This window comes from Leptospira brenneri, from assembly GCF_002812125.1.
Classification (GTDB): Bacteria; Spirochaetota; Leptospiria; order Leptospirales; family Leptospiraceae; genus Leptospira_A; species Leptospira_A brenneri.
This window is the reverse complement of the sequence record NZ_NPDQ01000007.1, coordinates 230685-288355: the sequence shown is the minus strand read 5'-3', so window position 1 is coordinate 288355 and position 57671 is coordinate 230685. Positions and strand designations below refer to the sequence as shown.

The 57671-nt window shown below is 36.4% G+C and carries 53 protein-coding genes (1 of these 53 only partly in view); 31 read left to right on the top strand and 22 right to left on the bottom strand.

The features are described 5' to 3' along the window. The first annotated feature begins 73 nt into the window (after positions 1-73). The 7 genes from CH361_RS15870 (at position 74) to CH361_RS15840 (ending at position 8362) form a co-directional block, all read left to right on the top strand. Positions 74-544, top strand: a complete 471-nt coding sequence (locus CH361_RS15870; RefSeq protein WP_100791778.1) for a MarR family winged helix-turn-helix transcriptional regulator — start codon at positions 74-76, stop codon at positions 542-544. A gap of 64 nt (positions 545-608) precedes the next feature. After that, positions 609-1790 carry a thiolase family protein gene (locus CH361_RS15865; protein ID WP_165782277.1) on the top strand — a complete coding sequence of 394 codons (1182 nt, stop codon included), beginning with the start codon at positions 609-611 and terminating at the stop codon, positions 1788-1790. A gap of 319 nt (positions 1791-2109) precedes the next feature. Further along, positions 2110-4992, top strand: a complete 2883-nt coding sequence (locus tag CH361_RS15860; protein WP_244279921.1) for an Ig-like domain-containing protein — start codon at positions 2110-2112, stop codon at positions 4990-4992. Between the two features lie 5 nt (positions 4993-4997). Further along, positions 4998-6200, top strand: a complete 1203-nt coding sequence (locus CH361_RS15855; RefSeq protein WP_100791817.1) for a hypothetical protein — start codon at positions 4998-5000, stop codon at positions 6198-6200. Between the two features lie 54 nt (positions 6201-6254). Beyond that, a complete protein-coding gene (locus CH361_RS15850; protein WP_100791776.1) occupies positions 6255-7016 on the top strand; it encodes an OmpA family protein in 762 nt (253 codons plus the stop codon). 57 nt (positions 7017-7073) lie between these two features. Beyond that, on the top strand, positions 7074-7694 hold the full coding sequence (locus CH361_RS15845) for a glycosyltransferase family protein (protein ID WP_100791775.1): 621 nt from the start codon (positions 7074-7076) through the stop codon (positions 7692-7694). 308 nt (positions 7695-8002) lie between these two features. Then, on the top strand, positions 8003-8362 hold the full coding sequence (locus CH361_RS15840) for a cysteine rich repeat-containing protein (RefSeq protein ID WP_100791774.1): 360 nt from the start codon (positions 8003-8005) through the stop codon (positions 8360-8362). 179 nt (positions 8363-8541) lie between these two features. Here CH361_RS15840 and rnk read toward each other — a convergent pair whose 3' ends face one another. Then, positions 8542-8958 carry a nucleoside diphosphate kinase regulator gene (rnk, locus tag CH361_RS15835; protein ID WP_100791773.1) on the bottom strand — a complete coding sequence of 139 codons (417 nt, stop codon included), beginning with the start codon at positions 8956-8958 and terminating at the stop codon, positions 8542-8544. Between the two features lie 176 nt (positions 8959-9134). Between rnk and CH361_RS15830 the strand changes: the two genes are divergently transcribed. From CH361_RS15830 to CH361_RS15810, 5 genes are all read left to right on the top strand, one after another. After that, positions 9135-9572, top strand: coding sequence for a MarR family winged helix-turn-helix transcriptional regulator (locus CH361_RS15830; protein WP_100791772.1), 438 nt, complete (start codon positions 9135-9137; stop codon positions 9570-9572). Positions 9573-9662: 90 nt separating this feature from the next. Continuing rightward, the gene (locus CH361_RS15825; protein ID WP_244279920.1) at positions 9663-10046 is read left to right on the top strand and encodes a nuclear transport factor 2 family protein; all 384 of its coding nucleotides are present in this window, start codon (positions 9663-9665) and stop codon (positions 10044-10046) included. A 228-nt stretch (positions 10047-10274) separates the two neighbouring features. Continuing rightward, the gene (locus tag CH361_RS15820) at positions 10275-11846 is read left to right on the top strand and encodes a TolC family protein (RefSeq protein ID WP_100791771.1); all 1572 of its coding nucleotides are present in this window, start codon (positions 10275-10277) and stop codon (positions 11844-11846) included. Beyond that, positions 11843-14905, top strand: a complete 3063-nt coding sequence (locus tag CH361_RS15815) for an efflux RND transporter permease subunit (RefSeq protein WP_100791770.1) — start codon at positions 11843-11845, stop codon at positions 14903-14905. The genes CH361_RS15820 and CH361_RS15815 overlap by 4 nt, the downstream gene beginning before the upstream one ends. Before the next feature lie 19 nt (positions 14906-14924). Continuing rightward, on the top strand, positions 14925-15491 hold the full coding sequence (locus CH361_RS15810) for a TetR/AcrR family transcriptional regulator (protein ID WP_244279919.1): 567 nt from the start codon (positions 14925-14927) through the stop codon (positions 15489-15491). Positions 15492-15554: 63 nt separating this feature from the next. On the opposite strand, the gene CH361_RS15805 is transcribed toward CH361_RS15810, so the two are convergent. Further along, entirely contained in the window at positions 15555-16133 is a 579-nt protein-coding gene (locus tag CH361_RS15805; protein WP_100791769.1) for a DNA-3-methyladenine glycosylase I, read from the bottom strand. 243 nt (positions 16134-16376) lie between these two features. On the opposite strand from CH361_RS15805, the gene CH361_RS15800 reads away from it, so the two are divergent. Beyond that, a complete protein-coding gene (locus CH361_RS15800; protein ID WP_100791768.1) occupies positions 16377-16655 on the top strand; it encodes a hypothetical protein in 279 nt (92 codons plus the stop codon). A gap of 78 nt (positions 16656-16733) precedes the next feature. Here CH361_RS15800 and CH361_RS15795 read toward each other — a convergent pair whose 3' ends face one another. Next, a complete protein-coding gene (locus CH361_RS15795; RefSeq protein ID WP_244279918.1) occupies positions 16734-17777 on the bottom strand; it encodes a hypothetical protein in 1044 nt (347 codons plus the stop codon). Between the two features lie 66 nt (positions 17778-17843). Further along, the gene (locus tag CH361_RS15790; protein WP_100791767.1) at positions 17844-18806 is read right to left on the bottom strand and encodes an alpha/beta hydrolase; all 963 of its coding nucleotides are present in this window, start codon (positions 18804-18806) and stop codon (positions 17844-17846) included. Positions 18807-19050: 244 nt separating this feature from the next. On the opposite strand from CH361_RS15790, the gene CH361_RS15785 reads away from it, so the two are divergent. The 3 genes from CH361_RS15785 to CH361_RS15775 all read left to right on the top strand — a co-directional run bounded on the left by CH361_RS15785 (position 19051) and on the right by CH361_RS15775 (position 21486). After that, complete coding sequence (locus CH361_RS15785) at positions 19051-20037, top strand: M14 family zinc carboxypeptidase (RefSeq protein WP_100791766.1); 987 nt, start codon at positions 19051-19053, stop codon at positions 20035-20037. A gap of 242 nt (positions 20038-20279) precedes the next feature. Then, a complete protein-coding gene (locus CH361_RS15780) occupies positions 20280-20540 on the top strand; it encodes a hypothetical protein (RefSeq protein WP_100791765.1) in 261 nt (86 codons plus the stop codon). Between the two features lie 7 nt (positions 20541-20547). After that, positions 20548-21486, top strand: coding sequence for a sensor histidine kinase (locus CH361_RS15775; protein WP_100791764.1), 939 nt, complete (start codon positions 20548-20550; stop codon positions 21484-21486). A 27-nt stretch (positions 21487-21513) separates the two neighbouring features. On the opposite strand, the gene CH361_RS15770 is transcribed toward CH361_RS15775, so the two are convergent. Beyond that, positions 21514-22701, bottom strand: coding sequence for a hypothetical protein (locus tag CH361_RS15770; RefSeq protein WP_100791763.1), 1188 nt, complete (start codon positions 22699-22701; stop codon positions 21514-21516). 196 nt (positions 22702-22897) lie between these two features. Further along, positions 22898-23488, bottom strand: a complete 591-nt coding sequence (locus tag CH361_RS15765) for an HAD family hydrolase (RefSeq protein ID WP_100791762.1) — start codon at positions 23486-23488, stop codon at positions 22898-22900. 250 nt (positions 23489-23738) lie between these two features. On the opposite strand from CH361_RS15765, the gene CH361_RS15760 reads away from it, so the two are divergent. Continuing rightward, the gene (locus CH361_RS15760) at positions 23739-24833 is read left to right on the top strand and encodes a PepSY-associated TM helix domain-containing protein (RefSeq protein WP_208861450.1); all 1095 of its coding nucleotides are present in this window, start codon (positions 23739-23741) and stop codon (positions 24831-24833) included. Positions 24834-24841: 8 nt separating this feature from the next. Here CH361_RS15760 and CH361_RS15755 read toward each other — a convergent pair whose 3' ends face one another. Then, on the bottom strand, positions 24842-25405 hold the full coding sequence (locus CH361_RS15755) for an LIC_11695 family lipoprotein (protein ID WP_100791761.1): 564 nt from the start codon (positions 25403-25405) through the stop codon (positions 24842-24844). Positions 25406-25421: 16 nt separating this feature from the next. Then, a complete protein-coding gene (locus CH361_RS15750) occupies positions 25422-27806 on the bottom strand; it encodes a TonB-dependent receptor (RefSeq protein ID WP_100791760.1) in 2385 nt (794 codons plus the stop codon). 145 nt (positions 27807-27951) lie between these two features. Between CH361_RS15750 and CH361_RS15745 the strand changes: the two genes are divergently transcribed. Next, positions 27952-28383, top strand: a complete 432-nt coding sequence (locus tag CH361_RS15745; RefSeq protein ID WP_100791759.1) for a DoxX family protein — start codon at positions 27952-27954, stop codon at positions 28381-28383. 24 nt (positions 28384-28407) lie between these two features. On the opposite strand, the gene CH361_RS15740 is transcribed toward CH361_RS15745, so the two are convergent. After that, entirely contained in the window at positions 28408-28818 is a 411-nt protein-coding gene (locus CH361_RS15740; protein ID WP_100791758.1) for a CoA-binding protein, read from the bottom strand. A gap of 114 nt (positions 28819-28932) precedes the next feature. Here CH361_RS15740 and CH361_RS15735 point away from each other — a divergent pair, with 114 nt between their 5' ends. The 4 genes from CH361_RS15735 to CH361_RS15720 all read left to right on the top strand — a co-directional run bounded on the left by CH361_RS15735 (position 28933) and on the right by CH361_RS15720 (position 31556). After that, complete coding sequence (locus CH361_RS15735) at positions 28933-29046, top strand: DUF4215 domain-containing protein (RefSeq protein WP_279627940.1); 114 nt, start codon at positions 28933-28935, stop codon at positions 29044-29046. Positions 29047-29066: 20 nt separating this feature from the next. Next, positions 29067-30206 carry a hypothetical protein gene (locus tag CH361_RS15730; RefSeq protein ID WP_100791757.1) on the top strand — a complete coding sequence of 380 codons (1140 nt, stop codon included), beginning with the start codon at positions 29067-29069 and terminating at the stop codon, positions 30204-30206. Between the two features lie 7 nt (positions 30207-30213). Then, positions 30214-30936, top strand: a complete 723-nt coding sequence (locus CH361_RS15725) for a flagellar filament core protein flaB2 domain protein (RefSeq protein ID WP_100791756.1) — start codon at positions 30214-30216, stop codon at positions 30934-30936. A 74-nt stretch (positions 30937-31010) separates the two neighbouring features. Further along, complete coding sequence (locus tag CH361_RS15720) at positions 31011-31556, top strand: DUF4334 domain-containing protein (RefSeq protein ID WP_100791755.1); 546 nt, start codon at positions 31011-31013, stop codon at positions 31554-31556. A gap of 64 nt (positions 31557-31620) precedes the next feature. Here CH361_RS15720 and CH361_RS15715 read toward each other — a convergent pair whose 3' ends face one another. Further along, the gene (locus tag CH361_RS15715) at positions 31621-33312 is read right to left on the bottom strand and encodes a methyl-accepting chemotaxis protein (protein ID WP_100791754.1); all 1692 of its coding nucleotides are present in this window, start codon (positions 33310-33312) and stop codon (positions 31621-31623) included. Positions 33313-33385: 73 nt separating this feature from the next. Then, the gene (locus CH361_RS15710; RefSeq protein WP_100791753.1) at positions 33386-34576 is read right to left on the bottom strand and encodes a DJ-1/PfpI family protein; all 1191 of its coding nucleotides are present in this window, start codon (positions 34574-34576) and stop codon (positions 33386-33388) included. Positions 34577-34694: 118 nt separating this feature from the next. On the opposite strand from CH361_RS15710, the gene CH361_RS15705 reads away from it, so the two are divergent. Then, complete coding sequence (locus CH361_RS15705) at positions 34695-35828, top strand: AraC family transcriptional regulator (protein WP_100791752.1); 1134 nt, start codon at positions 34695-34697, stop codon at positions 35826-35828. 2 nt (positions 35829-35830) lie between these two features. Here CH361_RS15705 and CH361_RS15700 read toward each other — a convergent pair whose 3' ends face one another. The 7 genes from CH361_RS15700 to CH361_RS15670 form a co-directional block, all read right to left on the bottom strand. Beyond that, positions 35831-37003 carry a YheT family hydrolase gene (locus CH361_RS15700; RefSeq protein ID WP_100791751.1) on the bottom strand — a complete coding sequence of 391 codons (1173 nt, stop codon included), beginning with the start codon at positions 37001-37003 and terminating at the stop codon, positions 35831-35833. Between the two features lie 9 nt (positions 37004-37012). Further along, positions 37013-38701 (bottom strand): glycoside hydrolase family 2 protein, encoded by a 1689-nt coding sequence (locus CH361_RS15695; protein WP_100791750.1) that lies wholly within the window; start codon positions 38699-38701, stop codon positions 37013-37015. Continuing rightward, positions 38701-40029: an MFS transporter gene (locus tag CH361_RS15690; RefSeq protein WP_100791749.1), complete on the bottom strand. Its 1329-nt coding sequence runs from the start codon at positions 40027-40029 to the stop codon at positions 38701-38703. The genes CH361_RS15695 and CH361_RS15690 overlap by 1 nt, the downstream gene beginning before the upstream one ends. Positions 40030-40126: 97 nt before the next feature. Next, positions 40127-41653: a lipid A deacylase LpxR family protein gene (locus CH361_RS15685; RefSeq protein WP_100791748.1), complete on the bottom strand. Its 1527-nt coding sequence runs from the start codon at positions 41651-41653 to the stop codon at positions 40127-40129. A 101-nt stretch (positions 41654-41754) separates the two neighbouring features. Next, complete coding sequence (locus CH361_RS15680) at positions 41755-44430, bottom strand: chitobiase/beta-hexosaminidase C-terminal domain-containing protein (RefSeq protein ID WP_100791747.1); 2676 nt, start codon at positions 44428-44430, stop codon at positions 41755-41757. A 110-nt stretch (positions 44431-44540) separates the two neighbouring features. Continuing rightward, complete coding sequence (locus tag CH361_RS15675) at positions 44541-46643, bottom strand: 7TM diverse intracellular signaling domain-containing protein (RefSeq protein WP_100791812.1); 2103 nt, start codon at positions 46641-46643, stop codon at positions 44541-44543. Between the two features lie 35 nt (positions 46644-46678). Next, positions 46679-47008, bottom strand: coding sequence for a DUF3817 domain-containing protein (locus CH361_RS15670; RefSeq protein ID WP_100791746.1), 330 nt, complete (start codon positions 47006-47008; stop codon positions 46679-46681). A 227-nt stretch (positions 47009-47235) separates the two neighbouring features. On the opposite strand from CH361_RS15670, the gene CH361_RS15665 reads away from it, so the two are divergent. From CH361_RS15665 to CH361_RS15650, 4 genes are all read left to right on the top strand, one after another. After that, positions 47236-49248, top strand: a complete 2013-nt coding sequence (locus CH361_RS15665; protein ID WP_100791743.1) for a neutral/alkaline non-lysosomal ceramidase N-terminal domain-containing protein — start codon at positions 47236-47238, stop codon at positions 49246-49248. 174 nt (positions 49249-49422) lie between these two features. Further along, positions 49423-50226, top strand: a complete 804-nt coding sequence (locus CH361_RS15660) for an SDR family NAD(P)-dependent oxidoreductase (RefSeq protein ID WP_100791740.1) — start codon at positions 49423-49425, stop codon at positions 50224-50226. A 58-nt stretch (positions 50227-50284) separates the two neighbouring features. After that, entirely contained in the window at positions 50285-50659 is a 375-nt protein-coding gene (locus CH361_RS15655; protein WP_100791811.1) for a hypothetical protein, read from the top strand. Between the two features lie 221 nt (positions 50660-50880). Further along, entirely contained in the window at positions 50881-52338 is a 1458-nt protein-coding gene (locus CH361_RS15650; protein WP_100791739.1) for a PAS domain S-box protein, read from the top strand. A 15-nt stretch (positions 52339-52353) separates the two neighbouring features. On the opposite strand, the gene CH361_RS19630 is transcribed toward CH361_RS15650, so the two are convergent. Continuing rightward, on the bottom strand, positions 52354-52638 hold the full coding sequence (locus CH361_RS19630; protein ID WP_125232074.1) for an STAS domain-containing protein: 285 nt from the start codon (positions 52636-52638) through the stop codon (positions 52354-52356). Between the two features lie 112 nt (positions 52639-52750). Here CH361_RS19630 and CH361_RS15640 point away from each other — a divergent pair, with 112 nt between their 5' ends. Then, positions 52751-53056, top strand: coding sequence for a hypothetical protein (locus CH361_RS15640; RefSeq protein WP_100791738.1), 306 nt, complete (start codon positions 52751-52753; stop codon positions 53054-53056). A gap of 9 nt (positions 53057-53065) precedes the next feature. Here CH361_RS15640 and CH361_RS15635 read toward each other — a convergent pair whose 3' ends face one another. Both CH361_RS15635 and CH361_RS15630 read right to left on the bottom strand, forming a co-directional pair. Then, positions 53066-53986 (bottom strand): hypothetical protein, encoded by a 921-nt coding sequence (locus CH361_RS15635; RefSeq protein WP_100791737.1) that lies wholly within the window; start codon positions 53984-53986, stop codon positions 53066-53068. Positions 53987-54057: 71 nt separating this feature from the next. After that, positions 54058-55464, bottom strand: a complete 1407-nt coding sequence (locus CH361_RS15630; protein WP_100791736.1) for an LA_3751/LA_3752 family putative glycosyltransferase — start codon at positions 55462-55464, stop codon at positions 54058-54060. Positions 55465-55511: 47 nt separating this feature from the next. Between CH361_RS15630 and CH361_RS15625 the strand changes: the two genes are divergently transcribed. Continuing rightward, positions 55512-56615: an SGNH/GDSL hydrolase family protein gene (locus CH361_RS15625; RefSeq protein ID WP_100791735.1), complete on the top strand. Its 1104-nt coding sequence runs from the start codon at positions 55512-55514 to the stop codon at positions 56613-56615. 15 nt (positions 56616-56630) lie between these two features. Here the strand turns inward: CH361_RS15625 and cueR are convergent, their stop codons facing one another. Continuing rightward, positions 56631-57020 carry a Cu(I)-responsive transcriptional regulator gene (cueR, locus tag CH361_RS15620; RefSeq protein ID WP_100791734.1) on the bottom strand — a complete coding sequence of 130 codons (390 nt, stop codon included), beginning with the start codon at positions 57018-57020 and terminating at the stop codon, positions 56631-56633. 196 nt (positions 57021-57216) lie between these two features. On the opposite strand from cueR, the gene CH361_RS15615 reads away from it, so the two are divergent. Both CH361_RS15615 and CH361_RS15610 read left to right on the top strand, forming a co-directional pair. Continuing rightward, positions 57217-57420 (top strand): heavy-metal-associated domain-containing protein, encoded by a 204-nt coding sequence (locus CH361_RS15615; RefSeq protein WP_100791733.1) that lies wholly within the window; start codon positions 57217-57219, stop codon positions 57418-57420. Then, on the top strand, positions 57404-57671 hold the beginning of the coding sequence (locus tag CH361_RS15610) for a heavy metal translocating P-type ATPase (protein WP_100791810.1). The gene runs 1937 nt beyond the window's last position; 268 of the gene's 2205 nt are visible here — the first part of the coding sequence; it begins with the start codon at positions 57404-57406; its stop codon lies off the right edge, out of view. The genes CH361_RS15615 and CH361_RS15610 overlap by 17 nt, the downstream gene beginning before the upstream one ends.

Sequence of the window (57671 nt, the reverse complement as noted above, 5' to 3'; positions counted from 1 at the left end):
ATAATTTGTGGTTAAACAAAATGTTGACCGTATATTGCATATACACTGTAGTGTCCATTATAGGATACTGGTAATGGAACTTTCCCACAAAGACTTGAAGGATATTGGATCTTCCTGTTTAAATTTAAGTCTCAGAAGAACGAGTCGGTTGGTTACTAGTTATTATGATTTACTATTAAAACCTTCAGGGCTTCGGATCACTCAATTTACCCTTCTCGTTGCTGTTGCGTATGAAAAAGACCCGAGTATTACCGATTTGGCACGCCTGACCGATATCGATCGAACAACTTTGCAGAGAAGTTTGGATATTTTGAATCGAGATGGTTTGGTCAAAATAGAAAAAAAAGAAATTGGTAATGTACGCAGTGTTTCGCTTACCAAAAAAGGGGAAGTCGCGTTGGTGAAGGCAGTTGCGCTTTGGAAACAGACGCAAAAAACAATTATCGATAGTCTTGGAAAATCAGAATTCAAACAAACGTTAAAAATTCTTAACGAATTGGGAAATCTTCCCGTCTTACAAATAGATGATAAATTTGAAACGTAAATGGATGATGCGGATAAAAGAACAAATTTTTTGAATATATAGTGTATATACACTTTGGTAGGAGCTGCAAATGGTAGTAATCTTGGATGGAGTGAGAACTCCTTTTGGGAAATTTGGTGGAGGACTTAAAGATTATAGTTCTTCAGAGTTAGGGGTCATTACGGCAAAAGAAACGATTCGTAAATTAGGATTGGATCCAGGCGAAATCGAAGAATCGATTTATGGCAATGTGATTCAGGATGACAAGGATTCGGCGTATCTCGCAAGGCATATTGGACTCAAGTCTGGCCTTAAAGAAAGTTCTAGTGCGCTTACGGTGAATCGTCTATGTGGATCTGGGATGGAAAGTATAATCATTGGATCTCGTAAGATTCTTTCAAAAGAAAATAACCTGATGCTTGTTGGTGGAACAGAATCGATGAGTAATGCACCGTTTGTATTAAAGAATGCCCGTTGGGGAAATAAATATGGGGATACAGTTGCGGAAGATAGTTTGGCCCAAAGTCTTACTGATTGTTATGCGGACCTCACAATGGGAATGACAGCAGAAAACATCGCTAATCATTTCAAAATATCAAGGTCGGAGCAAGATGATTGGGCTGGCATCTCTCAAGTTAGGGCAGAAAAGGCTAGTGAAACTGGAATTTTTTCTGAAGAAATGATTCCAGTTGCGAGTAAAGGTAAAAATGCGGCCTTGATCCAAAGAGATGAACAGATCAGAGGGATCTCTTGTGTTGATCAACTGCAAAAACTTCCAACAGCATTCTTAAAAGAGGGATCTGTCACTGCTGGGAATTCATCTGGTATCAATGATGGAGCGGCGTCTTTATTGATTGCTTCTACAAAATGGTCAGAGGAGAACAAAATAAAACCTTTGGCTAAAATTATCGGATATGCGAACGTTGGTTGCGATCCCAAAATGATGGGTCTTGGTCCTGTATTTGCAATTCCAAAGGCTTTACAAAATGCGGGAGTTAAGTTTGAAGAAGTAGATCGTTTTGAAATCAATGAAGCTTATGCAGCTCAAACATTAGCCGTTATGCGAGAGCTCAACTTAGATCCCCAAAAAACAAATGTAAATGGAGGAGCCATTGCTATTGGACATCCACTAGGAGCCAGCGGAGCCCGTGTGGTATTAACTCTTGCTTATGAATTAAAGAGGAAGAATTTAAAATATGGTGTGGCCTCTCTATGTATCGGTGGAGGGCAGGGGATTGCTATGGTTTTAGAAAATCGACCCGATTAAATTCACCTAGGTTTGGGGGTTGGGTTGCCATAAGACCCCCATACCCACTGGGAAAAAATGCGAGTATCATGTAGCTATTGTTAAACTATATTTCAATCGTAGTTACGATTTCCCTAAAAAAATTTGTGAGTCACTACTCATTGATCGCTGTAATTTGAATGCAAAACGTTAAAAGTGTTTTTGAATCCAGTTCAAAACGTTTTTAACGGTATTTTATAAAAATTTAATTCTCTAATCAATTTTTAGATTGTTTTATCTATTTCCCAATACAAAATCGCACAATTAACAAAAATTATATGCTAAAAATTTGGAGTCGAAAATGGAACATTTCTTTAAAAGGTTATGCGTTAGCTTTGTTCTAATTCTAATATCTATTTTATTTTCATCCTGTGCCGCATTAATGGATGGAGAAGGAAATTTTAAACTTTTCCAATCGAATAAAGCCCAGGAAGCTTTGCAGATTAGAAATCAATTTTTGCTGGCTTCTGTTTTCTTTGCTGGGAACGGATCTGTTTCGAAAACCATCGGTAAAAATGGTGGCACCATTGAAAACCAAGCATTTTCCTTGAATATCCCGAAAGATGCATTGTCTCAAGATTTAGTTGTTACGATGCGGGTTGAAGAGATGAAAGGAACAGATATTCCTGGAATGACTCCGGTTGCTTCTAAGCTAGTATTAGAACCAGAAGGAACCACATTCGCAAAGCCAGTGACTCTGACTACCAAATATGATTCAAAGGCAGTTCAATCTCAAATTCAAAACGAACTCACGCAAATTTACTATTATAACCCAGTAACGAAAGAATGGGAACAACAGAAAACAAGTGTCGATGCCATTGCAGGAAAACTCTCCACAGAACTAAGCCATTTTTCGATTTACGCAGCACTCCATGTAAATATTGAAATGATTGTAGCTAGAGTCATTACCGATTCAGCCGCCATTCGCATGGCAGCAATTCAGTTTCGTAACTATTTGGATGATATAAACCAACTTAGCAATAGAAACAGGTTTTATTCCTTATTTTCTCGAACGTTTCTACCATTCTTAAATATTGTTAAAGTAGAATATGCCCCAGGGACGGATCCTCTTCGACTTGCTTTTCCTCTAGATGATTTTGATCAAGATGGTGCTGCGAATATCATCGATTCATATCCTTATGATCCAACGAATAACAATGATACTACGGCACCGCAAATTGTTTCAGGAACTCCTAATACAAACGTGCTTCCATTGCAACCAGGGAATTTTTTTACAGTTACCTTTAATGAGCCCGTAAACGAACTAACGGTCATTCATTCCGGTTTTATTTCAAGAGATCAAAATCTCTATGCTCCCTTAAAATTTGTATCGATTTCCTTAGATAGAAAAATTGTTACTTATAAAAACGAATTCACCCTCGATTCTGATGCCAATTACGCTTTGTATGTTAATGGGGTTACTGATGAAATCGGCAATTTAGAAAATGGGTATAGGTTGGTAACATCTTTCCATACAGTGGATATCATTTCACCAATGGTAACTTCGATTGAGCCAGAAGGACAAGATGTTAACCCAAACATCACAGAGTTCAAGATACATTTTAGTGAACCGATGGATCCAGCTACGATAAAAGGATTTGGACTAGTGGGGTATGGTGATCCAGAAATCATCTTCGCTTCTCTAAGTCCAGACCAAAAAACAGCAAATTTTACCTTCAATCCTTCAAAACCATTGCGGAGTGATTCCGCATATCTCTTGGTTTCTTCTTCGGAAGCAAAAGATACATCTGGCAATTTGTTAGCTGTATTAACCAAGCAGTTTTTTCTGATTACTCAAGATACGGAAGCACCTTACATACGTTTAATCTTACCTGAAGGGGAACGAGTGGATCCATCCATTACAAGTTTTCGCATAGACTTTAGTGAAGCATTGAATGCGTCAAGTGCCCAAAATAAATTTATCTTACGAGCAAAATTATCAGGTTCCATCATTGCGATTAACTCTGTTGATTACGATGATACAAACCGTAGAGTGAATGTACAGATTCCCTCAAATTTACTTATAGAAAAAACCGAATACGAATTAGAAATTTTGCCTGGAATTCAGGATAGTTTCGGTAATGCGATGACAACGGGAAAATTACATCTGTTTAGAACGGCTGATGTAACTCCTCCACAAGTAACTTCAGTTTCTCCTGATCATGAGAGAGATGTTTTTTATTTCAGTGGCATTAACATTAAAATAAAATTCAATGATGTTATGGATCGGAACTCTCTCGAATTCAATCCTCTTCGCTTGGAAAATCTTTCTGATGGAGGAATACAATACGTAATTTTGACATCTTACGATCCTGTAATCGGTGAAGCGATTTACCATTTGACTCCAGACCAGGTATTGAGTGATAAGGAATACGAGTATACTATACCGTCAGGGATCCGCAACATAGATGGGATTGCCTCTGTTATAACAACAGTGTCTCGCTTCTTTACGACTGCTGACAAGCTGACTCCTTCACTCCCCAAAATAAATAGCGTGAATCTTGTGAATTGTCCGAATAATGCCAAGTTAGACGTTAATTTTTCAAGATTGATTGATTTTGATAATGTAAATTCGAACCCACCAGCTTACTTAAAACTTAATTTAAGAATACCAGAACTCTATAGATATGAGCGCCAAACTAGTTCTATTTGCAGTTGGAGAACAGTAGAGCGTAGAATTGAGAACCCCGATTTTAGGGCTTGTTTGAATCTCTCTGCTGTCATTCCTTATGGATATCTATGTATCTTAATTCCCCAGCAAATTTCAGTTTATGATTCTGTACCTGTTTATTGCACAGTTCCTGATGTTGCGATGACTTATGCAACGAAAGATATCCGTGTTCAATTTGAAAAAGGAACTTTAAATCGAAAGGCGGCGGTTTATAAATACAATGCTAATATTAAAAAGGGTTTTTTTGACATCCAATGGACGAACGCTGCTATCCAAGATGGAAAGATTGTGACCTCGACGAGTTACTATTGTCCAAACTATGGTGGGCCTTTGAACATCACTCGATGTGATTACTCGCCCAGCGCAGTGTATCAATTGGAAATTTCTGATCCTTGGAAAGTAAGAGGAAAATTTTTCGATGTCGATAACCAGGAGTTTATTTTCAATGACAACCTGACCATCCGTACAAATCAAAAATTGTTAAATCCAATATCAGACGAATGCGTGGAGTAAAACATATGCAAATTAGAACAACTTTACTAGTATCCTTACTTTCTGTAGTCGCGGTTTCTTGTAGCCCAACTAAAAAGAATGATCTTTCGGATGAATTGTTTCTTGGTTTGTATTTACTATCACAAAGAAATATAACCTTTCGGATTGTCGATACGGCCAGTTCTCAATCTTCGCTAAAAAATATTAAGTCGATTGGGAGTAATTCTCTCCCAGCTCGCTTTTTAAGTGATGGAAAACTAAATCATTCTGTTGGATGTAAAAATGCAAGATTGAATCTTTATTCCATTTTATTGTGGGAAAAAGGATCTGTTGCACCAGGTAAAGAGAGGATTTCCAATGCATCTGCTGTCGTTTATGATGGTGATTGGATTGATAATCAAAACGGCGGACGCATGAAAGTCAGCTATCCATTAGATTCAGGAGAGGCTTTTTACGGCGTCAGTGGGTCTGGGAATATTAGTCCCTTTGCTTGGAAAGAAGGAAAATACGATCGGATTGGTATCAGAATCGGCTCCATTAAATGTGAGTTAGATGATTCTAAATTGGCAAATTCCCATAACAAATACATCTCCTATGTAATGTGGAATGAATCGGAGATAGGAAAGGCCGATCCGCAGTACGGAAAACGAAATATTTTAAATGCCTATCCTTTTGACAATAGTATTAAAAAAGTAAATTCAATTAATTACGATATTTCAGAAACTACCGGATATCTAAGTTTAAGAAATAATGCTACCGTCACTCCTCGAGTCCACAGGAATGCAGGAACGGAAACCCAAGAATTGGCAGATCCAATAAACAATCCTTTTTGGGATTTATTAACAGCGCCTTTTACAGATCGTTTGGATTTTGAATACCTTGATGATGAATACACGATGGACCGATACAATGAAGACGGTTTAATTGTTTTGGTATTACCGGAAGGGAACAGAGAGTCATTGATTCTAGATATGTATACAGGTAATCATTTTGTTTACCAAACAGAACCAGGACTTACTTCCGCTAAATTCTCTCCTATTGATTTTATTAAATTTGATCACAATCCAAATGACTTTCAGAACTATTATCTCAATGCAGATTTTATAGCAACAAACGGGAAGTATTTGGATTCTTGGACACTTCCAACACCTGGACCAAACCAACCAAATCCTGCTGGGGGAAGGCATATTGGTTATTTTTTACCTAAATTTGGGGTAAGCAAAGAATAAAGTTCATAAAACGGTTTCCTTTTGCGGCTGAAGAAATATTAATATATAAGCGTTATGGTTTTTCAAAAAGAAAATTTTAAAAATAGTATCATTCTTATTCTTCTGATTGGTTTTTTGACCGTGTCTTGTAATTCTTTAGGAATTCCTTTAGAAAAGAAACGTCACCTACCCATAAGTCCGACAAATGGCTGTGAGATGAAATCAGAAGAACGGACTTACCGTGTACTCTTCTTGTTACCAATTTATACTCATGTTTTAGATTCTGATTCCAGTCATGCTGACCAGTTTGTATTGGAATCTAAATCTTATGCAAAACCTTGGGATATTGTTGTGACCACTTTAGGTTTCCTATTATCCTTTAATTCTTCTACTGAAATTAAAGTTTATTGTCCTAAGTCGGTAGTTTTGGAGTCCATCAAAAGAGAGCCAATTTCAGACACATCTTCTTCTAAGTTAGCTTATTGGAGATCGGAAGGGCAAACAAGTCCAATCCAAATGGTTTCGTTTATTCCTGATGATTATAAAATTACAGAGGAATCTAAGTCAAAACTCGTCTCATTGTCTCGAGACATTTTAAAATCGGAAGAATCTTTTAAAGTTGTGTTGGTTGGTAAATCGCAAACTACCGGTGATTTGGCCTACCAGGTTCGTCTAGTAAAACGACGTTTTGATGAAGTCAAACAGGTATTCAGTAAAGAAGCAATCGATGAAAATCGAATTCGTACATTTATATCTGATCGCGAAACCAGCGGAAGTATCAAAGAATTAGTTGGGGACACCCCATCAACAATTCAAATCTATCTAATAAAAGAGTGATTTTTTGCTTTTCCAGTTTGTATTGATTTTCTCATTATAGAATCAATACAAACGAAGATGTTGAGCATTATCATTCCTACAGATACTGGAGAAAACGTTCTTTTTCAAAACTCTCTTTTGGCCTTTCATAACCATCCGCAAATAGAAATCATCACAATTGATAGAAAAGAAGCATTCACTCGTGCGGAGAGATTAAATATTGGATTCCATAAGTCTAAAGGAGAAATAGTCCTTTTTCATCATCCAAGGACAAAGCTACCTACTAAAGCTATTGACCGCCTAATCAAAATAAGTTGTGAATTAGATAGAAAAATGATTTGGGGTGGGTTTATTCATCAATTTGACCAAAGTCATTCTCTACTCCGTTTTATCTCATGGTATTCTAACTTTATTCGTACAAAATGGAAGGGAATTGTTTACCTTGACCATTGTGTTTTTTTTGATCGGAGGCTTTGGCATTCAGATTTGAAGATCGAAGCAATATTCGAAGATACGGAACTAAGTTTGAAGTTTAGAAAAATTTTATGGCCGGTCCTACTTCCGTATCCGGCCATAACTTCTACTCATCGGTACATTAAAAATGGAATCCTTAAACAGTCGTTTATCAATTTAATATTAAAGTTTGGATATTTCCTTCATCTACCGTCGTCGTTATTATTTTCTTTATACCAAAAATAGAAGTTATTCCACAAAAATACTATTTAAGTCTGTTACTGATTCTAAGCTGCTAGTAGCTGTAAATATTCGAAGACCATAAGTTCCGGCAACGGTGAAAGTTAAGGTCACTCGATCTGTTGGGCACGTCTGTTTTATTCGTGTAACTGTCCCCTCAAATGGGTGGGATCTAGAAAAAGAAACAATTTTTGAACAATGGCGGCGACATTTTTGCAATATAATGGAGCGGTTTTACTGATTTGCAGATACGAAAATGCTTGTTGTATTAACTTTCGAGAAACCATTCTAGGTAAAAAAGGACTAATTTGAATATGAAACGATTGTTATTCATTCTTATTTTTTGTTTTAATATTGGCTTATTGGCAGAGACAAAACCTATTTATGAAATTTGCCAGCCAGAGATTGCAACCTATTGCCAAGGTGTAAAACCAACCAAAGCCAGGATTTTACAATGTTTGAAAGAACGTGGAAAAAATCTCTCGCCAGCCTGTGAATCGGCAGAGAGTTCGCTTTCCGAATCAATGAAAGCTAAATCACAAGGATTCTGTAAAGACGATGTGAGTGAATATTGTCGTTGGATCATTCCTGGCGGTGGCCGAATCTTAAAATGTCTTTTTGAAAATGAAACAAAAATTTCAAATCAATGTAAGGTTGTCTTAAACGAAACATGACAGGCGTTAGGGATACGTAGGGCTTGGTCTGTCGAAAGACAGACGGGAGCGAACGCGGACCCCGAAGGAGCCCGGCCCAGTATTTTTTAAGATTTTTTAATTCGTATCAATTGGGAACGCACACTAGAAGGTTTTCCTTCTTGTGATTAGATTCAAATGTTACCTTTTTTTGACAGAGATCATAGGTGGTAATCTCCGTTTGCTTCTGGCTGGTATTTGATGTTTGTAATTTGAAATTGGTTTTCGCCACCAGGAATTTTCCATTGGATGACATCTCCAGTTTTATAACCTAAAACTGCCGTTCCGATAGGTGCCAGCACGGAAATTTTGTTTTCGTCAGTATTGGCTTCTTCCGGAAATACCAAACGAAATTCTTGAAACTCTAATTCTTCAAGATTTTTTAGTTCAATCACGGAATTCATTGTAACATAGTTAGGTGGAATTAGGTGGGAATCCACTTTTTGAGCTCTTTCTATTTCACCTAATAAGTCTTTGATGTTATTATTTATGATATTTCTCTTTTTGTAGTCTAAAACCAATGATTTTAATCGATTATAGTCAAAATGAGTCATATATATTTTGTTTTTAGTATTCATTTCATACTCCTGTAATTTCTAAGCAAAAACCTTAGACTATATTAAAGATGCTTTTTTCGTCAAGAAGATTGTTTTATCTGTCACATTAACTACAAATTCATTTTGATTTTGCATAAATCTGATTTTTAATTTCTTTACAAAGAAAACCTACGTTATATTGTTGCCATAGCAACAATATGCCCGATTCTTTTGACCTGGAAAATTCTTATGCGTATTTGATTTACCGAACGGTTCGGTCTTTAAGACGTCAGTTTATGAGGTTGGCATCAGCGAATGGATTGGATCTATTTCCAGAGCAGTGGTTTGTTCTCGTTCGTTTGATCAAACAACCCGGTTGTAGTCAATCGGATTTGGGTCGAGATTTTGATGATAGACCTTCCATGGCCCGGGCCCTTAGAAATATGGAAGAAAAAGGTTGGATCAAAATTCAATCGGATCCAGAGGATGGAAGGAAACATCAAGTGTATCCTACAAAGAAAGGTTCCGAGATCTATCAAGTGATGGTTTCGGCCGTAATAGAGGAACGAAAAAGAATGTTTAAAAAGCTTTCCGCTCACGATTTTAAAACATTCAAGAGGATCATCGATCAAATTTATGAAGAGTCGATGGGTTGATTTTTTTTGCACTTAATGTTGCTATAGCAACATTATTTTGTTTAAAGAATTTAAATAATGGTTGGGATTTATAAGTTTAAGGAGAAAATAATGATAAACCAAACTAAGTTAGAAACGGATGAGGAATCTTTGAAGAGAGACTTTATTTCTCTTATGAAGAAGATTGATGAAAGGAAAATTGAAGAAGTAGAGTCGGGATTTCATACCGATTACACCGATAGTGTTTCCATCAAGGGAAGTGCTTCTGTATTCAGTTCCAATAAAACAAAATACCTTGAGTCTTTGAAGGAAGGAAAAATTGGTGGGGTGGAAAGATCGGTTTCGATCCATTCGATTGATTTTTTAGATTCGTTCGGATTTGTAAAAGCGGATTTGGAGAGCCCGGTTATGAAATTCCGATCCATCTATACTTTCTACTTGGATCAGGGCGCGTGGAAAATCATTAAAGCCGTAGTGGTTGCCGAAAAGAAATAAATCGAATTCAAAACGAAACCAAGGGTATTATTAGAGGGAGTGACCAACCAGCCCTTGGGTGGAAGAAACCTTCCATTCATTCCAAACTCAGTAAATTTTCCTACAATTTCTCTAAATTTCTTCGGATAAGTTCTCAGTTTTTAGATTCATTCAAAAAAAGTATTTTTTTGTTTACGCGGAAACATAAGAAACTGTATTTGTTTCCTAAAGAAACAAAGGATACAAAATATGTTTCCAAAGCAAATGATCGACAACCAATCATCGTCTCCTTCGCTCCCCATTTTGGTGATGGCCTTCGCCTTTTTCGCCACTTTTGGGTCACTTTCGGCCAAGGAGCCGGCCAAAAGTAATGCCATGCGCATGGATGACATCCTTAGGATGGCCTGGGAAAACCAAGTCAGTCTACAGACATTGAAGCTGCAGCTTAAAACGACCAATTACGATTGGGAGAAAGCCAACGGTGCTTATGCCTGGACAGCGGAGGCAAAAGGGACAGCGAAGAACACAACAAACTTCAACCTTCCACAATATGCCATCCAAGGAACAAAAATTACAGATAACACGCTACAGGCGGGAATTAATAAAAAGTTCACTACGGGGACTTCGCTCGGAGTTTCTGTCATGGACAATCGGTTTGAAACGAATGCTGGTAAAACACAGAGTTCCGCTGGATTCTCGAGTTTTGCCCAACCTTCTTATCATTTTGCTACGGTTGGAATTAGTATCAGTCAGGATCTTTTGAAGAACTTTTTTGGATACCAAGATCGTTTGAAGTTAGCGTCTGCTAGACGTTCATCATCCATTCAAAGATTGAATACTCTTGATTCTTTGTCCAAAAGTTTAGTAAACTCATTGATCGAATTTTGGAATTTGAGTTTGTCCGAAGAAGTTTTAGAAACCAATAACTCTTTACTTGGAAATGCAAAGTTAATCCGAGATATTTATTCTAAAAAAGCAAACTTTGGATTTGATGCTACTGGAGATATTCACCAATGGAATTCCATCGTTCTTTCTGCAACGAGTGCTGTTAAAAATTCTGAATTAGAACGAAATAAAAATAGAAGGGACTTGTTGGCTTCGTTAGGAAAAGAACCTGAAGAAAGTTTTTCATTTTTGCCGGTTCTCAATGAAGAAAAAATAGAAGTAACTAGTGATTATGAAGAGGAAGTTTTGGTAGCACTTGAGAAACGGTATGATGTTCGTGCGGCTCAGTTGCAATTAAAGAATTCTGAAGATAATTTGAAGTCAGCAGACAACGGTTTGTTGCCAAAGTTTTCAGTGGGAGGAACTTATAATTTTAAAAATTATGACCAACAATTTCCTCAAGATTTTTATGGAATCCTTGGCGGAAGATTCAACCAAAACACCGCTGAGTTTAAAATGGAATATCCATTGGGAAATGAAATTGCAGAAGCAGAATATAAAAAAGCGGAAGCAGATAAAAGACAAGCTCAATTAGAATGGACAGAAACACAAAATAAGGTAAGAGCCGACTTACTTTCCAAAAGAGAAAATTTGACAGTCAGTTACGAACTTTTTTTAGAAGCAAAGAAAAATAAAGGGGAAAGTAAACTGTTTTATGATAAGGCCTTGTCCGCTTTTAGAAACGGAAGAGGAACATCTCTGATTCTAAGAAATGCAATGGACGCTTATGTTAGATCTCAATCTAATTATTCGCAAACATTGGTTACTTACAATATTTCAATTGTTCAGTATGAAATTTCAAAAGGGACATTTTTTGAAAAATATTCTATTGATCCTGAACAGCTAGCATTACTAAACACAGAGGAAAACCAATGAATTTAGCAAAATTATCAATACAAAGACCGGTATTTATCGCCTGTACGGTGATATTGATTGTGGTGGTGGGGCTTGTTAGTTTTAGCAAACTCGGCGTGGAAAACTTTCCAGACATGAGTATTCCTATGATCTCTGTCAACGCAACTTACCCTGGTGCAGCTCCGAGTGAAATCGAAACATTGGTAGCAAAACCAATCGAAGATGAACTATCTACCATTTCGGGATTAAAAAAAGTAAGATCTATCTGTAACGAAGGTTCGGTTGTGATCGTTGCAGAGTTTACATCTGATACAGTGATTCGAGAAGCGGAACAACAGGTAAGAGATAAGGTCTCCTTTGCTAAGAAAAAACTTCCTGCAGAAGTTGAAGAGCCTATTATCAAACGATTGGATCCTGCGGACCAACCAATCTTAAGTATTTCTCTTCAGTCAGAATTAGAAGACAATGAATTTTATGATTTTGCCTCTGAGACAATTAAACAAAGGTTAATTTCTGTTTCGAATGTTGGTTCTGTAGATATCGTTGGAGGTCGGAAAAAAGAGATTTGGGTGGAGTTGGATCGAAACAAATTAAAATCGAGAAATATTTCGGCTTCACAGGTCTCACAAAAAGTTGCCGCAGGTGGTGCTAATATTCCTGCCGGGAAAGTTCGAGGAGAAAACTCTGATTTATCATTTCGGACCATCAACGAATACCGTAGTTTTGATGAAATACGCAACGTTCCCATCAACTTCTTAAATAATGAGATTCCGATCCAGTTATCAGATGTGGGAAGAGTCGTTGTTGGTTCGGAGGATGTAACCTCCCTTGCTTATTGGAATGGGAAACCAGCGTTATTTTTACTCGTATACAAACAATCAGGATCTAACTCGGTTGAGGTGGCAGAATCTGTAAAAAAACGAATCGATGTTCTTAAAAAAGAATTTCCGAATGTAAAATTTGATTATTATAACGATTCTTCTAAGGTTGTTAAGGATAATGTTTGGGATGTGGAAGAATCCATTTACATTGGGATCGCACTGACGGTCATTGTTGTTCTGTTTTTCTTAGGCAGTGTTCGTTCTACTTTAATTACGGGACTCGCTTTACCTACTTCTTTACTTGGTTCCTTCATTCTTATGGGGCTTGCTGGGTTTACCATCAACCAAATGACTCTACTTGCTTTGTCTCTAGCTGTTGGTCTTCTCATTGATGATGCGATTGTTGTGAGAGAAAACATTCATAGACACAAAGAAATGGGTAAGGATAGCAAACAAGCCGCTCTCGAGGGAACGAAGGAAGTAACACTTGCGGTTCTTGCCACCACGTTTGCGATCCTTGCGGTATTTGGTCCGATTGCATTTATTGATGGTGTGATTGGTCAGATTTTGCGACCTTTTGGACTCACTGTATGTTTTGCATTATTGATTTCTTTGTATGATGCATTAACCATTGCACCAATGATGTCTGCTTATTTTGGTGGAGAACACCATCCGAAAGAACCAGGGAAGATAGAAAAGTTCTTATCTGTTCCATTACATGCTTTTGATAAATTTCAAGAAAAACTAACAAATGTATATGTGAAGTCTTTGGAGATTTCAACAAAACATCCACTCTTTGTTGTATCTGTGGCGGTGTTTATATTTGTAAGTAGTATCTTTGTTTCAAAAACATTGAAATCGGAGTTTATTCCAACACAAGATTTAGGTCAATTTACAGTTACTTTTGAGTTGCCACCGGGTTCGAGTGTGGAAGCTACCAAAAGGCTCAATGAAGAGGTAAATCAGTTGATTCGATCTAAAAAAGAAGTCCAACTGACTGCAGGTTATATCAAACAAAATAAAATAGACATCTATGTGGAACTGGTTCCTGCAAAACAAAGAAAAGTGAATACCCCTCAATTCAAAGAGTATATTCGAAAGGAATTATCCCCTTATGTGTATGCAAAACCAATCGTAAAAAACTTTGATGCGATTGGTGGTGGGCAAAGATCTTTTTCTTTTGTCATTACAGGAAATGAAGCAGAAGAACTCGAAACTTATAGCAAACTAGTCTTCGAAAAAATTAAAAAAATTCCTGACTTAACGGATCCGGATATCAGTTTGCGTGAAGGAGCTCCGGAATTTAAAATTCTTCCGAAGGGTGATCAAATTGTAAAACTTGGAGTCAACCCTCAAGCCTTAGGGAGAGAACTTCGAACCAATGTGGAAGGGGATACACCTGCCGTTTTCAGAGAGAAAAGTTTTGAATATGACATTCGAGTGAGGATGTTAGAGGATCAACGAAACATTCAAAAGAATTTTCATGAGGTGTTTGTCCCAAATATCAACGGTTATATGGTTCCACTTTCCTATGTATCCTCTGGTATTTCCACAACAGGCCCTGCCACCATTCAAAGACAGAATCGAAATCGTTCTGTTGAGATTTCTGCCGATACAGATCCGAATGGAAGGGGATCCGGGTATGTTATGAGCGAATTACAAAGGATATTAAAGGAAGACCTTCCTTTACCTGATGGAATCAAAATATCTTATAGTGGGCAAACGGAAAATTTAGAATCCACTGGTAAAAACATGGCCATCGCTTTAGGGTTAGGGGTTGTGTTTATTTATCTGGTTCTTGCTTCTCTTTATGAGAGTTTTATCATTCCCATCTCCATTTTAGTAGTCATTCCACTGGCAATGACAGGAGCATTTTACGGTTTGTTTTTAACCGGAAAATCCATGGATATATTCGCTAATATTGGAATGATCTTACTTTTCGGATTGGCCACAAAAAACTCGATTCTTCTCATTGATTTTGCAAAAGACCTACAAAATACTGGAGTAGATACTCGGACTGCTTTGATTGAGGCTGGTAGAGCGAGGTTAAGACCCATTCTTATGACATCGATTGCACTCATCGCTGGTATGTTACCAGTTGCGATTGGGCTTAATGAAGCTTCGAAACAAAGGACAAGTATGGGAATCACTGTCATTGGTGGGTTGATTTCATCAACGATTTTGACTTTGTATGTGATTCCGGCTGTATACCAATACATTACTCGTTTGATTGAATCTTTTAGTAAAAAAAAGAAGTGAGGAACTAAATTTGGATCCTGTGCAAATTAGAATATTAGAGAAAGTTGAAGAATTATTTTTTAAATATGGGTATTCAAAAACTAAAATGGAGGAGATTGCCAGTTCATTAAAGATCAGTCGAAAAACCTTATATAAATATTATTCTAATAAACAAGATCTTATGGAAGTTTATATGGAATATAAACAAGATAAGATTCGAAATGTAATTTCGGAGATTGCAAATGATGAAACTCTGACAGCTGTCCAAAAATTTTCTAAAATGCATCGGTCGTTAGTGGAGGAATCCCCATATATGATGCAGGATTTGTTTATTCGAGAAATTTCAGAAATGTTCCCCCATAAGATGGAGCAATTTAAAAAACGAAGACAAAAAGAAATTCCTGAATCGATTGGAAAAATATTCCAAATGGCAAAGCTAAAAGGAGAACTTCGGGATGGATTTATGCCCGAAGTTGCTGTTCATTTGTTTCTTTCTTCGATCGAAATGATTCTGAATAACAAAGATTCCATTACAGTCCCTTTGAATATCCATGAGTTTCAATTGGAAGTAGTGAATGTGATTTTCTATGGGGTATTGAAGAGATAATTTCAGTAAATTTTTTTGATTGGTTAAATAAAATTTTTTTTAACCAATCAATGTTTGGTATCTTTAGCTTAGCTCTTGGTATCGAAAACAACTTTCTATATGGTCATTGACAAGTCCGCAAGCTTGCATATGTGCATAGATGACCGTACTTCCCACGAATTTGAATCCACGTTTGATCATATCTTTGCTCAAAGCATCTGATTCTTTGGTTGTCGCTGGAACATCCTTTAAACTTTTCCTTCGAATTTTGATTGGTTTGTAATTTACAAAACTCCAAATGTATTTGTCAAAAGAACCAAATTCCTTTTGGATTTCCAAAAATCTTTTTGCATTATTCACAGTGGCAAAAACTTTTAGGCGGTTTCTAATGATTGATGGATCCAGGAGAATCTTTTCTAATTTTTGATCTGTGAACTTGGCTACTTTCACTGGATCGAAATTTGCAAATACCTTTCTATAACCTTCTCGTTTCTTTAGAATGGTTGCCCAACTCAAACCCGCCTGCGCTCCTTCTAAAATTAAAAATTCAAAATGAGTTCTATCATCATGCACAGGAACTCCCCATTCTTCATCATGGTACTTTATGTATTGGTCAAATTTCAAACACCAGGAACAACGTTCTGATTCAGTATGAGTTTTCATTCCCTTCGCGATCCCTTAGACAAACCAAAAAGATTCATTGAGAAAACAATTGGTTTTGGGTCTTACCATAACTTAGGAATTGTACGGAAGGAGTCAACGCAATTGTAATCTATATTCCTCTGCGGATTTTTATCACCACTTCATGAGTATGTTTAGGAAATGGAGTAAAAAATTTATTGATTTAAAGTTTTATCCTTTGGTATACTTACTCTCTATGAAATTGGGAAAGTTTAAGGAGCGGATATGAATCGATTTTTAATTTTAAAGTTGCTTTTGGTTTTTCTGTTTTCCCTATCTCCCATGTTTGCAGAAGAGTGTGAGGAAAATGATCTTTCCTGTCAGATGCAAGGTAAAGTGGAATCTGCCGAAAATGAACCTGCACTAAACCCTGATAAGGTGGAGGATAAAGTGCACAAACTTTGCACCAAAAAACCGGATAGCAATAAGTGTTTAAAAAACCCGGATTGTTATTGGGATTCGACCGTAAAGGGAGGAAAATGTAAAGGAAAAGGCCATCCTTAGGTTTTACAGAAATCGGGGATTTCGTTTATGGAAATTCCCGATTTTTTCTAATATCATAAACCATATCAATTTTGTTGTTTATAAATCGATTGGAACATATATCGCTGTTTCAAAGTTTCTTAGTTGGACATCAAAATTGTTTTGTTTGTAATCGATAAAACCTACGCCAACCCGCCAATTGATAGGACCAAATGGTACTTCCCAAAAAAAGTAATAAGATTGTGCATACTTCGAGGAAGTATTCACTCGGCCTTTGAGTAGCGTGCTTAAAGCGTAAAGTTCTAATGGATTTAATTGTCCGTTGGTAAGTGAATTGAACATATAAATAGAAATGGGATCTAACGATTTTGGTGTTATTTCACCTTGGAGAGCAGAATAGAGTCCAAGCATTTCAAGATTGTTTCCTGTTGATAAGTTGCCGAGAAGATAAGCACGGTATGGATCTCGATCAATATTTCCTGTACTTAGGAGGGAATATCTTCCGATCATATCAATTTTACTATCTAATGTTGGACCTCCATTTAAAAATATTAGGCTATTATTTTGAAGTGCTTGTCCGTTATTAAAATCGCTTGTACCTTTGATGTTTACTTGAGAGATTCCGTATCCAAATCCAATACGAAATTTATCTGATCCTTTTTCACCAATATACATTACTGGTAAAAACATTGAATAAGATCCTTTTGTTTCTGTGCCAATATTTGAAGTGTAGTTACTGCTAGAATTATCTCCTTCCTGAGAAGCAGCAAATTCGTTTCTTTTTAATACTTGGCTGGTTTGTTCGAATTTGCCATTTCGATTAAACAAAAAGAATCCAACGTATTCGCTGACTTGCCATTCCGGTGATTTTAGATCAAAGAAAAACCTGAGATTTTTACCTATCGATGTATCGTTTGTCATACTCGCCGTACTGCCATAAGGCGTTGTCATTGTTGTGTTGTAAGTTGTAATCTGAAGACCTGGATAAATGGTCAAAAATTTGGGACCGTCTTTCTTTTTGAGAGTGAATGTGTAAGGATCTTTAGTTGCCTCTTGGGAACTAAGGATTTCCGGTGGCCTTTCTTGTGAGATTAATGGACAAACTCCGAGAAGGAAAAACAATAACAAGTTCCGGAAATTCATAACTCGTGCAAAGTGTAATCATTGTTAATTCAAATCAACTAAATTTTTAAAATGGCTTAAGTTTCTTTATATTTTCTTTAATTCCTGCAAAAAGTTTTGAATGGTATCGTCTCTATCTTTGATTTTATCAAAAAGAATTCCATAGTGATTTGTTTTGATTTCTTTACCCTGGGAATTGGGAATACTTTTTAACATAGTATTAAAGGAAGTTTTGGGCAATAGATCATCATTAGGAAACAAATTCATTTCTGTGGCACGAAGGATAAGAGTAGGTGATTTAATTTTTTCAAACTCTAGAAACTTATTTTCCTTGATTTTAGAAATTACTCTTTTGGGATCTTGGAAGAAATATTTTATTATATTAGAAAAATTCATAGAACCTCCCATCTCTTTTAATTCTTCTTCCATTACGAAACCGGGCATATGGCAAACATAACCACTATCTGTTTTATGTAATTCCAGTCGGAAGTATTCTTCGATTTCTTTGGACCATCTGGGTACAAGAGGAGAATTTTTGATTAATTTTAAATATTCCGATACTTCTGGATAAATCACGTCCAGTCTTTCAAATGATTGTTTTAATACTTTTAATACTTGGATTCTTTTGGGAAGAGAGAGGAGTCCTCCGCCATCCATCAAGATCATTGCTTTTGCAACTTCAGGGTAAAGAATCGCATAACGTAATGCAATCATACAACCGAAAGAGTGTGCGAAAAAAATAGGATTTTTGATTTTATAGTGAGCAATGATTCCTTTTAAATCTTTGATATGGTTTTGAAACCCATATCCAGAGTTTGGTTTCTCTGATTTCCCTCTGCCTCGTAAGTCATAGGATAAAACTTTATAACCCAAACGATTTAGTTGTTCTGCCAGAGGTTTCATGGAATACAAATTACCCGACAATCCATGCAAACAAACTATGGTTTGTTTATTTCCAGGCCAAATTCCTACACGGATTTGAATGCCATCTGTTACGATAGTTTCTTCCTTGTATTTTTTTGTTTTGGGAGTCTGTGTTGTTTTCCTCATGAGATAAACTTATTCAAAATTCGATTTTAGCGTAAATGAAATTTGAAAATAAATTCTGATCTGGTTTTTCTGATGAGGATTTCCAATCTCTGCTTTGTCTTTTTCGTAACCAAATTGTAACAGAAATTAATTAAATAGAATTTCTCTAAATCGATTCTGTTTGAGATGATGAAATCTGTAGGACTGGCCCAATTTGGCTTTGTCCCTTTTAATCAAACAATAAAGGTTTGTTGGTGAATCATTAATGCTTAGAGGAATGAAACGTCTCAATCGATATGAAAACAGAATTCTGAAGATTGTTAAGTTAGGTGGTAAGTTAGTTCGATTTAAACAATATGGATTTTCCACAAGAACTGCAGAAGGTTTTCGTTTTCCAATTTATGTATTAGAAATTGGAAAAGAAAAAGCGATTAAAAGAAATGTAGCAGGTCTTGTTGCTGGGGTTCATGGATTGGAGACTATTGGAATCCGAGTTTTACTCGATTTTCTGGACGATCTGTTCTCACGTAAATCCTCTGAATTGTATCGGGAAATTAAAGATGGGGAACTTGGAATCGTATGTATTCCGATTTTAAATCCGGGTGGAGTCGCGATGAAACGCAGATCAAATCCTGGTGGAGTTGATCTTATGAGAAACTCCGGTATAGAAGCAGTAAAGGCACCCTTCTTTTTCGGAGGCCATAAAATTTCGAATTTTTTCCCGTATTATCGTGGGAATGTACTACAAGCAGAATCCAAAGTATTGGACAGGTTTTATCATGAATACTTTTTGCCAGCTACAAATGTGATGATTCCTGTAATTGATATTCATTCAGGATTTGGAACGATTGATCATGTTTGGTGGCCTTATGCAGGTACTCATGAATATTGTGCCGATGAGGCATTGTTCCAAAAAATTGCAAACTATCTAACAACAAAATTTAATCATATTTTGTATCGTTTTGGTCCACAAAGTGAAACGTATACAACTCACGGGGATCTTTGGGACAGATTGTACAATCATTTTCAAAAAACAAAACTAGAAACGAATTTAACCAAATCTAGATTCCTTCCTTTAACTTTAGAAATTGGGACTTGGTCTGACATTCCATTGGATCCTTGGAAGGTATTTCGGAAACGTGGTATCTTTAATCCTGCTCGCGAAGCCAAACAAGAATCAATTATTAGTCATCGTAAATTTCTGACAGATGTTTTGCGGTTGGCTAAAACAAACCCGATTGATCTGGCCTGAGATAAATACTGATTTTCCCTTTAGTTTTAGCGAAAAATGTTATGTATAAAAGTCCAACATTTCATTTGTGTATGGAATTTGTAAAACATGGATCAACCAAAATTTAACCCTGGCAAGAGAAAACTCACCTAAGTACCAGTAATTTATGTTCCTTTTTTAATAAATAATCACTTTACCGTAAACAAAACTCTGTTATACTTTGTCCTCTGGGAATTCGAAAGGTTCTATAGGTCTGGGGAAATATGTATCAACTCAGTGAAGTGCTGAATCTTATTTTTGATAGCGTAGGTCTACTCATTACTTTGCGGTTGTTTTGGACCGACCTCATTCCCAAATTCTATTTTTTAATTTTAGGTTTTTTTTGTGTTTGGCTAAGTAATATTTTTACTGTCGTCGAAGGATTTTATTTCCCTGATTTTTTTAATATTTTAGAACATAGCTTTTACTTTGTATCTTCTCTTTTGTTTTTGATTAGTTTGAAAAAAGAAATATTGGTATCGTAACACTGGTATGAATTTTGTAGTTCTACTCAATCTATCATCTTTGATTGTCTATGTAATTGCGATTTTTTTAATTACAAAAGTTTTGATTCGTAAACCCTCTTATCGCGGTGAAGGTTTTTTTGTTTTGATTCTTGCGACCATTCCCTGTTATGTAAGTATCTCTAATTTATTCGAACATGGGTATGGGATTGATTATTTTGATGATTATGAAGGTTTTTTTAAAGATCTTTATGCAATGTTTTTATTGATTTTTTTATATGTTCATTCGGTAAAAAAAGAACAATCCAAAAGAATCGAACATGAAAGGCAAATTAAATCTGATTTACAATTAAAATCAAAACTGCTAACCGAAATTCATCATCGAGTGAATAATAATTTACAAATTATTTCTGGCCTTTTGGCAATGCAAGCTGAGTCTGAAAATGATTTAAAGTTAACAACTTCATTAGGTTTAATTCAAAATAGAATTATGGCAATTGCCTCTGTTCATAAAATTATTTATGGATCGCCAAATTTACTATATGTTGATTTGAATCTTATTTTTAATTCCATTTTAGGAAATTTAAGGATCACTTATGCAAACGAAAATAGTAAAATCGAATTGTTTGAGTCCATTGAAAAAGATTTAGAAATGGATTTAGACCGTGCGATTCCTATGGGACTTATTTTGAATGAACTTGTTTCTAATTCTTTTCGCCATGCTTTTTTAAATCGTAGTCATGGCAAAATCGAAGTTAATTTAAGTAAAGTGAATCAAAACTTTGTTTTGGCTGTAAAAGACAATGGACCTGGGATGGAAAAAATTTTTCAGGATAAGGGAATTGGTTTAACTCTGGTTCAAAATTTAGTCAAACAACTGCGTGGAACAATTAATATTTCAAACAACCTAGGTGCAAATTTTGAAATCCAATTTCCCGTTTTGAATAAAGATCAAATTCAAATTTAGTCCATTTAAATCCTTTTTAAATACTAACTATGGGACATTTACCTTTCCTGCTATATAACTGTCTCCGAATCCACCTGGACCGTCCTTTACAAAATATGATGTTATGACAATACACTGTTGGTTGTAAGTGGTTACATCAAAAGTTCTATTGTCAGTTTGGTATTCTCCTGCGGCAATGGGAGAGAAAAATTCCTTCCAAGAAAAACTTGTCGGCCCCGTACCACCGCTAGGTGTTGAGCTGTCTGCATCTAAATATAGATATTCTTCTGTCGAAGTTCCAATGGTTGTCTTTGCTGTAAAATCCATTTGGTTGCCAACTAAACCGACTGTCAAACAATGAGTTGAACAATTTCCGATCGTGGTTGGTGCATTGACACTACCAGCACAAGGAGATGGCGGGGGAGGTGGTGGAGTTGTATCAATACTACGATTTCCTTTTGCATCTGTTGTGGAGCCAACAACAATGATTTTATAAGATGCATTGAGTTCAGGAGTTAGGAACATAAAGTAATTTAGTGAATCGTTGTATGAAGTTGCAGAGATATAATTGATCACATTGAAATTGTCGGCTGCCATTGTGATGATGTTTGGTCTTCCGATATATGCATCCAGTTTTTTATAGGCACTAAGGTCTGTTCCTTGTGGAAATTTGACTCGAATGACTTGGTATTCTGTCCCGCCAATGATTGATCGATTGTTCTCATAACTTATCTGTGGCAAAGTGATGGAGTTGGGTGGAACTGCAGGTGGGTTAGGTGGTGTTGTGGATGCTTCTCGGATAGAAACAATTTTTCCTTCTTTTTTTACGGTTAAGTAGAGTTTGAACCTTCTTGTATAATCATAGTATGTGAAGGAAACGGAATTGATTTGAAAGTTATCTTCCTTATGTTGTGAATACCCAGATATTTGGTTTGTTTGTGTGTTATAAGAAATTTCATTGGGGCTACCAATGAAAGCCTCTATTGTTTCAGAGTCTTCTTTAGTTTTTTTAAGTTTATACTCTATTAATATATCTTGGAATTCTAAATTTCCATCCTTTCTATAAAAAGTTGTTAATTTTACTGATTCGAATTGATCTTCGAGAGAGGAGGTGGATTGTACCCCCAATGAACTGAAAAGTATCAGTGAGGATAAATCGCTTTTCGGGGATTGGCCATTACAGGAAATCATCTGAAATATGGCAAATAAAACGAAGATAAAATATGAGGGGCGCATCTGTCCTTTTAACAATTAAAGGAAATATTTTATTCACAAATAATTCAAGTTTTTGTTTTTTTTGCACTAAATTGACATTTGAGAACATTTGAATATATGGAATTTAGTCGACTGTCACAGGTTTGTGGGTTGAATGTAAATATTTAATGAATCTCGCTACAATTTCTGTCGGTTTTTGAACAGATTGTACATTTATTTAGAGATTTAAGATTTCGTCTAACTGCCGAACGCAGTGAGTTGCAGAATCTTTGAATGGAAATTTTCCATCGGGATCAATATAGATGGTTTCGACTCCCGCCGCCCGGCCAGCATCCAAGTCATAGACATAATCACCAATCATTACAGTTTCCTTGGGGGATGCTTTCCAGAGATCCATCAGCCGGAAGATACCTTCTGGATTTGGTTTGGGGATGGCTCGTTCCCGACAGAAAATAAAATTTGGGTCGAAGTAATCTATAAGGCCTGCTGCTTTTAATGTTTCTATTGAGTTTGAAAAACTATTCCTTGTTAGGATCCCCATTTGGTTTGTTTGGGTTTTGATGTTTCGCAATAATTCAAAACTTCCCGGGGAAGGCACTGAAGACTTTGCGATTTTAAGTTCTATTTGATTCAAGTGAATATGCTTTTTGTCTGCTTCTTCTTTGGTGAGTTTGGAAAGAGAGGTGAGTATATCGGTTTCTAAAGGAAGATTTAACTCTCGTTTTATGGCTTCAAAATCATGGTTAGCAACGGTAAGTGTGCCATCCATATCAAAGATCCAATTCTTTTTTTGTTTGAGATAACTCATTGATCAGTTCCTTTACGGTTCAGTGATTTTGGGTATGGTGTTTGAAACCATAAAATAGAAAATTCTCTCTATCCACATATTTGGTTATCAATGGAAAGCAAGACCCTAAAGAACCTCCCCCATTCCAGAGGATATCCTAAAATTTTAAAATCATTTGTATGACCAGTCAGGCGTTCCATTTATAAAATTTATTTGAAAATGAGACCTATTCTCAACAATATGGATCTATTCTCTTTTAGGAGCCTTAATTGTGAAGGCAAAAACTTGGTATCAAGTTCATATGATTCTCGGAATTTTGGGAGCTAGTTTTCTTTTGGTTTTGGGTGTGACTGGTTCTCTTCTTGTTTATGGAAAGGAATTACAATCTTTCACAGGTTCTCATTCTGTAAAACTAGGGCAGGATCGTTTGCCCTTAGATAATTTATATAAACAATTGTTAGTTCAAGTCCCAGAGGGGACTGTGGCAGGTTGGTTACTCTCTGATTTAAAAGAGGAGGCTGACCAAGTTTGGTTTCACAATTTAGAAATTCCTAGTCACGAAGTCGTTTATTTAATGAATCCCTATGATGGACAGGTCATTGGAAAATTAAAAGAAGACCGAACAGATTCTCTCTATGGATTTTTACTAGTTTTGCATTATAGTCTTTTTCTTGGTGGATTTGGGTATTGTATTATTGGTTGTGTTGCTTTTATCTATTTATTTTTAACAATCAGTGGGATAAAACTTTATAAACGATTCTGGGTGAGTTTGTTCCGTTTGCGTTGGAAAGAGAGTATGCAGATTCTATTTTCCGACTTGCACAAGTTTGTAGGTATCAATGCAGTTTGGTTCCATTTGATTTTAGCAATTACGGGAGGTTGGTGGTGTGTGCGAGATATCATAATCCTTCCTCATCCAGAAGAAGAAGTAGTCCACCATCTATGGCCTGCTCAAAATTCGATTGATCAACTGGTGGACCAAACAAAAAAAGAAATTCCTGGTTTTCGATTGGGTTATATTTCTTTCCCACACCATCCGAATGAAGCACTGATTGGACTTTATGGAAATCGATTCGATTCTTCTGGGTTGGAAAGTCGATACGGTTCCTATATTCGTTATGATGTTCAATCTAAAAATATCTTTGATAAAGTTGATATGGGAAAAGAAGGAATTCTGAATCGAGTTTTAGATTCCTTTAGACCCTTACATTTTGGAACCTTTGCTAATCATTTTAGTAAAGTGATTTGGGTGATTGGCGGTCTCTCTCCAGCGATCCTTGCGATTAGTGGGATTAGTATCTTCTATATAAAAAGAAAAAATAAAAGAAGAAGAATCCAAAAGATTCCTTTGAATTCTTCTATCTGAAATTTTAGTTATTGCCAACACTTATTTGGATCATAACAAACATAAGTGCCTTTGAATCTTTCACAAGCTTCTTTTGCATTTTTTAAATCGGTAGTTCCATAATATGCGTTTGCAGGAATTAAGTATTTATGTTCTCCTTCTGTTGTATACGCATATGGAATCAGGTCATTAATCCCATCCACTCCATCATAATGGCAAGCGGCAACTTTATCGGTAACAGCACAAGGACCGTTGAATCTTTCTACAATAATCTCAATACCAATAGCATTTCCAATGGTTGTATAGGTTTGTTCCATATCCTTTTCCCATTCTGCTTTCTTTTCTAAATAAGCAGTTGAATATTCTCGGCAAAACAAATGTGGACCATTTTTAATACTGAACCTATGGCTATAAGCCACATTGAGTCCAAGTCTCTGCGCTTCACTCATACTGTTTGCATTGATTTGTTGTAATACTAACATGGAAACCAGATCATCACTGGTGACTTTAGATTCGGGATCAAACAAATCACATTGGAATACAAAGAGTCCAATGGTAATCATGGTTAGAAGGGTTTTTGTTTTAGTTATCATAGTTGTCTCCAAAAATTTATATTTTATAAGTTAACATAAATCCATAGGTTTTGGGTGCACCTGGAACTGCTTGAAAGGTTCCATCAATATAGGAGGTAAAGTAATACCTATCATTGATGTTGTTCATATAGAGATAAGCAGAGAGAGTGTCTGTTTCATATCCGACCCTCGCATTGATTACATAGTAAGGGTCACTATAAACGGTGTTATCTGCTGCAAAATACATTTGTCCAACAGCTTGGAATTCGCTTCGAAAAAAGATTCCATATGCGTTTCTATATTGCAGGTAGCTTACAATGTCGTATTTGGGGATAAAGTGCACCCATTTGCCGTTGAAGTCTCGGTTTAAAACTGAATCATAAAACTTGTTGAAAATACCTTCGGTATAACCAGCAGAAAGTCCAAGTTTGGTATCTTTATGTGGTTTAATGAATGTTTCGAGTTCATATCCTCTGATGGTGACAAGTTCTGCATTGAGATTTATGTATTGAGAAAGGTTGATGGCTCGAACAACATGGAAGTCTTGGGTTTCTGTATAAAACTGCGTGTATTTTAATCCAAATTTTCCTTTAAAGAATTCTGATTTAATTCCTGCTTCGATGGTATCGTTGATTTCGGGTTTGAATGCAGCTTTACCAGGAATGTTGACGACGGTACTATAACCGGCGTTTTTGTAACCACGGCTAAATCCTATAAAAAACATCAAGTTTTCAATTGGTTTGTAATCAAATATAAATCTGGATACATTGTAGTTATAACGATTGTTGATTGTATATGGGTCTGACAGCACAAGAGTTTCCCCAAGTGGGTTATTGGCGGCCGAGATTCCAACGGCCTGTTCTGTATGAGAAAGGCGGCTTTCTTGTCTTTCTAGTCTTGCTCCAAGAGTAATGGTAAATTTTTCAGCAAATGTATAACTGTTGTGAGTATAAAAACTAAGGTTTTTGTCATGAAGCCTGGAGAGATTTTTTTCCCTAGTTGGTGCTACGAGTCCAGGGAAGTCATTGATGACGTAAACTTGTGCTCTATGTTCTCTTGCCTGATCAATATTTGTAATTTTGTTTGAGGAATAGATTCCAACTTTAAACTGAAGGGGATCATTTTTTTCTTTCGATTCAATATAAATATCGTTCAGGAAGGTTGTTGCTTTTTCTACATAGATGGATCTATTTTGATCCGTTGTTGTAAAATCCGAATCTGCGGTGATAGGATCAATGTCCATTTTCCGAATGGCAGAAGCGGTTTTTAAATTTGTATGTGGTAGTTTGGTTGTTGTTGCTAGAGAATAAGTGTTTCCTGTGACATTACTTTTTCCTTCATAGTCCCAATAAACCTTTCTGTCTCCATTCACTCTATTGACATAGGTACCATATAACTTAGAACAGTTGGATGGCATGGCCACACAACCTTGTAACAAGGCTTTTTCTCTTTCTGACTTTGCACCTAAGTAATTTACTAGGTTGAGGGCTCCGTCATCGAAACTTTCTGCACTAATTTGTAAATCAGCCTCAAAGATATCGTTAGGAGTGAAAAACAATCGGAATCGTCCTGCTTTTCCTTTTCTTCCATCGGGGTGAGTTTTATAAAGTTCAACGGGAACTTCATAGGGACGATTGTTTGGATAATAAAATCCAGTTATATTGGAAAGATATCCTTCACGTTCCGTTGTTTTACCGGCTATCCCAAAATATAAAGTATCTTTGATGATAGGAGCATTATAATAAGTTGATATTTCTTGTTTTTTATAATTCCCAATATCATAGGTAATTTTTCCCTCAGCTGTATTGGTTGGTTTTTTAGTGCGAATTTCAACCACACCTCCTTGGAAATTTTTTCCAAATAGTGTTGCCTGGCTTCCGCGATAAACTTCGATATTTTCTAAACCATATAACTCGGTGTTAAGTGCTACGTTATCATTTAATGGGATACCATCTAAAATTAAACCAACAGCCGGTTCACTGAAGGCGATACTTCGCATCCCTCTGATATTAAAATAAGTAAAGTTCCGCGATCCTGAATCAATGATGGAAAAATTGGGAACTTGTTTGTCGATGTCGTTCGTTCGATTGATTCCAGCGTCTTGGATGTCTTGTTCATTCAATCGACTGATGCTATTTGGGGTTCGAAGGATTTCACGATCTCTAGGGTCCTTTTTCCCAGTCACACGGATCCCTTGGTCTACTTGCCTATTCCCCGTGTTTGGATTGTTCTCTGTTCCTTCTTTCGGGATTTCAGTCTTTTTTTCTATGGTTTGCGGATGGGTTGTGGCGATGGGTAGAAGAAGAAAAGAAAAGGCGAAGATCAAGTAGTATGATTTCTGAACAATTAGCGGAGGAAAAGAGCGAATCTCTTGCAGCAAACGCTTAATAATATGAGAATGGTTCTCAAGAAGATGGGCCATATCGCCATTCCTTCGGAGCATTCGTTATTTGTCTATTATAATGATACTAAGACTCAAAATCATTTATTTAGGGTTTTCCGAAATACTTAAGGAAGAGGGAATCAGATTGGTAGGCCAAAGTTCTGAAGCCTTCGTCTAAATTTTCATGAATCAATCAAACACGATCGAAAGAACTATCTACCAAACGGGACTCCGAATTTTACTGGGAGCATTTTTGGTTTTTGCGGGAGCAGGCCACCTAACATGGCATAGAACGGAGTTTTTGGCACAAGTGCCGACTTGGTTGCCGATGGATGCGGATTTAGTCGTTCTCCTGTCTGGTGTAGTGGAAATCACCTTAGGTTTGTCTTTGATTTTTCTTAAAAGCAAACAGGTATTAGTTGGATGGGTTGTTGCTTTATTCTTTGTTCTTATTTTCCCAGGAAATATTTCTCAGTATGTCAACGGAATCAGTGCCTTTGGATTGGATACGGATAGGGCAAGGCTTATCCGTTTGTTTTTCCAACCAATCCTTGTCCTTTGGGCTGTTTGGAGTTGTGGGTCTTGGCAAGACTTTCGAGCGAAAAGAAAAGCTTAAATTGTAACTCTTGCATTTCCTTTATTAAAAGTAATTTCTGTGTTCTACGATAAGGCAGCGATTCGAGACCACTCGGATCCCTGCCTCTTCTGCTTTTTTTTCAGCTTCAGGGTTGGAAATACCGAGTTGCAACCAAATCACTTCCGTTCCGCCTAAACTTAAAATTTCATCGATAACTTCTGGGATTTTATCGGAACTTCTAAAGACATCAATAAATTTCCGATCTTCTTTGGGGACTTCCTTTAGGCTTTTGTAGATGGTAAATCCACCTACACTATGTTCTTTGGGATAAGTTCCAACCACTTCCCAACCTTTATCTCGGATGTAAACGGGAACATAATGGCTTGGTTTCGACAAGTCATTGCTGAGTCCGTAAACGGTGATTTTTTTATAGGACTCAAGGAGAGATTTGATTTCGGAATCAGCTACGTTCATAGAAGTAGTTTACTCCAGTAAACAGAAATTGCAAGTGGAATTATATATTTCCCTAATTCGCAATTGGCTTTGTAATTGTGAGATGATTCATTGTAACAAAAATTAGTTGCTGTAATTGAATTTAAAGATTCACTTTGTGGGAACGGGATTATTGAAGGCAATGAAACATGTGATGATAATAACACAACCAATGGAGATGGTTGTAATAATGCTTGTAGCGGACCGTAGAATTATATTCTTTACTTACTATGCAACGGCTTGATTTCTTAAAAAAACTATCTTTTAGTGCTTTAGTCGTGGCAGGTGTCCATTCCCAGATACGGTCGGAAACAACCAAAACGGCAGCCTCGCAACCAAAGACTCTGCCTAATTTTCTCTCCACCTATCCCATGGATGCGGCAGAAGAAATCACAACTTCGATTGTCAGAAAAATTTTTAAACCGGATATTGAATTAGATTCGTTTCTGGAATTGTTTGCAGAAGAATTGAATCTTCGTTATCCATTTGATGAAAAACGGAAAAGTTCCAGTTATCGAGAATTATATTTTGCGTCCATTCGCTCTGAGGTAGTATTTCAGATTTCCGTAATCATTGTTGAAGTTTGGCGAAATCTATGCCTTCAGATTGGATTGGAGTATTACACTCTACAAGAATTGGAATCTGATTCTAAGCAAATTCAAAATGATATACTAGAGTTTGGGAACAAGTTTAGGCTGGGTGAGATACCACATTTTATATTAGAAAATCCAGAGCGTTTGGGATTGGGAAGATCAAAGGTCTCTTTTTTTGTTACCTGGTTTGGAACTAAAAAAGAGGAAATCCTTTTTTATGACCCAACTCCTTTGCAGATGAAAAAAGAATGGAGACAGTATCTGCGAGAAGACAATTCGATGGATAACCACCAGGTCTTTTTGTTAGTTTCTTTAGAGTTTTTGGAAAATTTATTATCTCGTTTGGCTTTTTTTCAGGCAAACTGGCACCAATATGTTGTTAGGTTTTATTATCTATCCTTTGTTGAAAAAGAATTGGAAAATCAAACGAAAATCGAAAAAAAGAAAAAGACTAAGTTTCCCCTTTGGATTCGATATGTAACTTCTGAGTCTGCCGTCCAAACCATAAAAGAAAGGGCCTTCCATATGCAGAGCGGAGTGTATCATGCGATCGATAGACAACACCAACAAATGGTGGTTTCGTCTCTTGTTCAGGTGATTGGACAGGTATCTGTAGCTACAGGGGGAGATAAGGATGTATGTAAAAAGTTACGTTTTGTCAATGAATATGGTGGTATTGTAACTGTTTCTACGGCAGCAAATGCTACAGACTCTCTCCCTTTGATAGAAGACGCTCTTCGCATTTTACAAAAAGAACGTAAGTTATACTTTCCATGAGGAATTTATGAAACTAAAATTCAAGTCATTACAGTCGATCGGTGCAGAAAGAGAATCTGTCATCCAAAAACAAATTCAGAAGATTCGAAAAGAAATTTCACTATGGGACTTTTCTAGTAAAAATAAGGAAGCAAGGGAAATATTATTACGAACGAACGTTAGTTCTTTTTCTTTTTGTCGCGTACGTGTAGAAAAAGATTCAGTAGTTGCAATCGATTCTCGACTTAAGTTTGTCTCTCTTACAGTAAACAATCTAGAGAAATTATATCATTCGCAGCCGGCAAAAACTACGTTTCAAAAACAAACTTTCCTGATCAAAAAAGCGATTGTTTATTTAGACACATTACTCGCGATTTCCAAAAGAATTTTTGAAATTTCTGAATTAGAAATTCGTAAAAAAACTAAAGGTAAGGATTTACAATGGGAATTGGACTTACTGATTGATGAAGTAGATCGAATTGCGTCATTGGCTGAGTTTCGTTATCTGCATTTGTTTGGGGGAGATTATGCTAAATCTTCCAGGACTGCATCCATGTGGTTCATTAAAGAAAAAAATGGAAGTTTATTCAGAGTTTATATTGCCACAATGACATCAAAAGCTTTAGGGCTGAGATCACTAGATGGAAATTATTTGACGTTATCAAATTCCACTTTGCTTCAAAAAAAAATAGAAGAAACAATTTTGAAAATCAAGGAAGAACGAAAACAATTACAATCTGTTCTTGATTAGAATTTGAAAATTGTTTATATATATTTCCCAAGAATTATGGCAAAGAAAAGATTGTCTTAGGTTCTATATAAATTATGAAAAATCTTGAAAAAAAATTCTACGAAATGCGTAGTAAAAAGAACAATTCAACGGATGATTCGTTCGCACTCTTTGATGCATTAGAAACAGTTTCTATCGAAGATATGATAGGACGTTGGCATGGATCTGGCTTTCATACAGGACATACAATGGATGGAGCATTAGAGACATTCAATTGGTATGGAAAAGAATTTGAAGACGCAGACAATGTACATCCATTAGTGTTTAAGTCTTTTGGGAAAACTTTGTTTAAAGTAAATCCATCTTTAATGCCTGTTCGGCTAGCGACTTTGATCCCTTCGACAAGTTTATGGCCTTTGCGTTATATTTTTCTATGTGTACGATTTTTGTTTCAAACTTCGAAATCAAAAGCACGAGTTCGGAAACTTGAATTTCGTGGTAGCCTAACTGCTACTATGATTTATGATACACAACCCATACATGATGTGTTTAAAAAAGTAAACCAAGACACTTTACTTGGATGTATGGACTATAAAGGGATGAAACAACCTTTCTTTTTTGTATTAGAAAGAGATAAGTAAAAAATCACAAATCACAATTTCGGAATCGATGGTTGTGATTTGTGTTTATCCTAAAAACTTTCGTTTATTTTTCTAACCACTCAATCCCAAACTCCAAACTGGGAACGGATTTTAGTTCAACGTTTCCTGTTTTGAGTGTTTGGTCATCAATGGAAATGGCAGCAAGGGCTGAATTCGGAACCACAACGGCCATTTTTCTGAGACTAGAATTACTTGCCTTGGGGAACCAGTTGACGTTTACCCATTCCTGAGCGGAGCGTGTGACAAGGCCCATCCTTCTTGTATCTGCTAACCATTTCCGAATATTATGTTTTTCTATAATTCTTAGAGCTTCGTTTAAGATTTCTATATATTTTTCTTCGCTAAAATTGGGAGTCCAAACAACTTCTAATAGGTCTTTTTCTTTTAGATAGTAGATACTTCCAATTTCTGATCTAAATTGTAGTTTATGTGTTGTGGCATCTCTTTCTGATATCGAGGTTTCATCAGAAATTAAATCTGTTTTGAAGAGATCTACCATAGAGATCAGTTTATCTGCCGTGTTGGCAATCGCAGTGATTTTTTCTGCAAGTAGGTCGCTACTTTCAGAATTACTAAACGAAGATTGGCTAATTGATGCAACTGATGCCATTACTTCGTTTGTTGCCGTTTTGTGTTCGGTAACTGCGCCATTTATTTCTGCTGATCGTTCTTTTACAAAAATAGCTTCTTTTAGAAGTTTGTTTTTTAGGTCCTTCTGTGTTATTACAGCGGAGTGAACTTCCGCTATTTTTTCAGATATGGAATCGATATTTCCAATGATCTCTTGGATTTCCATTGTTGTTTTTTCAATCCGTTCACGACCTAAAGAAACATCGTTTTGATTTTTCTTCATTAAAGAATCAATACCTTTTACCGCATTCGCAGTTCTTTCTGCTAGTTTGGAAACTTCTTCCGCAACAACAGCAAATCCTCTCCCTGCATCACCGGCTCTCGCTGCTTCAATCGAAGCATTAAGTGCTAACATATTCACTTGTTCACTGATCTTTGCAATGACATCTACTGTCTTCGAAATTTCTAATGAACTTTGAGAGAGATTGTCCATTGCTTCGTTCATGGTGCGAAGGGTATTTTTTCCTGCTTCTGCTCGGTCAATGATGGTCTTAATGGAATCCAGAGTACTTGCGACATGTTCTCCTGTTTTATCGATAGCTAACGAAAGATGGTCTACTTCTCCAGTTAGGTTATTCATACTAAGAGAGTTATTCTCTGCGATATTTGATATAGATACTGCCACACCAGAAATTTCTTCAATTGATGCAGATACTTCTTCTGTTGCAGCAGACTGCGATTGTAAATTGCTGGAAAAGTCTAAAGTCACCAATTTCATTTTTTGAGAATCAGATGATAGGGTGTCGGCAGAGGTTTTGATGTGTTGGATGAGTTCACCTTGTGCTTGTAACATTCTATGAAAGCTATGATAGAACTCGGCTAATAAATCGTCTTCTTTGAATGCTAACCTAGTCTGTAGATTGCCAAGTCCTACTTCCTTAAATGCAATTTCTAGTTTCCCAAAAATCTTTTGAAACCAGGAGCTGAATCCCAGACCAAAGATAAGTCCAAATACAATCAAGATCCCAATTTCGAAAGAGAAAATGATTCTTAAGTTTTCAGAAGGTATCTTCTGGAGTTGTAACAACAGATTGATGCAAAGAGATAATAAAAACCCGAAGGCAAAGAAGGAGAGGACAAAATATAATTTGAGTTTTGAATGCATAGGTTTGCTTCTCCCAGTTTTTATGATAACAAACGAGATGCTAGTCTAAAACTCGAAAATGGAATTTTTGACTTTAGTTTTTTCTTAGGTCCTTCTTTGAAGGAGACATAATGAAAAATTCTTGGATGGAAAACTCTAATTGGTTGGCAACAAATCGCATGGTGTCATTCCCATATCTCTCTTGGATCCGAGTCAGAGTTTTTTCCAATTCTTCGAAAGCTTTTGTATCACTTGGAACTTCAATCAACATAGAAAGATCGTTTTGATTTGTTTCTTTATGTTCTGATAGAAAACGGATTTTTGATTTCGTGAGTATGGAATCTTTGTGATTTGTAATCGCAATTGCTTTTGATTTGTATGTTCGAGAATAAGAATCCGCAATGAGTGCTAAGGAAATTTCATCCATTCCATCGTAGATTGAAATCCCAATCGTTTCGTAATTCCAAAAAGATACCAGGTTCTTTGCTGTAGCGAGATATTGATTCCAATCAAAATTAAATTCAGAACTATTATGCTTGGGACTCCAATCGGCAACTCCCAAGTCTTTTGCGATTCTTTCTGTTTTATTTTTTCCTGCGATTGATTCAACCAGACCTAAAGAGATAGGAATAGATGCTGTCACTCCGGTTGTGGTAATGATCTTTTCGTCCTGAATGTATCTTTCATTTTGAATCCATTCTGTGTCAGAAAAACTTTTCTTTAAGTTTTCTTTTGAATACCAATGCCCAGTGGCTTTTCTATTTTTTAATAATCCAGCATGGCCTAAGGTCCAAACTCCATCACAGATACCTACAATAGTGGCACCCGTTCTATATTGTTTTTGAATCCATTTTATAATAGTTATGTTTTCTGCATTATGAATGGCAGGGACAATGACGAGGTCAGCCCCTTCCGGATGAAGAAGCTCAAAATCGTTTATGGAAGTATCTATTTCTATAGAAAGGGATGGAAACATATTTATTTTTCCTCTGTTAGGTGCTATTGCATAAATTTCCGAAATCTCTGCTCGTTTTAAAACTCCATAAGGAACGATAAAATCGGTAAGTTCAGTGTATTGGTTTTCTCCGATCACAACGATTACAGGTTTTTTGTGGGTTGGTTTTATAGATAATTTTGCTAAATGATTATTCCCTGAAAGTTTGGGGTTGGCAAATACTTGGGAATGACTGGATCCAAATATAAAAACAAAAATCCATACGACTGTTTGGAATTTACTTTTGTGAATTTGAGTTTGTTGGGAGACTCTGATTGAAAGTTGATTCATATAAGAATGATCTTCTAAAATTTTGAATCTGTCGTCCGTTTGGATACGGAAGGACTAAAAACTGTCCTAAGATTAGAAAAAAATAGACAACTATCTTTTTATTTTCCTTAATTGTGTAATGAATTTAATTCCTTTTGCGGGAGCTGTTCTTTCTTTTGTAATACTCCTTTCTTATTGGATGGAAACATACCTAGCGGGAAGGGCAAAAAATTCTACCTATCAACCAAAAGAAATTTCGGTAAATCCTTCTAAAGTGAATTTAAGGGTCAATTTTTTTTATCGGTATTCCCCAAGTTTTCTATTTTTATCATTAACCATTTTGCAACTTCATATATACGGAGAACTTTCACAAAAAATCGATTCCAATTCTATTTTCTTTGGGATTCATATTCCTTGTTTACTCCTTCTCGGGCCTTTCTCTTATCTCTTTTTTGAAGAGATAAGTGGGGGAGAGGTCCATAAAATCAATCAATTCCATTTTTTACCTAGTTTTCTCAGTGTTTTCTATATATTTCTTTTTCGAGTGATTGAGTATTTTCCCCTTTCTTCTTTCGGCCCAATCCTTTTTTATCATTATTTTTCTGAAATTAATTTGGTTTTGTTAGGGATCGGTGTCCTTTCTATTCTTTGTTACTCTCTCTTTTTTATGGTTCGAATGTTAGTTTGGAAAATGAATTCTGAAACTGTTTTTGAATTTTCTTTTTTGCCATTTTTCTTTCTTTTTCTATATTCGATTTTTGTAATCATTTTGTTTGTGTTGGCTCAATTGTTTTATATGAAGATGTTTCTGTTTGCTTGTTTTTCTTTAACTTCTCTTTTGGGATTTTTAATCATATTAAAAATAAACCATAAGGAACTCATTCCAAACTTCAGAACAGAGACAAGGTTTGCTCGTTACAAAGAAAGTCGTGTGAAAGGAATTGATGTTTTGTTTGTGCTGAGACGATTAGATGATCTTATGAATATAAATAAGTTATATTTAAATGAAAAGCTGACATTGGCATCTCTGGCAAAAGAACTGGATTTAAATACCCATCAACTTTCTGAGATTTTAAACACAAGGTTAGATCAAACTTTTCGTAATTACATAAATCAATTTCGTTTACAAGAGGCGGCTAGACTTTTGAAGGAACGAAAAGATATGGCAATCATAAATGTTATTTATTCTTCCGGATTTAACTCCAAATCAGCTTTTCATAAACTCTTTCAAAATCGTTATGGAGTTTCTCCGCAGTCGTATCGTTCAGAATGAGATTATTTTTTCTTTTTGGTTATAGGTTTCTTTTTCGATTTTTGTTTTAACGGTTTTTCTTTTAGAATTGCAGCAAAGTATTCGCCAATCACAGAATCTGACCAAGACCTTGCTCTAAACCCTTGAAAGTAAGCAATATGGCTTCCTCTTTTTGTATGTACGTGGATTGTGTTGGGAAGTGTTTCTAACCAATGTAGATTTTCGATTACATTTTGATTTACGCAGATAGGATCGTCAGCTGCATTTAATACAAGTAAGGGTGTTTTTATCTTCTGAGCAACTAACACTGGATTTGAATGGTAATAATAGTTTTCTTTACTTCTAAACCCAGAAACAGTATGTAATTTATCTTGAAATTCTCCAATAGTTTTGATTTGTAAGAGTTCTTCCATTCCTTTGAGATTAGCAAAACTTTCATAATGGGTTTTTAAAAAATAATTAATTAATCTTTGGCCCATAATTTTACTATAAACAGGATGGACTCGGTGGAAGGCTTTTTCAATATCATAAGCTGGAGAAACGGCAACGGCAGCCGCAAACTGACTTTTGATTCCTGCCTCACCTAAATAACGAGCAAGTAGGCCAGAACCGGCTGAAATGCCAACACCAAACATCTGTCTATTGGGAAATTTCTTTTGAATATAAGATAATTGTTCTTTTAGGTCGGAAGTGGAACCCATTGTATTAATTTTTGGTGTTGTCAGAGGAAGATTACCATGCCCTCTGCGAATACAAACAACTACAATCCAGCCGTATGTCTGTCTTAAATAATTAACAATTGATTTGATATCCTGCTCATCTCCACTGATGGTGTGAAAGACAACAACAATAGGAGTTTCTGGTTGTGATGATTCTGAATGGATACCTGACCAAGCAAGTCCGGTGATCCCCCCATCTTTCATTTTTAATTGTTCTAGTTTGTCATATACAAATGGTTTTGTGCGATACTCTTTGAACATGAGAAGGAGTAACATTAAGTGTTGATTGAAACACCAGAAAGTTGGATAGTATTTATTTGTTAAATGTGGAGACCTTTCAATCACACGGAATAGAAAATCTGATTCGCTAAATCGAAGAACAGGCGTTTCTACGACTTCCAAAAAATAATACGATACGAAACCTAAACTGCAAATAAGAAAAAAGGTAAGTAAAAGATGGTTCGTAATTAGTTCCATTGTTTACTCCTATTGATAGGTAATTTTTGCATTTAGTTTTTGCATAAATTCAATATCAAATTTAACCACTTTTCTATCATAAGTGACAAGTCCATTGATCTCTTCTTCTACGTCACTAACTTGTGTGTAGATTGATGCACTTAGGCCTTGGTCGATTAAGGGAACTAGTTGATTTTCAATTAAGTCCGTGTATTCTTTTTCTAAACTTGTTTTATCTGGAAGGATTTTGTATCCAAAAAGTTTGTTTTCATCATACACGTGACCATCCGTTTTTAAAGAGTATCCTCCAAATTCGGACAAAACAATAACTCTTGTCTCGTTTTTTGGTAATTTTAATTTTTGGTAATAGAGATGTAGACTTTTTAGATCACTTGAATTTTTACCTTGGTCATACCAACCACTTACGCTATCGATGGTTCTTGTATTGTCTAATTTTCTTAATTTTTCTGTGAGTTTGACACTATCAAATTGTCCCCATCCCTCATTAAAAAGTACCCAAACGGAAAGAGATACTGTATTCTTTAATAGATTTACGGTTTCATCCATTTCGGAAATAAACTCGTCTCTACCTGACTCGTCCTTTCTATTTAAAAATTTGTATTTTGTATCTTTGGTTTTCCAGCCAATAAATGGTAAGTAAGCAACTTTCCAAGTTTCATAAGCACCACCACCACAAACAAAATCTTGCCAAACTAAAATTCCCAAGCGATCGCAATGATAATACCAACGTAATGGTTCTATTTTAATATGTTTACGCAACATGTTAAAACCCATATCTTTCATTAGTTTGATTTCTTTTTCCATCTCTTCGTCGCTAGGTGGCGTGAGTAAACCTTCTGACCAATATCCCTGATCAAGAAGTCCGTTGTGAAAGTATGGTTTATTGTTCAGAAATAATCTTTTGAATTTCCCATCAAATCCTATGGAAAATTTTCTCATTCCAAAATAGGATCTGACCGTATCTCCATCCGTTTTGATAAGAATTTCATAGAGTTTAGGATTTTCAGGAGACCAAAGTTCCATATTAGGGATTTTTATGTCGACCCTTTTTCCGGAAGTTTCTGCTATGATCGTTTCGCCATCAAATATTTGTATGGTGGGACTGATACCTGCAGTAGTTAAAAGGATTTCTACAGATTCGGTATCAATGTTAGGTGTGATTTTGATGTCTTGGATATAATCTTTAGAAACACTTTCGATCCAAACAGTTTGCCAAATTCCTGACTGCGGAGTGTACCAGATTCCACCTCTTTTTAACTTTTGTTTTCCTCTGGATTGAACTCCAGTGTCTGTTGGATCAGTTACTTTTAACTCAATTTTGTTTTTACCAACATTGATATATGGAGTTATATCAAATTGAAATGGTAAAAATCCGCCTTTGTGTGACCCTACCTCCTTCTCATTGATATAACAAACGCAAGAATAATCAACAGCACCAAAGTGAAGTATAGTAATGTCTTTGATGAAAGAATCGGTAAGTTCAAATTCGCGTTCGTAAATCAATTCTTCATCTGGTTGGAGGATAAAACTTCCAAGTCCACTCGCTTTCGATTCAGGTGAAAAGGGAACATTGATTTTATATTGTTTTTTTGTGTCACTGCCAAGGGAAGAGTGACTTAAATTCCACTCTCCATTTAAATTGAGATAACTATTTCGTTCCAGTTGAGGGCGTGGGTATTCGGTATGAGCAATTTTCATTAAGTCTGTTTACCTCGAAAGAGTAGAGAGATAGGGATAAAGATTAAAAAACAAAAGATGGCACCAAACAAAAAGATTTCCGGTGAAGGAACGTGTGCAGTTAATCCATTAACTGGATCTATATAAGTGAGATTGGTCCTTTCGTTAATTGTTTCTCCAATCATCGGGCCTATGTACATAGGAATCAAAACAAAAAAAATCATTCGTATCCCTTGTAGTTTCCCAGTATTCTCTGCTGGTGTATTGTCTCGTATTTGGGCCCCAAGTAGGGCTAATACTTGTACAAAACCTGTAATTAAAATAAGACTTGTGATGGTAGTAAACCACATGGTTTGTGTTTTCATTTTTAAGTCAATGGTTTTGGACATTATGTATAAAGATAACATCCCTAAGATATAGAGAATGGAAAAATAGATTAATAGCTTGTCTTTGTTTTTACCATCAAAACTTTTTCCCAGAAAAATTGTAATGATACTGGCTCCAAGGATAACACAAGCAAGTACAATCGAATACTGAATTACATCAAATTGTAAATACTCTTGCATATAGATAATGAGGTAGGGCATATAAATTTGGCTTGCGATTCCGTAAATTCCCATAGCGAAAAAATATAAATATAACTTTCTATGGTTTGTGATGACACTCCATCTAAACCCGTAACTAATATCGGAGACAAAGTTTGTGTTTTGTTTCTCTAGGTTTGGATTGTCTTTGATCAACCAAAGACCAATGATCCCCGAAAGAGACATCATAGTTCCAACACTTACAAATAATCCAGGATATCCAAGAGCTGTCACAATCATTCCGAATCCACCGGCGACAATTAACATTGCTACTAGTGGCATTGCTGAAAGAACTCCTTCTGCAAGACTTCTCGCATTCCCTGTGTTATCTGTTATATAGGCATTGAAGGCGGCGTCATTAGCAGTGGATCCAAACGCAGTCATAATACAGTCGAGTGTGATGACTATCGTAATGGTTAGGTTTATGATTTGAGTGGTGTCAGATATCTGAAACCAATTGGAAGTATTTTCTTTAGAAATAAAGGCAAAAGAAAGTGTTAGAAGGCCCCAAAGTAAATAACCAATGGAAATAAAATGCTTTCGATTGCCCGCTTTATCTGTTAAGATCCCAGCGATTAAAGTGGTGAAAGTTGCCACAATCCCGCTAAGTTGCACCATAAGAGTAACAGAAGATGTACTCTTTGTAATGGTGTTGTAAATGAAAAGGTTGAAATACATATTCTCGACAGACCAAGCAATTTGTCCAACGAGCCCAAATAGAATCAGCACGGACCAAAGGCGTCCGCCCAAATTATGATTGTTCATGATCGCTTAGTATCAAAGATTGATGGCATCTTTGGCGACTAAAATTTTTATATAAGTTCCAATTTCTTTAATAGTGATTCTAATTACAAAATGTTCGTTAGAAAACTTTCCCTAATTGGAAACCAATCCATTGGTGTTGTTGTGGTAATCCTTTTGCTGATTGAAAATCAATCGTTTGGTAATTATAATGGATTCCAAATAAAAAACCTGCGTTGGATACCGAGACGAAACCGGCTCGAACAAAACCAACAGCTCTTTTTAAATCAGCTACATAAGTTTTTTCATCTCTGAATTCAATTTCGTCACGTAACAGCTGCAATAAGATTTCTCTTTGTTTTGGATCTAAAATAAATTGTGATAATATTTCGTATGAGTACAGTCTGACAAGTGGCGGGAGTTTGCCTCCTTCAGGTCTAAAAATGGAAAAAATCGCCAACGCACGTGCATTATCTGGTACGTCATCCCATTGATCAAGAAGGTTTTTTAAGAGAAAAACACGAGTGGTTTTTTCGATTTCTTCTGCACCGTTGAAAATATTGTTAAAAATTAAATAGTTAAGTCCAATATTATAAGGATTGTTAGTTCCTTTTACCAAAAACTCATTGAACAAAACATATCTTTGAAGAGAATTTTTCCCATTATCCTCTGAGAGTGCTCGGTATTGAATTTCCCTTTCTCCTGCTTCTGCTGTAGGATTATTCAAATAATTATCCCAATTGCTGAAGGCAGAGCTTCTGTTCTGATTTTTATAAGTTCTTTCTGTTCCGATTTGTCCTTGGATTGTCGCATTATATAATTGTAAGGTTCCACCAGGATTGATATAAAAATACCAATAACCTTTCCCATCTTCGTGGAGGATGGGTGGGCCCGGTTGCAAAGCGGATGTCCCTGGCCCCGGAGTTTTGTCTACATTCCCAAATCGAAAAATCAAACCAAAGGAAACATCGGTTTGTATATTTCCCAAGTTCATGTTGTATTGAGTTCCAAAAAAACGGTGATGAAATTTTCGAACATCAGTTTTTAAAGCACCAGAATAAGAGTTAGGAATTTGGCTGTCCCAACCTTGTGGTGTTGGGGAACCAATTAAATTATGAAAGTTCATCTGTGCCGACTTACCACCAACAGCAGGACCGATCATCCCCAATTCTAATTCCGTAGTAATACTCATGTTTTCTGTGGCTGTCGTTAAAGCATTACTAAAGTAGGCACGACTGGAATATGGTCGATCTCCATAAGAGACGTCCGCCTTGGTTATGTTTGTTGGTGTATAAAATTCTTGTCCGAGTGCAAAACCTTGTAAGTATTTCGTTGTCTCAGAAGGAGTGATAAATAAGTTATTCCAGTATCCAAAAACCCTGCGAGTTGGATTTGCCTCTCCTGCTGTCATATGGAATTCCAATCGAGAACCATTTGTATAATATCGATCTGAAAAACCACCAAAAGCATCATTTTCCATAGTTAATCGAATCTGGTATTGGTTAGGTGGTTCTGGCTTTGTTCTTTCGATTTCCGGTAGCGTTTCTGGTATGGGTGGAATCTGTTTTTTGATTACCTTCTTTGTTTGGGCGCTGATACCAAAACTTAGAATAAAAACGAGGAGGAGGAGTAACCGGGAGGCCTTCATGATCCCAGATAAATCCTCCCCAAAGAATCTGCAAGGAAACTCTCTCGGACTTTTTTATATTTCCCTTGGTTTTTGTGGGTTTTCGCGGATTTTCATTCAGGTCAATTGACAGTCATCGTACCCAGTTGGGCTTCCGAAAAAGACATACCTGCATTAGACCCATTTCCATCTTTATCACAATAGGTGGCGGTCGCAATTCCGTTAATAGAGAATCTATAAACATAGCGATACGTGCCTGGGGTGGTTGGCGCAGTGATTGCCGCTTGGTATTCATCATCGTTACCGATTTGGATATTATACGTTGGTGTAGTGTACACCCATAAATGGGGATGTGTCATCGGATTTGTGTTATCGGGACCATAACCTACGCTTGCGATAACTCTCGGATCCGCTCCAGAAGCCGGCGTGACTCCAGCATGATAAACTCGACCATAAATCACTTCAGTAGTCCCACCAGCGGCAACGGTCAGTGATGGGGGGTGTTGGATAGCACAATACTCAAGAATTGGGAGAGTAGTCGGTGTTTTATTCACTTCTGTACTTAAAGAACTTTCTCCTGCGGAACTAATCGCCGTTAAACGAAAAAAATAGATTGTTTCATTGACTAGGCCATTGACAACGATCGGGGACGACGTACCTGAGACTGAACTATTACTCGTAGTCACTCCGGAAGAGGTTCCGTAATAAACTTTATAACTAGTGGCATTAGCAACTGCTGAAAAGGCAATTGAGATTTGTGTATTACTTGCTGTTGCCGATGAGATCGTTGGTGTTCCAGGAGGGCCAACCACAATAGCTAAACTTGATACGGACGAGACATTTCCTGCTTGGTCACAACTTCTTGCTTTCAACGTATAACTTCCATTGGGAAGTGTTGCTGGGGCCGTATATTCTGTTCCACTAGAAATGGTACAAGCTGCACCGTCAGTAAAAGAGGGATCTGTTCCTGAAGTAGAATAGGCAGTTTTTTTACAACCGGTTCCACCTGAATCTGAACAACTTAAAGTGACAGTAGTTCCCGTTACATGTGGACCACTGTTTGTTGGGGATGAAATACTTACACTCGGTGCTGTTGAATCTTTTGTGAGAGAAACGGAATTTGAACCAAAATTTGAAATTAAATTTGCAACACAGATTCTTATTGTATTGGAGCCACTTGAAAAATTCGAATTTCCAATTGTAGATATTGTATCCGGTCCACCAGCAGATACGGCTCCGGTAACATTAGCATTTCCAGAACCATTAGTTAAAGCAATTCCTGTTGAACAATTAGATCCTCCTACACGTATCTGGTATGTCCCTGCTTTTGAGCTTTGCCATGATATGGATGCAGTGTCTGTTCCATTGAGGTAGGTTGTATTTGCGTTTATTGTAATGTTTGCAACTGTTGTATCAACTCTATATAAACCTGATGTAACGGAGCTTACGTTCCCGGCTGAGTCTCTGGCAATATATTTTAAATAATTTGAGTTTGTATCAGAAAGAGAAACTGCTGTCGAATATTCTGTCCCTGAAGAAATAATTCCTGTTACTCCGCCTATCGCCGGATTTGTTGGTGCAGAACCAGATTGTAGTGCATAAACGATTTTTGTACAACCGGATCCACCTGAATCAGAACAAACTAGGGTTACCGAAGTAGTGGTCGAAAAGTCTCCCTGACCCGGAGAAGGAGTCACTGCTGGTGCTGTATCATCCCTAGTTAATTGGAATGTTTGAAAGCCGGTAAATCCTGGTGTTGTCACACAAATTCGATATTCTTTCGTACCTTCAGAACTAAAGTGAGTTCCTGCATTTCTTATGAATGTTTTGTTCACACCTGATGTTACGGTTCCATTGTAGACTTCCGTGCCATTATTACAGGAAGAAGACCCTTCTTTGATGTTATAGGTACCTGTTTTGTTAGATGACCAGGTAGCAGTAGAACTTGCAATGGCACCAGCTGCATTACTGATATAACTTGCTGAGAGCGAAACTGCTACAGAAGGGGCAGTTGAGTCAATCGTATAAGTTCCTGTGGTTATCGCTGAAAGGTTTCCTGCAAGATCTCTACAAATAGCTTTTAAAGTATAAATGCCATCACCTGAAAGGGATAAAGATTTACTTGGTGGATTTGTCGCAGTACCAGTCTTAGGAGAGAAGGAAGGAGTGCTTCCATCTAGAGTATAGAGAATAGTTCCAGGTGCCACAGGATCTTGGCATAGTATCGTTACGTTAATGGTAGAGGAAGAAGCGGCAGTGTTTGGTGATAAGTTTAGAGTTGGATTACTAACGTCTGTTAAAATTTGGTTAATTGTTGTGTCATTTGCAGTTCCATCTCCGTCTGTATCAAATCCATCCGGAACTCCGTCATGATTTGTATCAACAAGAACAACCGTGTTTCCTGAGCCATTTGCTCCTGTAGTGATGGTCACTACTCCTAAATCATTAACGGAAAGATAATAATCTGCAATTCCATCTCCGTTTTGATCCACTGCATCTGGAATCCCATCACCGTTTGTGTCGAGTAATATTAGGGATGGAAAGTCATTTCCATTTAGATTGATACCATCAGAAACGCCGTCCCCGTTGGAATCAGCGAGAACCCCCTCGGACACACCATCGTTGTTTAGGTCAATGGTGGCACCTGGTTTTAGTCTGTCGGAATTCCCTAGGCTCCCGCCACCTAACCCAAGTAGTATTATTTCAATTCCATTTTTTTTGTCCTCACTTGGTAATAAAATGCAATGGGAGGATAATGTTAACGCAATAAACAGGAAAATTAGGATTCTATTTTTCATATATAATTCTCGCTTGTCAGTCGCAAGTCATATAACAGAAAATAGGTTACTTGTCAAATTAAAATTGAAAACTCGAGTTTTTTGCCGATAAGTTAGAAATCCAGCTAATTTCAGTCCTCTTCTTCTGGAAATTCTTCTGTGGACAAGGGGAGAGGGTTGATTACTGGAAATAGTCTTTTTAAGTATAACTGTGTTGCTTTGTCTTCTGGGAATAACCTTGCAACTGTTTCGAATTTATCCTTTGCTTCTGAAAAATTTCCCGAGTGATAGGCCGTTGTTCCTTCTAAATACAATTCCTTTGTGTTTAGTTTTTGTTCCAAAAAGATTGGATCATCTCCATTGAGAATTTCATAGATGGATACAGGTTTAGTTTTCCCCTTCACTCGCACACGATCTAAGAATCTATATTCTAAATTTTGAATATGTTTATCGTCAATCGCATGGATGGCGGCTTCTGTCACAGCAATTTTGGACCCGTAAATTTTTGTTAGATTTTGAACACGAGAAGCTAAGTTGACCGTATCGGAAATGACAGTGCCTTCTAATCTTTCTTCTGCACCGATAGTTCCTAACATCAAAGATCCAGCATGAATTCCTATTCCAATTTGAATCGGTACGTATCCTTGTTTGCTTCTATGGTAATTGTACTCTTTTAAATACAATTGCATATCGACTCCTGCAAAAATAGCATCCGTAATGTTTCTTTCAAACAGGGCCATGATTGCATCTCCGATAAATTTATCGATAAAACCATTATGTTTTTGGATGATGGGACTCATCCTTCCTAAATAGGAATTGATAAAGTTAAAGTTTTCTTCAGGACTCATTTGTTCTGATAAGGTGGTGAAGGAACGGATGTCACTAAAGAGGACAGCCATATACTTTTGGATCTGGTCACCTAACTTAACATCTAATATTGTTTCTTTACCTAGATTGGCGAGAAAGTCTTTGGGAACAAAACGTGCATAAGATTCGGTTAGGATTTTTTGCATTTCAATGGCTTTTGCTTGAGCTAATTCTTTTTCTTGTTTCATGATGTTGATTCTATCCGCGAGCGCGATCGAAAGTAGAATCACTTCAGAAGCTGATCCAATATAAAGACCATATTCAGTTAAAAAGTTTACTGGAACTAGATTTAAGTATTTAAAGGCAACTACCACAGTAGCACCAATTAATACAGTAAAGGCGAGGAGGAAAAAACGAGCTGCACGATAATTCCGAAAAAAGCTGATCACTGCAGCGGCAAAAATCAGAAAAGGGACCGGAATCGTAAGCGTTAAACCAATTTTCACCGTGATTTCAGGTGAAAAGAAAAGAATGAGAGGAATTTCTATTAAGTGAAGGATAAAGAATACGGTTAGTGATTGCTCGAGCCAAATCGGCGTATTTTCCTTTGTATTTAAAAAACGTTTTGTAAATAAAATAAGTGAAGCTACACAGAATCCGGAAAAAAATATAAATCCGTTTCTTTGGAATTCAGGAAAGTTTGGCCATAAATATTGAAAACCATGTCCAGTCAGCGTTAATTGTATTCCAAGAAATCCTAGGATGTAAGTTACGTAATATAGATAACTGACATCTTTTACACTTAAAAAAATGAAAAAGTTGTATAGGATCATAACAATCATCACTCCATAATACAACCCTAGTCCATGTTGGATGTCAGCATAATGACTGGAGAAATGATCATTTTCCCAAATGGTGAGTGGTACAAAAAGTCCTCCCCCATTATAAAGTTTTAAATAGAGAGTTTTTACTGATTTACCTTCTAGTTCGAGGGGAAATACAAAGTTCCTATTTTTTATTTTTCTATTTGAGAACGGGACCATCATTCCTAGTCTATCTGTTAGGTGGTATGATCCGTTGTTTTCTGAATAAACTTCTACTAAATCAATATTGTTATAATCGATTTCTAATAGTTTTTTTACTGGCCCAGATGTTTTGTTTTCTAACGGTATCTTAATCCAATAGAAAAAATTAGTCTGGCCAAAGTTGGGAATTTCCTCAGAGGAAAGTTGAAACTTTTTTGTTGTTTCTTCTTTTAATATATCATGAATCGTTAATGATTTGGAAGGATCTTCGAGGATCCAAATTTCCTTCCCAATGTTTTTTTGATCTAAAACTTCACTTAGATCTACAGACCACAAATAACTCGGTAAAAAAAGAAAAAATATAAGTATTGGTTTTGTTAGTTGAAGTAGTATAGGCTTCATTTCGATTTTTATTTCACCAAATGAAGCTGGGAACATTACTTTTGAGTTTTTGTTGGTTCTTCTGCATCGGATTTTAAATATAAATATCTTTCTGCAATGAATGTACCAAAAGGAACCACCGAAGCTAAGGCTGCTAAGAATGTTTTTTTGGCCTTCCATTCTAGTTCTACTTTGACTTGGAATAATTCTACCAAATACAATAGAAATAACAATCCGTGAACCATCCCCACAATCTTATTCGGTTCTGGATTTTGGTATAAATACTTAAGTGGCATGGTCACGAAGAGGATGGCGAGAAAAGAAAGTCCCTCCAAAAAGGCTAAAATCCGGAATCGGCCTAGTTTGGTCTGGAGTAAAGAGAGCATAATCACTTCCTAGTTGGTTGTTATTCGTCAGTATCGCGAGATTCTTTGGTTTCGTCCTTACTTTCTTCAGTGACTTACCTTTTCCACTGGCTGCAAAAAGTAAGTCGCTAACCCCTGGAAACAATCCGTTATCCTGGAAATGATTCTCAGATAACAGATTATGTTCCAAAATTAGTCGACACTTGTTCGGGATTGACATTTAGTCCCAATCCCTTTACACTTTAGATATGCAGTTTCGAATTCTATCCATCGTTCTTCTTTGTTTCTCTCTCCCTGTTTGGTCGGAAGAGAGTTCGGTATATTTGGCAGCTATGGCAAAAAAAGACATCACTGGACCGTCTGTTGGTGTTATGTTTTGGGGTTACGCAAGAGAGGACCAAACTGGGGTCGGTATCCACACAAGACAGTTTGCAAGGTCCTTAGTGGTTCGAGACCAGAGCTCGAAAAAACTTTTAGCCTATGTTACCGCAGAGGTGGGAGGGATCCCTTTTGAAATCCAAAGGGATGTTGTGAAAAGGCTCCAAACGGAACTCGATCCGGGATTTGGTTATGGCAATGTTCTCATCAATGCTTCTCATACTCATAGCGGGCCGGCAGGACATTTTCATTATTCGGAAGTTTCGTTTTATTCAAAAGAATTCTATTCTGAGTCCTATGCCGTTTTACGAGATGGAATCTTTGAATCGATCAAAGAAGCATATTTAAAAATGAAACCAGCGGAATTAACAGTTGGAAAGGCCTTTGTGGGAGAAGCAGGGATCAATCGAAGTCTTTCTGCTTATCTTGCCAATCCAGAAAACGAAAGGAAACAATACTCTGATAACATTGATCGGGAAATGCTTCAGCTAACAGTGTCTGTGGCGGGGTCTCCCATCGGTTTAGTAAATTGGTATGGTGTCCATCCAACAAATATCACTTTTGATAACCGATTGATTTCTTCTGATAATAAAGGAATTGCTTCGTTACTTTCTGAATCAGAAGCAAAGAAACAAGGGTTAAAAGACTTTGTTGCTATCTTTGCACAGGCAAATGAAGGTGATGTGTCACCTAATTTAAATTTGGACAATACAGGTCCCGGAAAAGATATTTATGATAGTAGTTTTATCATCGGGAAAAGACAATTTTTAGCAAGCCAGGAAATTTTAAAATCAGCCGGAAAACGTTTGTCAGGCGGTATTTCTTTTACACAAAGATTTATTGATATGAGTAAACATCCTGTGAGTAGTGAATTTTCTGGAACTGGAAAAACAGAAACTACCTGTCCTTCTGCTTATGGTTATTCTTTTGCTGCTGGTTCCACTGAAGAAGGTGGAGGACATTTTTTATTTCATGAAGGGATGACCAACAAAAATCGAAGATTCTATATAGATTGGATCGCAAAGTTTATGATACAATCTCCCTCTGAAGAACTTAGAGAATGCCAAAATCCTAAGGCCGTCCTTTTTCCTATGGGGGAAACGAAACCACTCCCTAGTTTGCCCCAAATTTTACCATATGGACTAGCGTTAGTTGGTGATCTTACAATCCTTGTGATGCCTCATGAAGTCACAACGATGTCGAGCCGACGATTAAAAAAAGAAGTTCAGTCTGTATTAAAAGACAAATCTTCAGAAATTGTCCTTTCTGGACTTACGAATGATTTTTCTGGATACATTACCACTCCGGAAGAATACTCTACTCAAAATTACGAAGGTGGTCATACCTTACATGGACCTCAAAGTTTAAATGCCTTAAGACAAGAATTTCATAAAATGTCTTTAGAATTAAAAACCGGAAGCCAACCCACTTCTTCATCCTTAATGCCATTGGACTTGTCGGATCGAGTTCATTCACTAAAGATCCCTTCATCTGATTCTGTTACCGTTAAACCGGAAGCCGTCATTCAACCTAGTGCTGAATCATATAAAAAAGGTGATGTGGTAACATGCAGAGTAGAATCAGCAAATCCAAACGTAGGTTATCCGAAAGTGGCTTCTTATTTTTGGGTGGAAACAGAAGAGAAAGCGAGTTGGAAACCAGTAAGGTCAGATGCAGATTTTGATACAAAATTTTTCTACCAAAAACGAGGATTGTGGGGAAAGTCAGAACAAAGTGTGGAACTTGTTTGGGAAACCAATTCCGAAACGAAACCTGGTGAATACCGATTGGTTCACGAAGGAATTTATTTAGGTAAAGATGGGGTTCGTTCCCCTTATCGTATCGAATGTCCAAGTTTCCGTATCGCGGAGAGTGGAAAATAACTAAGACCTTGGGGATCAAATCTATCAGATTTTGTTAGTTTGATCCCTTTTCATTTCCACTTTCTAAACCTCTCTCTTCGATTCGAAATCTCTTCCTATTAGAAAAACAAGTTGTGTGAAATTCCTGTTTAGTGGAAATCTTAGGAAAAGAGAACAGGACTGAGGGGAAACCGTATGAGCGAATTTTATCAAGACGAATGGGTTTGGATTACGGGAGCATCCTCTGGAATTGGGAAAGAGTTGGTGAACCAAGCTTACAAACGAAAGGCAAAGGTATTACTTGCTTCACGAAAGACAAAAGTTCTAGAGGCACTGGCAAAAGAACTCAAACTAGAGAAGGGTCGTTTTGCTGTCGAAAAATTAGATTTGGAAGATTACAAATCAACAACCACGTTTGCCAAACGTTGCCTTCAGAAATATGGGATACCTAAAGTTGTCATTCACAATGGAGGGATCAGCCAAAGATCTTTAACGAAGGAAACCAATTTAGCCACTCTCGAAAAAATTATGAACACCAACTTTTATGGGGCAGCAGAAATGACTCGTGCGATGTTACCTCAAATTTTAGGAAAAAAGGAAGTTCATTTTGCAGTGATCTCCAGTGTCGCCGGAAAATTGGGAAGCCCACTTAGATCGGCTTATTCTGCCTCCAAATTCGCGTTAGTTGGTTTTTTCCATTGTTTGCGAGCAGAAGAAGAAAGTAAGGGAATTTATGTAACCATGGTATATCCTGGTTTTATCCAAACAAATATTTCTAAAAATGCACTGACTGGCGATGGAAAAACAACCGGAACTATGGATTCGGTGATCTCTGCGGGTTTACCCGTTCAATTATGTGCTCACCGCATTTTACATGCAGTGGCCAACAAACAGAGAGAAGTTGTAATTGCTGGTATTAAAGAAAAGTTTGGTCTTTTTTTGCAGGCCGTTTACCCTTCTTTATTTTTTAAAATGATTCAAAAAGCAAAGGTAAGATAAGGAGAAGATATAATTGAAACTTTTTATATATATTACTAGTATCTTTTTGTTATTGAACATGGGAATTTTTGCAGAATCCACCATTCTCGATTATAAAACTAAAAATACATCTAACGAAAAAGAAAGAACTTATCTATTAGATCTTTTGCGTGCGAACCTCTCAAATGAGTTCAAACAAGAATTCATTTTTGTTGTAGAACATTTTAAAGTTTCTGGTGATTATGCATGGTTCCGTGGAACAGCCAAAAGAAAGGATGGAAAAGAAATCTCACTTTCGGAAGAAATACCTTACGATTGTTGCCATGTGGAAGCTTTATTTAAAAAAACAAATGGGAAATGGCAAATTTCCGAATCGGCAGCATTTAGTACCGATGTTTGGTGGGATGGAATTCAATCGCGTTATCCTAAGGCGGCTAAAGAAATTTTTCAGTAATTATAGATGTAGAATTGATTGTCTATGATTCGCAAAACAGTCATTATTTTTTGCTATTTTGAAGTAGTAAAAAGTCTTAGAAGAAAAAGAATTCGTAAATCTTAGAACCATTCTGAGATACCATTAGGGTCTATAAATTTATAGACCATTCTAGAAAGGATCACAATTCTGTTACTAAAGAGGTTTTTAATACATAAAACTTCTTTAGTAGTTTCGAGCCTATGTTTCAAACAAATTACAACGATTTACTTTCAAGTATTCCTGATTTGATTTGTGAGTTGGATGCTTCTGAAAAAATTAGTTATGCAAACTCATTCCATAAACATAGGTTAGGTTATGAATGGCATGAAATCCTTGGCCGTTCGATAGACGAATTTTTCCATCCAGAGGATAGAAAAGAATTACAAGAAAAAATATCTCATCTACAAATACCTGGTGCAGAAATTATAGGTATTTGGCGAATTGCCCATAAAAACGGACACTTTTTGACCTTTGAATGTAGAGGAAAATTCCAACCAGATTCTAATGGAAACAAAAGGATTATAGTCATAGCAAGGGATATCACCGAAGAACTTAGGCAAGATTTTAAACTTCATTCAAAGAATTCTCCGAAATCAAAAGATAAAACGGATTTAGAGATGAAGTCTGCTCAACTTCAACAAAACACTTTGTTTGAACTAAAGATGTCTCAGTTTGAATTTTCGCAATTAAAACATGCTTTTGATGAACATGCAATCATCGCCATAACAGATAAAAATGGATCAATCTCTTATGTGAATGATCGGTTCTGCGAAATCTCTATGTATTCAAGGGAAGAACTCGTAGGAAATAATCACCGTTTGTTGAATTCCGGATTTCATTCTCCTGAATTTTTTGACCGAATGTATCATATGATTCAAAATGGATATGTTTGGAAAGGCGAGATCCGGAACAGAAGTAAGGTCGGATCTATTTATTGGGTCAGTGCAACCATAGTTCCTTTACGTTCTATTGATGGTAGTATCAACAGGTTCTTTGCATTACATACGCTCATCACTCGTACAATTGAATCAGAAGAAAAAGTAACACAACTTTTGCAGGAGAAAGAATTACTTTTACAAGAAGTCCACCATCGGATCAAAAACAATTTATTTTCTGTTTATAGTCTTCTTAAAATGCAGGCCAACTTTTCTAATGATGAACATTTAAAAGAACAATTTGATGAAGCCGCAGGCCGATTGAGAAGTATGATGGCTTTGTATGATCGATTGTACAGATCACAAAATCCAAATGCTATCGATTTAAAAGAATACGTTCCAAATTTAGTTCGAGAAATTCTCGCTACCTATCAGAAAAACATTGTTTTTGAATTTCTTCCTTCAAGTGGTATCATTGTGAAACCAGAGATTGCCAATAATTTAGGAATCATCTTAAACGAACTTATTTGTAATTCAGTAAAACATTCGTTTCGTCAGGTAGACTACGGAACCATTGACGTTCAAATCCAACAATTGGAAGACCAAATTGTATTTGTCTATAAGGATGACGGAGAGCCGTTGCCGGATACATTTTCTTTGGAAAATTCGGATGCTGGGTTTGGAATCAAACTTATGAATCTACTTGTGTTGCAACTCCGAGGAAAAGTAAACGTAACTCCTGGACAGAGAGTTCAATTTGAGTTATCCTTTCCCAACCGGTAAATTTTTTAGCTAAGGTCAGTCTATGAGGTGGAGGATGGTATCGAGTTTGTTCAGTCGAAACACTGTGCGAATGAGTTTGTTCACTCCGCGAATTTGTAATTGTAGGTCTTGGGATTCTAAGGCTGAATGAAACTTCATAAGTTCGCCGATGGTCGCACTGTCAAGAGACATGGAGATCTCCGTAAAGTCTAGGACTACATCTTCCTTAGTATGGCTGATGGTGGACATAATTCTTTCCCGGAATCCACTGAGTCCGTCAAAAGAAAGATCATTGTTCTTGATTTCGATTACAATAGCCAAGGTTTAAAACTATTTTTATTTAGTTCGAAATTTTGAAAGAATTTTTCCAAATGAATTTCTTGTTTCTGGATTGTTTTTCAAATCCCTTTGTGATGAGATTGTGTGATTTCCTATGTCAGTCAGCAATCGACAATTAAAATTAATTAAAGAAGCTGCGGAGTTACTCGTTATGGAACACCGCCTAACTTCTGATGAAGCTGTTCTTGTCATTTCAGCAGCCATTAAAAAAGAACTCTCAGTTCGGAATACGAATTTTGAAAAACTGGAACATGGATCAAAGATCGATCGGACTAGTTTTACTCGAGGTGTTGTAAAATCTGTTCAGGATGCTTTAGAAGCCAATCCATATTGGCGTTCACACAATCTAGACAAATCTATTGATAATTTTTATAAAGTTTTACACAAACATTGGGACTAAGACAAACCATTAGTTTGCTCCGTTATCCTTTATAATGGAACTGGTTTCGCAGTAATAAGAATCTGGTAATTGTTTGGTTCTTGAAAAAATAATTTGGAAATTTTCCGATTCTTTTGGCAAAAGATCTTGTTTTTCTAAACTTACAGTTTCGTAATCAATGGAATTCCCTTTTTTATCGATGAGTAAACAATTGATTTTAGTAAAGTTTGCAGTTAAATTTCCTCGGTTTTGAATTTTTCCAAAAAGCACAATCTCTTTGTACTGATTTCGTTTAAAATCAATTTGTTTTAATAAGAGTTCTTGTTTGATTGCTTCACCCGGAATTGTTGTGGCAGTTACAGAAATCTCGTAATGATCATACTTAGGTGCACTCGAGAATAAAACTTGGAAACTAACGGAGTCACCATCTAATATTAAATTTTTATCGGCATAACCAAATCCTGATCCAAGATTAGTTCCATCAGCATTTAGCAAATCTACTGTAAACTTTGGCATCAGTAAATTTTGTCCGCTTTTGTTGGTAAACTTTCCTAGAAAATAAACATTGCCCAAGACATCAGGGAGAGCAGATGTAAATTGAAATTCTCCTTCTGGAATGATTTCGATCGATTCCAAACTTGGATCAATCTGAATGGTTGTTTTTTCTTCCTCCGTTAAGGAATTAAATCCAGACATTGAGTTTTTAAAATAAGTGAAAATAGAAGAACCTAATACGAGCCAAGCAACTACAATTCCAGTGAATAGATTTTTCCAATTACTAGTAGCAGTTGTTTGATGATTCTTTTGGGAAGTACCATAAACTTTTGGTGGCGGAGAGTCCATGGTCGTTCCTGTTGGTAGGCGATCAAAACAATCTCCACAACGATAAACTGTTGCCGATTCTTGATAAATATTGCTGCTACCGCAACTTGGACATTGTTTTGAGTTCATATAACGAATTCCATAAGCAAACCAAAAAAATCCAAGGAGAAAACAATCTAGGAAATATCTTTCTTAGTTGTCTATTTTCGTTGATAAGAGGTTGTCGTGATGGGGAGGAGGGCCGCTGGAAGTTGCCAAGTTGCATTTTTTTGAAATTCGCAATCTTTTTTACAATTGGATAAACTTAAGGTTTCTCCCAATGAAAAAGGGGAAGGGGGAAGTTCTAAAAATGAGAAGGATTTTGTATTCTTAGAATCCAGAATACGAAAGAATGTTTCCTTTGGGTAATCACTTCTTAGTAAAAGGAGATCCTTTTTTTGTTCTAAAAGTGGTAAAGCTACAAAAGCAAAATCTGAATTGTTAAAAACCAAAATAGAATCATCTACTGTTTTTAATTCTTGTATTGTGTTTGTTTGGAATTTGGAAATCTTTTTTAACTCTTTCGTTTGTTGGAAGATAACATTGATTTGATAAAAAGAAATGATGAGACAAACCAAAATCCAAATCTTAGGGGTTCCTTCTTTGTTTTTTTCTTTATATCTAAATGTTAATGCATAAAGAGGGATAAGTCCAAATAGATATCTGGGAGTATTATGGCCTCCTGTATTAGGAGATATAATCATAATCGCAATGGTTAAGGATATTAGGAATAGGTTTCGAAATAAAAATTCTTTGCGTACGATGGATTTTCCAAGATAAAAAACAAACAAAACAAAGATCGGAACTTGTTCTATCCAAATTTTTAATAAATAAAGGCTAAGTTCAGGTCGGAATTGAAATGCGGAATTTTTAAGGACGCGAAGTGGGAGGAATGTTCCTAACGTGATTTGGTTGATGATTGCAAACAAGGCTCCGGTAATTACACATGCGCCCACAAACCGTTTCCATTCCCATTCTTTGGGGAAACAAAAGGGAAGAAAAAAAATGGCGAAGATCATTTCTGGTCGCATCCAAACTAAGCAAATAGACAGAACCCCGGAGAGGATGGACCATTTCCTGTGATAAAAATATAATATAATGATTTCTAAAAAGAAAAAGAAAATAGTCTCATGGATTAAAAAAATATAGATGGATATACTTGAACCAAATAACAAAAGTATGGTGGATATATCGTCCTTTTGGATTAGATGGAAAAGGTAAATGGATAAAAAAAACAAAAGAATTTGGGCCAGTTTGACACCCATAATTCCAAATCCCAAGTAGAAAGGTGAAAATAGGATTGGATATAAATTTGGAAAAGTGGAATAAACAAGTCCATTATGGATATGAAAAAAGATTTCTGGCAAAGGGAAAAAAAGAAATTCTGGATCTTCTAAAAGATGTTGGTAAGGCAGATGAAAAATTCCCTGGCCTGCAAGTTTCATTTGCCATTCTAAAAGAGCAAAATCTGCAAATGGTTCGATTTGTTTTGTTGCAAATGAAAAATAACCCAAAACTAAAAATGCTAAACTAACAAAGAAACCAATTGCTTTTTTTGAATGTTCCATAGAAAATCGAAAACAGGTATATTCTTTCCTAAAGACAAAGATCTGCAATGAAAAAAGATAATGAACAAACTAGTTTCTCACCCAAACTGCTCAAATATATTTTGCTTTTGTTTCTTTTTCTTCCTGGTTTTGCTTTTCTTACGAGAACCATTGATTCTTTGGGTTGTTTCAGGTTTCCCTATGGTCATTTCCACTTTCCGGCGAATACTAAAATTCCCTTTTTTCGTTTGGGTGAACGAGAGTATGGAGATATCAATGAGTTTGGTTTCCGAATTACCGCTTATCCAAAGGATACAAATTGTTCGTATTTATTGTTAGGTGATTCGCAAACTTTTGGATCTGGTATTTTTTGGAAGGATAGTTTCCCTGAGATTTTAAATCGAGAAACAAGTTGTTATTGGATCAATACCAGCATTCCTGGATTTACTCTGGACAACGAATTCTCTATGTACCAAAAAGTTCAGAATCATTTTCAGTTTTCTGATGTTTATTTATTTGTTTATGGGAATGACGTTTATGAATTAGGAGACACTCCCGATTTTTTACATTTTCTAAATCATAAACAATGGTATTTTTCTTTTTTTTCTTTTTACTTCCCGGAATCGACTCGTTTGTATTTAAAAAAATTATATTTTGATTCGATACAAAAAAGAATGGAACTAGAGTTGGAACGAGTTTCGAGTTTACCCTATACACCTCCGCTTCCTAATAAAGAAAAAAATCAAGTAGTCGATTATCCTTCACTCAAAACTCTGTTTCAAATCAGTCCTACTTATCTTTCTAGTTCACTTGATACAAAGACCTTTGCAAAAAATGATTTTCATCGGTGGAAGAGGACTTTTGATCAGTTGCATCAGGAAATTAGAAACCAAGGGAAAAAAATAACCATTGTATATATCCCTTTAGAAGTGGAATATGATAGAAACCGTTATGAGGTATATCGTACATTAGGATTTGAGATGAATCCTCGGTGGTTAGAGTCTGATTCTGAATTTATCCTCGATTTGATTCAGTTGACTGATGAAAATAGGATCCCGCTGATTGATCTACGAAAGTATATGCGAGATAAAACTGACCTTTTACAAAGAGGTGATATCCATTTAAATGAAAGAGCCACTCGACTGATTGCGGATGTTCTTAAAAAGAATTGAATAATTCATTCAGGGTTATGATTCCTCTAAATTTTTTAAAATCGGACAATCGGGTCTATGATCACCATGACAATGTTTGACGAGGTTTCTCAAGGTATCAGATATATCCTTTAGTTGTTTTATTTTTAGATCCAAATCATTTAAATGTTTTTCTGCGAGAAGTTTTACTTGTTTGCTACTTCTTGATTTGTTTTTCCAAAGTCCCAAAAGATTTTTGATCTCTTTCAAAGAAAATCCAAGGTCCCTTGATCTTTTGACAAACCTCAAAGAATGTATGTCGTCAGAATGATAAGATCGATACCCATTTTCTGTTCTTCCTGCCTTGGGAATCAATCCGATTCCTTCGTAATGTCGGATGAGTTTTGCGCTGACTCCTGATTCTTTAGAAAGTTCTCCGATATTCATTGATTCACTCCAAAAAATTTAGAAAAATAATAAAAAAAATCAAATGGTCTATTGACCTTCCAGCGGTTGGAAGGTTTAGACTGGAATTATCTTAACAAGGGAGTAAAAATGAAACTACTTAAATTTGAAAATCCTACTTCCAAAAATTTGAAGTTTGGTGGTAAGGTTGTATTGATTGGGAAAAAGGAGCATCATTATGGTTAGTTATGAAATGGAAGGTATGACTTGCGGTCACTGTAAAAAGACGGTGGAAAAAGTGTTTCTGGAATATGGCAAAGAGGCAACAGCTAGTATAGAAGAACATACGGTAAGTTTAAAAGAAGCTTTAACGGAAACAGACTTAAGTAAACTCCGTGACCTTTTAAACGAGGATGGATATTCTCTTGGAAACGCTAAATAAAGCCACCGAACGAACATTAGATCTTTTTGGAATGACCTGTGCGAATTGTGCTCTTCGTATCGAGAAAGGTCTTTCTAAAATGGAAGGTGTCTCTGAAGTTCGAGTTAATTTCGCGCGCGAGTCCGTTTTTCTGAGAGCAGATGATTCTGTTACCGTGAATTCGCTTTTGGAAAAAGTCGAATCTCTTGGATACTCTGCGCTTCTTCATGATCCCAACAAACAATCTGAGACAGAGAAAAAACAAAAGGAAC

Bases quoted from the DNA above. Each gene is read 5' to 3' on its own strand.
- CH361_RS15870 (WP_100791778.1), top strand. From the start codon at position 74: ATGGAACTTTCCCACAAAGACTTGAAGGATATTGGATCTTCCTGTTTA.
- CH361_RS15860 (WP_244279921.1), top strand. From the start codon at position 2,110: ATGGAACATTTCTTTAAAAGGTTATGCGTTAGCTTTGTTCTAATTCTA.
- CH361_RS15855 (WP_100791817.1), top strand. From the start codon at position 4,998: ATGCAAATTAGAACAACTTTACTAGTATCCTTACTTTCTGTAGTCGCG.
- CH361_RS15850 (WP_100791776.1), top strand. From the start codon at position 6,255: ATGGTTTTTCAAAAAGAAAATTTTAAAAATAGTATCATTCTTATTCTT.
- CH361_RS15845 (WP_100791775.1), top strand. From the start codon at position 7,074: ATGTTGAGCATTATCATTCCTACAGATACTGGAGAAAACGTTCTTTTT.
- CH361_RS15840 (WP_100791774.1), top strand. From the start codon at position 8,003: ATGAAACGATTGTTATTCATTCTTATTTTTTGTTTTAATATTGGCTTA.
- rnk (WP_100791773.1), bottom strand. From the start codon at position 8,958: ATGAATACTAAAAACAAAATATATATGACTCATTTTGACTATAATCGA.
- CH361_RS15830 (WP_100791772.1), top strand. From the start codon at position 9,135: ATGCCCGATTCTTTTGACCTGGAAAATTCTTATGCGTATTTGATTTAC.
- CH361_RS15825 (WP_244279920.1), top strand. From the start codon at position 9,663: ATGATAAACCAAACTAAGTTAGAAACGGATGAGGAATCTTTGAAGAGA.
- CH361_RS15820 (WP_100791771.1), top strand. From the start codon at position 10,275: ATGTTTCCAAAGCAAATGATCGACAACCAATCATCGTCTCCTTCGCTC.
- CH361_RS15815 (WP_100791770.1), top strand. From the start codon at position 11,843: ATGAATTTAGCAAAATTATCAATACAAAGACCGGTATTTATCGCCTGT.
- CH361_RS15805 (WP_100791769.1), bottom strand. From the start codon at position 16,133: ATGAAAACTCATACTGAATCAGAACGTTGTTCCTGGTGTTTGAAATTT.
- CH361_RS15800 (WP_100791768.1), top strand. From the start codon at position 16,377: ATGAATCGATTTTTAATTTTAAAGTTGCTTTTGGTTTTTCTGTTTTCC.
- CH361_RS15795 (WP_244279918.1), bottom strand. From the start codon at position 17,777: ATGAATTTCCGGAACTTGTTATTGTTTTTCCTTCTCGGAGTTTGTCCA.
- CH361_RS15790 (WP_100791767.1), bottom strand. From the start codon at position 18,806: ATGAGGAAAACAACACAGACTCCCAAAACAAAAAAATACAAGGAAGAA.
- CH361_RS15785 (WP_100791766.1), top strand. From the start codon at position 19,051: ATGCTTAGAGGAATGAAACGTCTCAATCGATATGAAAACAGAATTCTG.
- CH361_RS15780 (WP_100791765.1), top strand. From the start codon at position 20,280: ATGTATCAACTCAGTGAAGTGCTGAATCTTATTTTTGATAGCGTAGGT.
- CH361_RS15775 (WP_100791764.1), top strand. From the start codon at position 20,548: ATGAATTTTGTAGTTCTACTCAATCTATCATCTTTGATTGTCTATGTA.
- CH361_RS15770 (WP_100791763.1), bottom strand. From the start codon at position 22,701: ATGCGCCCCTCATATTTTATCTTCGTTTTATTTGCCATATTTCAGATG.
- CH361_RS15765 (WP_100791762.1), bottom strand. From the start codon at position 23,488: ATGAGTTATCTCAAACAAAAAAAGAATTGGATCTTTGATATGGATGGC.
- CH361_RS15755 (WP_100791761.1), bottom strand. From the start codon at position 25,405: ATGATAACTAAAACAAAAACCCTTCTAACCATGATTACCATTGGACTC.
- CH361_RS15750 (WP_100791760.1), bottom strand. From the start codon at position 27,806: ATGGCCCATCTTCTTGAGAACCATTCTCATATTATTAAGCGTTTGCTG.
- CH361_RS15745 (WP_100791759.1), top strand. From the start codon at position 27,952: ATGAATCAATCAAACACGATCGAAAGAACTATCTACCAAACGGGACTC.
- CH361_RS15740 (WP_100791758.1), bottom strand. From the start codon at position 28,818: ATGAACGTAGCTGATTCCGAAATCAAATCTCTCCTTGAGTCCTATAAA.
- CH361_RS15730 (WP_100791757.1), top strand. From the start codon at position 29,067: ATGCAACGGCTTGATTTCTTAAAAAAACTATCTTTTAGTGCTTTAGTC.
- CH361_RS15725 (WP_100791756.1), top strand. From the start codon at position 30,214: ATGAAACTAAAATTCAAGTCATTACAGTCGATCGGTGCAGAAAGAGAA.
- CH361_RS15720 (WP_100791755.1), top strand. From the start codon at position 31,011: ATGAAAAATCTTGAAAAAAAATTCTACGAAATGCGTAGTAAAAAGAAC.
- CH361_RS15715 (WP_100791754.1), bottom strand. From the start codon at position 33,312: ATGCATTCAAAACTCAAATTATATTTTGTCCTCTCCTTCTTTGCCTTC.
- CH361_RS15710 (WP_100791753.1), bottom strand. From the start codon at position 34,576: ATGAATCAACTTTCAATCAGAGTCTCCCAACAAACTCAAATTCACAAA.
- CH361_RS15705 (WP_100791752.1), top strand. From the start codon at position 34,695: ATGAATTTAATTCCTTTTGCGGGAGCTGTTCTTTCTTTTGTAATACTC.
- CH361_RS15700 (WP_100791751.1), bottom strand. From the start codon at position 37,003: ATGGAACTAATTACGAACCATCTTTTACTTACCTTTTTTCTTATTTGC.
- CH361_RS15695 (WP_100791750.1), bottom strand. From the start codon at position 38,701: ATGAAAATTGCTCATACCGAATACCCACGCCCTCAACTGGAACGAAAT.
- CH361_RS15690 (WP_100791749.1), bottom strand. From the start codon at position 40,029: ATGAACAATCATAATTTGGGCGGACGCCTTTGGTCCGTGCTGATTCTA.
- CH361_RS15685 (WP_100791748.1), bottom strand. From the start codon at position 41,653: ATGAAGGCCTCCCGGTTACTCCTCCTCCTCGTTTTTATTCTAAGTTTT.
- CH361_RS15680 (WP_100791747.1), bottom strand. From the start codon at position 44,430: ATGAAAAATAGAATCCTAATTTTCCTGTTTATTGCGTTAACATTATCC.
- CH361_RS15675 (WP_100791812.1), bottom strand. From the start codon at position 46,643: ATGAAGCCTATACTACTTCAACTAACAAAACCAATACTTATATTTTTT.
- CH361_RS15670 (WP_100791746.1), bottom strand. From the start codon at position 47,008: ATGCTCTCTTTACTCCAGACCAAACTAGGCCGATTCCGGATTTTAGCC.
- CH361_RS15665 (WP_100791743.1), top strand. From the start codon at position 47,236: ATGCAGTTTCGAATTCTATCCATCGTTCTTCTTTGTTTCTCTCTCCCT.
- CH361_RS15660 (WP_100791740.1), top strand. From the start codon at position 49,423: ATGAGCGAATTTTATCAAGACGAATGGGTTTGGATTACGGGAGCATCC.
- CH361_RS15655 (WP_100791811.1), top strand. From the start codon at position 50,285: ATGGGAATTTTTGCAGAATCCACCATTCTCGATTATAAAACTAAAAAT.
- CH361_RS15650 (WP_100791739.1), top strand. From the start codon at position 50,881: ATGTTTCAAACAAATTACAACGATTTACTTTCAAGTATTCCTGATTTG.
- CH361_RS15640 (WP_100791738.1), top strand. From the start codon at position 52,751: ATGTCAGTCAGCAATCGACAATTAAAATTAATTAAAGAAGCTGCGGAG.
- CH361_RS15635 (WP_100791737.1), bottom strand. From the start codon at position 53,986: ATGAACTCAAAACAATGTCCAAGTTGCGGTAGCAGCAATATTTATCAA.
- CH361_RS15630 (WP_100791736.1), bottom strand. From the start codon at position 55,464: ATGGAACATTCAAAAAAAGCAATTGGTTTCTTTGTTAGTTTAGCATTT.
- CH361_RS15625 (WP_100791735.1), top strand. From the start codon at position 55,512: ATGAAAAAAGATAATGAACAAACTAGTTTCTCACCCAAACTGCTCAAA.
- cueR (WP_100791734.1), bottom strand. From the start codon at position 57,020: ATGAATATCGGAGAACTTTCTAAAGAATCAGGAGTCAGCGCAAAACTC.
- CH361_RS15615 (WP_100791733.1), top strand. From the start codon at position 57,217: ATGGTTAGTTATGAAATGGAAGGTATGACTTGCGGTCACTGTAAAAAG.